This window comes from Hydrogenophaga flava NBRC 102514, assembly GCF_001571145.1.
GTDB classification, from domain to species: domain Bacteria; phylum Pseudomonadota; class Gammaproteobacteria; order Burkholderiales; family Burkholderiaceae_C; genus Hydrogenophaga; species Hydrogenophaga flava.
Genome location: NZ_BCTF01000033.1, coordinates 1 through 51676, shown reverse-complemented (window position 1 = coordinate 51676; position 51676 = coordinate 1). Strand labels below are relative to the sequence as shown.

General features: G+C 61.7%; 45 protein-coding genes. 17 read left to right on the top strand and 28 right to left on the bottom strand.

The window, feature by feature from the left end; translation table 11 throughout:
• From HFL01S_RS22175 to HFL01S_RS22160, 4 genes are all read left to right on the top strand, one after another.
• A partial coding sequence (locus HFL01S_RS22175) for an amidohydrolase family protein (RefSeq protein ID WP_157539032.1) occupies positions 1-1097 on the top strand: 1097 nt, incomplete at its 5' end.
• A 306-nt stretch (positions 1098-1403) separates the two neighbouring features.
• A complete protein-coding gene (locus HFL01S_RS22170; RefSeq protein ID WP_157539030.1) occupies positions 1404-2630 on the top strand; it encodes a hypothetical protein in 1227 nt (408 codons plus the stop codon).
• The gene (locus HFL01S_RS22165) at positions 2627-3556 is read left to right on the top strand and encodes a DUF2272 domain-containing protein (RefSeq protein WP_066262895.1); all 930 of its coding nucleotides are present in this window, start codon (positions 2627-2629) and stop codon (positions 3554-3556) included. The genes HFL01S_RS22170 and HFL01S_RS22165 overlap by 4 nt, the downstream gene beginning before the upstream one ends.
• A complete protein-coding gene (locus tag HFL01S_RS22160; RefSeq protein WP_066262892.1) occupies positions 3553-4473 on the top strand; it encodes a hypothetical protein in 921 nt (306 codons plus the stop codon). The genes HFL01S_RS22165 and HFL01S_RS22160 overlap by 4 nt, the downstream gene beginning before the upstream one ends.
• 343 nt (positions 4474-4816) lie before the next feature.
• Here the strand turns inward: HFL01S_RS22160 and HFL01S_RS22155 are convergent, their stop codons facing one another.
• Positions 4817-6079: a hypothetical protein gene (locus HFL01S_RS22155; protein WP_157539028.1), complete on the bottom strand. Its 1263-nt coding sequence runs from the start codon at positions 6077-6079 to the stop codon at positions 4817-4819.
• Between the two features lie 76 nt (positions 6080-6155).
• Positions 6156-7739, bottom strand: a complete 1584-nt coding sequence (locus HFL01S_RS22150) for an NYN domain-containing protein (protein WP_066262888.1) — start codon at positions 7737-7739, stop codon at positions 6156-6158.
• Positions 7740-8179: 440 nt separating this feature from the next.
• Between HFL01S_RS22150 and HFL01S_RS22145 the strand changes: the two genes are divergently transcribed.
• The 7 genes from HFL01S_RS22145 (at position 8180) to HFL01S_RS22115 (ending at position 14709) form a co-directional block, all read left to right on the top strand.
• Positions 8180-8716, top strand: coding sequence for a JAB domain-containing protein (locus HFL01S_RS22145; RefSeq protein WP_066262877.1), 537 nt, complete (start codon positions 8180-8182; stop codon positions 8714-8716).
• Positions 8717-9418: 702 nt separating this feature from the next.
• The gene (locus tag HFL01S_RS22140; RefSeq protein ID WP_066262874.1) at positions 9419-9871 is read left to right on the top strand and encodes a single-stranded DNA-binding protein; all 453 of its coding nucleotides are present in this window, start codon (positions 9419-9421) and stop codon (positions 9869-9871) included.
• A gap of 74 nt (positions 9872-9945) precedes the next feature.
• Entirely contained in the window at positions 9946-10806 is an 861-nt protein-coding gene (locus tag HFL01S_RS22135) for a DUF932 domain-containing protein (RefSeq protein WP_066262872.1), read from the top strand.
• A 214-nt stretch (positions 10807-11020) separates the two neighbouring features.
• Positions 11021-11881 (top strand): ParA family protein, encoded by an 861-nt coding sequence (locus HFL01S_RS22130; protein ID WP_066262905.1) that lies wholly within the window; start codon positions 11021-11023, stop codon positions 11879-11881.
• A complete protein-coding gene (locus HFL01S_RS22125; protein WP_066262869.1) occupies positions 11862-12839 on the top strand; it encodes a ParB/RepB/Spo0J family partition protein in 978 nt (325 codons plus the stop codon). Before HFL01S_RS22130 ends, HFL01S_RS22125 begins: the two co-directional genes overlap by 20 nt.
• 306 nt (positions 12840-13145) lie before the next feature.
• Positions 13146-13721, top strand: coding sequence for a hypothetical protein (locus tag HFL01S_RS22120; protein ID WP_157539027.1), 576 nt, complete (start codon positions 13146-13148; stop codon positions 13719-13721).
• Positions 13722-13737: 16 nt separating this feature from the next.
• Positions 13738-14709: a relaxase/mobilization nuclease domain-containing protein gene (locus tag HFL01S_RS22115; protein ID WP_066262864.1), complete on the top strand. Its 972-nt coding sequence runs from the start codon at positions 13738-13740 to the stop codon at positions 14707-14709.
• A gap of 123 nt (positions 14710-14832) precedes the next feature.
• On the opposite strand, the gene HFL01S_RS22110 is transcribed toward HFL01S_RS22115, so the two are convergent.
• The 21 genes from HFL01S_RS22110 to HFL01S_RS22020 form a co-directional block, all read right to left on the bottom strand.
• Positions 14833-16452 (bottom strand): DUF2326 domain-containing protein, encoded by a 1620-nt coding sequence (locus HFL01S_RS22110; RefSeq protein ID WP_066262862.1) that lies wholly within the window; start codon positions 16450-16452, stop codon positions 14833-14835.
• A complete protein-coding gene (locus HFL01S_RS26005) occupies positions 16445-16663 on the bottom strand; it encodes an ABC-three component system middle component 7 (RefSeq protein ID WP_084383563.1) in 219 nt (72 codons plus the stop codon). The genes HFL01S_RS22110 and HFL01S_RS26005 overlap by 8 nt, the downstream gene beginning before the upstream one ends.
• On the bottom strand, positions 16650-17381 hold the full coding sequence (locus tag HFL01S_RS24855) for an ABC-three component system protein (protein WP_218008660.1): 732 nt from the start codon (positions 17379-17381) through the stop codon (positions 16650-16652). The genes HFL01S_RS26005 and HFL01S_RS24855 overlap by 14 nt, the downstream gene beginning before the upstream one ends.
• 642 nt (positions 17382-18023) lie before the next feature.
• Positions 18024-19184, bottom strand: coding sequence for a Fic family protein (locus tag HFL01S_RS22105; protein ID WP_066262861.1), 1161 nt, complete (start codon positions 19182-19184; stop codon positions 18024-18026).
• A gap of 166 nt (positions 19185-19350) precedes the next feature.
• Positions 19351-20631 (bottom strand): DUF1173 domain-containing protein, encoded by a 1281-nt coding sequence (locus tag HFL01S_RS22100; protein ID WP_066262855.1) that lies wholly within the window; start codon positions 20629-20631, stop codon positions 19351-19353.
• A 9-nt stretch (positions 20632-20640) separates the two neighbouring features.
• Positions 20641-21738, bottom strand: a complete 1098-nt coding sequence (locus HFL01S_RS22095; protein WP_066262852.1) for an LPD7 domain-containing protein — start codon at positions 21736-21738, stop codon at positions 20641-20643.
• 38 nt (positions 21739-21776) lie between these two features.
• A complete protein-coding gene (locus HFL01S_RS22090) occupies positions 21777-22421 on the bottom strand; it encodes an OmpA family protein (RefSeq protein WP_066262850.1) in 645 nt (214 codons plus the stop codon).
• Positions 22418-24457 (bottom strand): type IV secretory system conjugative DNA transfer family protein, encoded by a 2040-nt coding sequence (locus tag HFL01S_RS22085; protein ID WP_066262847.1) that lies wholly within the window; start codon positions 24455-24457, stop codon positions 22418-22420. The genes HFL01S_RS22090 and HFL01S_RS22085 overlap by 4 nt, the downstream gene beginning before the upstream one ends.
• The gene (gene virB11, locus HFL01S_RS22080) at positions 24454-25596 is read right to left on the bottom strand and encodes a P-type DNA transfer ATPase VirB11 (RefSeq protein ID WP_066262844.1); all 1143 of its coding nucleotides are present in this window, start codon (positions 25594-25596) and stop codon (positions 24454-24456) included. Before virB11 ends, HFL01S_RS22085 begins: the two co-directional genes overlap by 4 nt.
• A gap of 5 nt (positions 25597-25601) precedes the next feature.
• A complete protein-coding gene (gene virB10, locus HFL01S_RS22075; RefSeq protein ID WP_066262837.1) occupies positions 25602-26939 on the bottom strand; it encodes a type IV secretion system protein VirB10 in 1338 nt (445 codons plus the stop codon).
• Entirely contained in the window at positions 26936-27850 is a 915-nt protein-coding gene (locus HFL01S_RS22070) for a TrbG/VirB9 family P-type conjugative transfer protein (protein ID WP_066262834.1), read from the bottom strand. The genes virB10 and HFL01S_RS22070 overlap by 4 nt, the downstream gene beginning before the upstream one ends.
• Positions 27847-28617 (bottom strand): VirB8 family type IV secretion system protein, encoded by a 771-nt coding sequence (locus HFL01S_RS22065; RefSeq protein WP_066262832.1) that lies wholly within the window; start codon positions 28615-28617, stop codon positions 27847-27849. Before HFL01S_RS22065 ends, HFL01S_RS22070 begins: the two co-directional genes overlap by 4 nt.
• Positions 28618-28661: 44 nt before the next feature.
• Positions 28662-29357, bottom strand: a complete 696-nt coding sequence (locus HFL01S_RS22060) for a TrbJ/VirB5 family protein (protein WP_066262829.1) — start codon at positions 29355-29357, stop codon at positions 28662-28664.
• Positions 29358-29383: 26 nt separating this feature from the next.
• On the bottom strand, positions 29384-30418 hold the full coding sequence (locus HFL01S_RS22055; RefSeq protein WP_066262827.1) for a TrbL/VirB6 family protein: 1035 nt from the start codon (positions 30416-30418) through the stop codon (positions 29384-29386).
• 15 nt (positions 30419-30433) lie between these two features.
• Positions 30434-30841 carry a hypothetical protein gene (locus HFL01S_RS22050; protein ID WP_066262825.1) on the bottom strand — a complete coding sequence of 136 codons (408 nt, stop codon included), beginning with the start codon at positions 30839-30841 and terminating at the stop codon, positions 30434-30436.
• Positions 30838-33339: a VirB4 family type IV secretion/conjugal transfer ATPase gene (locus HFL01S_RS22045; protein ID WP_281179942.1), complete on the bottom strand. Its 2502-nt coding sequence runs from the start codon at positions 33337-33339 to the stop codon at positions 30838-30840. Before HFL01S_RS22045 ends, HFL01S_RS22050 begins: the two co-directional genes overlap by 4 nt.
• A complete protein-coding gene (locus HFL01S_RS22040) occupies positions 33332-33664 on the bottom strand; it encodes a VirB3 family type IV secretion system protein (RefSeq protein ID WP_066262902.1) in 333 nt (110 codons plus the stop codon). The genes HFL01S_RS22045 and HFL01S_RS22040 overlap by 8 nt, the downstream gene beginning before the upstream one ends.
• Before the next feature lie 18 nt (positions 33665-33682).
• Positions 33683-33973: a TrbC/VirB2 family protein gene (locus HFL01S_RS22035; RefSeq protein ID WP_066262818.1), complete on the bottom strand. Its 291-nt coding sequence runs from the start codon at positions 33971-33973 to the stop codon at positions 33683-33685.
• A complete protein-coding gene (locus tag HFL01S_RS22030; protein WP_066262816.1) occupies positions 33970-34479 on the bottom strand; it encodes a lytic transglycosylase domain-containing protein in 510 nt (169 codons plus the stop codon). The genes HFL01S_RS22035 and HFL01S_RS22030 overlap by 4 nt, the downstream gene beginning before the upstream one ends.
• Before the next feature lie 410 nt (positions 34480-34889).
• Positions 34890-36200, bottom strand: coding sequence for a Y-family DNA polymerase (locus HFL01S_RS22025; protein ID WP_066262814.1), 1311 nt, complete (start codon positions 36198-36200; stop codon positions 34890-34892).
• Positions 36201-36228: 28 nt separating this feature from the next.
• On the bottom strand, positions 36229-36633 hold the full coding sequence (locus tag HFL01S_RS22020; RefSeq protein ID WP_066262812.1) for a LexA family protein: 405 nt from the start codon (positions 36631-36633) through the stop codon (positions 36229-36231).
• Positions 36634-36794: 161 nt separating this feature from the next.
• Here HFL01S_RS22020 and HFL01S_RS22015 point away from each other — a divergent pair, with 161 nt between their 5' ends.
• On the top strand, positions 36795-37448 hold the full coding sequence (locus tag HFL01S_RS22015; RefSeq protein ID WP_066262809.1) for an SOS response-associated peptidase: 654 nt from the start codon (positions 36795-36797) through the stop codon (positions 37446-37448).
• Positions 37449-37951: 503 nt separating this feature from the next.
• Here HFL01S_RS22015 and HFL01S_RS22010 read toward each other — a convergent pair.
• A complete protein-coding gene (locus HFL01S_RS22010) occupies positions 37952-41920 on the bottom strand; it encodes an nSTAND3 domain-containing NTPase (RefSeq protein WP_066262807.1) in 3969 nt (1322 codons plus the stop codon).
• Positions 41921-42223: 303 nt separating this feature from the next.
• Between HFL01S_RS22010 and HFL01S_RS22005 the strand changes: the two genes are divergently transcribed.
• The 3 genes from HFL01S_RS22005 (at position 42224) to HFL01S_RS25240 (ending at position 46432) form a co-directional block, all read left to right on the top strand.
• The gene (locus HFL01S_RS22005) at positions 42224-43960 is read left to right on the top strand and encodes a hypothetical protein (RefSeq protein ID WP_066262804.1); all 1737 of its coding nucleotides are present in this window, start codon (positions 42224-42226) and stop codon (positions 43958-43960) included.
• 417 nt (positions 43961-44377) lie between these two features.
• Positions 44378-45142 carry a P-loop NTPase family protein gene (locus HFL01S_RS22000; protein WP_066262802.1) on the top strand — a complete coding sequence of 255 codons (765 nt, stop codon included), beginning with the start codon at positions 44378-44380 and terminating at the stop codon, positions 45140-45142.
• 795 nt (positions 45143-45937) lie between these two features.
• Positions 45938-46432, top strand: a complete 495-nt coding sequence (locus tag HFL01S_RS25240; RefSeq protein ID WP_157539026.1) for a DUF6998 domain-containing protein — start codon at positions 45938-45940, stop codon at positions 46430-46432.
• A gap of 12 nt (positions 46433-46444) precedes the next feature.
• Here the strand turns inward: HFL01S_RS25240 and HFL01S_RS25945 are convergent, their stop codons facing one another.
• From HFL01S_RS25945 to HFL01S_RS21985, 3 genes are all read right to left on the bottom strand, one after another.
• The gene (locus HFL01S_RS25945) at positions 46445-47227 is read right to left on the bottom strand and encodes a helix-turn-helix transcriptional regulator (protein ID WP_281179941.1); all 783 of its coding nucleotides are present in this window, start codon (positions 47225-47227) and stop codon (positions 46445-46447) included.
• Positions 47202-47639 (bottom strand): hypothetical protein, encoded by a 438-nt coding sequence (locus HFL01S_RS25235; protein WP_157539023.1) that lies wholly within the window; start codon positions 47637-47639, stop codon positions 47202-47204. The genes HFL01S_RS25945 and HFL01S_RS25235 overlap by 26 nt, the downstream gene beginning before the upstream one ends.
• A gap of 200 nt (positions 47640-47839) precedes the next feature.
• Positions 47840-48253: an ACT domain-containing protein gene (locus HFL01S_RS21985; RefSeq protein WP_066262794.1), complete on the bottom strand. Its 414-nt coding sequence runs from the start codon at positions 48251-48253 to the stop codon at positions 47840-47842.
• 271 nt (positions 48254-48524) lie between these two features.
• Here HFL01S_RS21985 and HFL01S_RS21980 point away from each other — a divergent pair, with 271 nt between their 5' ends.
• The gene (locus HFL01S_RS21980; protein ID WP_066262792.1) at positions 48525-49472 is read left to right on the top strand and encodes a fatty acid desaturase family protein; all 948 of its coding nucleotides are present in this window, start codon (positions 48525-48527) and stop codon (positions 49470-49472) included.
• Entirely contained in the window at positions 49469-50737 is a 1269-nt protein-coding gene (locus HFL01S_RS21975; RefSeq protein ID WP_066262790.1) for an SLC5/6 family protein, read from the top strand. The genes HFL01S_RS21980 and HFL01S_RS21975 overlap by 4 nt, the downstream gene beginning before the upstream one ends.
• Here the strand turns inward: HFL01S_RS21975 and HFL01S_RS21970 are convergent.
• Positions 50639-51676 (bottom strand): HTH-type transcriptional regulator ArgP (locus tag HFL01S_RS21970; RefSeq protein ID WP_066262788.1); only part of this gene is annotated, 1038 nt, incomplete at its 5' end. The genes HFL01S_RS21975 and HFL01S_RS21970 overlap by 99 nt on opposite strands.

The following is a 51676-nucleotide window of genomic DNA, read 5'->3' as shown; positions in this document are numbered from 1 at the left end:
GACAGAAGTTCACCGTGGCGCTGCTATGCCCCGCGTTGGTGGACTATGACCACTGGCTTGGCCAGTACATCGAGGGAAGCGGTTCTTCACCGCTTCCTGAGCAGGTTACCGTGATGGGACGCATTGCACGCCGGTCAGAGGGCCCCGCGGTTCATGGTTACATCGGCTTCGATCCGCTGCGCCAAGCGGCCTTCGAGGCGGGCATTTTCAAGGGCTACGACCCACTGGCACTAGTACGCAAGGCACTGCGTGAGGAGGGCTTTCTCGGTGTGAAGCTCTACCCGCCCATGGGCTTCCGAGCTATCGGTAACGCTGACCCATGCCAGACCTACCCAGGAGAGCGCAACGCAGCGGTCGAACGACTATTGTCTCTCGGCCCCGATGATCGGGCTGTAGAGGGTTGTATGGCGCCGCGGCCGCACGCTGGATCACCGGCGCTGGGACGTCGGCTAGATGCCTCCTTAGGGAAGCTATTCGACGAATGCGTGCGCGAAGAGGGCGCGATCATCGCTCACGCCAACGATAGCAACGGCGCGAACGACGGCTACAGTCATCGCGCCGATCCCGCGTACTGGCTCGATGTGTTCGTCCGCTGGCCAAAGCTACGCGTGGCACTTGCTCACTTCGGTTCCTTCGACGCGGTTTCAGTCGGAAGACCAGATGGCTCTACTGGTGCGCAGGCGAGCTGGGAGTGGACTCTGGGTCGCTGGCTGCAGCGCAATCCGCGCGCAACTGTGTATGCGGATATTAGCTATCTGGTTGAGATAGTAGGTCGTAACCCGGCCGATTCGGCGAAGTACGACGCCACGATGAGTGACTGGATTTCACGGTTCGACCCGGAATGCCGTCATTTGATGTTCGGTACCGACTGGATGATGCTAGGCCTCGACAAGGCTTATGAGGGGTATACCGAGCGGGTCTATCAGTACTTCCGCCGAAACATCGGCTTTAGCGATGCAATGCTTTCACGTCTGTTCTCGCAGAATGCCGCGACTTTTCTAGGACTGCGCCAGGGTGATGCTGCACGTAATCGCCTACAGAAATTCTACCGGCGACACGGTCTGCCGGAAGACCGCCTGCCAAGTTTCCAAATGTGAGGCACGTCTTTCCGCCCAAAGTGTGGTGCCTGTCATGTGTGATCACTTTGAATCCCTTATCCTGCCCGAGCGCCTGCGATGCATTAAGAGGTGGGTCACCCACCGGAAAGAAGGGCCATGTCTGGCCGGGTTACCTAGTGCCCGTCATCCGACGGTACTGGCATCTCGACATGGTTGCTATTGACGTACCGATGCGAGAAACTGGTGCCGTACTGGGCGAGCAACGCTCGTTTGCGGTCAACATTCGATGTATTCATTCGCCTTGTAGGTCGCATTGATGTACTCACCTGTTGGAAGAGGAACCGGATGATGCATTTGCTGTTGAGCGCGTCGCGCTTTGCTGGGGTGTCGTTGCTTTCGGCGGCGCTGGTGGTGCCACTGGCCGTAGCGGCGGCTGATGGTGCCTTGCGGCTTCCTTCGTACCCACAAGGCGGGCGCCTTGTCGATTGGACGCTGACCGACAGTCGCTTCGGCTTCGTCGCGCACTACAGCCTCGCGCTGGCGCGCGAACTCGACGGTTGTGCCGGCGCTGACCCGAGCCTGGCCGCGCTGTTGCGCATCGCGCCGCACCTCGTCACGACGTCGACGGTCGATGCGCTGAACCAGCTGCAGAAGTGCAAGCCCGTCGTCGGCGGCGGCAGTGGGCCGTCGGCCTTCGATCGGCTGGCCGCGCTCGAGACGGGTCAGCCGTCGCCCAGGGTGTTCGACCGTGCGCGTGCGCTGGCGCTGCGCGCATCGCCGCTCACGCCCGACTACGACCGAACGTTCTGGGACCTCACAGGAGACGGCCACCGCCGCAGCGCCGACCCCGACTCGCTTTTCACCTGGGGACCATGGCGCGCCACGGCCGGTCACGGTTGCACGCTGCAGCGCGTACTGGGGCGGCTGAACGAAGACGCACAGACGCAGCCGTTGTTGGTCGCCGCCTTCGAGGGTGAACTGTTGGCTCCATTGCTGGAAGACTTGCTCGGCAAGGATGGCTGTACGCGCGCGAAGGCGCTGCTGCTGCCGCTGACGCGGGACGCCGCGCGCGGCGACGCCCTGCAGCTTGCGTTGGCGCTGCTCGCCACCTCGGCGCGCGTGCGTGCGATTTACGACGACGTGTTCTACGGCCGCGGTGGCGTTCGGCTGGCTCCCGTGGAGGCCTATGCGGCGGCGTGGAAGGCCGCGGGCCGCGAAGTCACCGAAGTGGACGCCGCGTTCTTCCTGCAGCGCTCTCTGCAGTACACCAACGTGACCAAGGAGCAGGTGGATCACTTTAAGGCCGAGGCCGCTTCGGCCGCCGCGCCGTGGCAGCTGCGCCGATTGGCATCGCGCACCTTCAACGCAGCGTCGCCCGGCGCGCGCTCGTTCCAGACCGGCTACGACGTGGCGGTGTACATCGACGGCGCCGACGGCAAGCTTGAGCGCGACGAGATCGAAGCCTGGGTGGCGCAAAGCCGACTCAAAGCCAGTGACGTGGGGCTGCAAGACAAGCCGGTTGATATCTGCGGCGTCTTCACGCTGCGCGCTTGCCCGGAGGAGAAGCGATGAACGCGCGGCGTTTGAACTCGACAGCGGCACTGGCCCTGGCGGCCTGCGCCATATCAAGCCCGGCCAACGCCGCGCTTGATCTCGGCCGCCTGCAGTCGGCCTGCACGGCCGCGGCCGCAGCTCCGTCGCCTGCACGCTCGGCCGCGCTCGCGGATCTGTCGATCGGCGAATGGACCAAGTTCGGCCAAGGCAAGATCACGGAGGCCAGCGACGACAAGTTCGTCATGGACTCGAGCGAGACGCCGCTGCTGACCTGGGACAAGGTGTTCCAGTACTGGGTAGCTACGCGCAACGAATCGTTGCTGCACTTTCCGTTCGGCGTCAGCGTCGATGCCGGCGGCAGGCCCAACGGCACCACGAAGGCCTCCTACATGGACGAGGTCAACGCCGTGCGCAGGGCCTTTGCAGCCGACCCGCAGCGGCAGGCACGCATCACCTCGGCGCTGCGGCGCTCGGGCATCAGCGCCGTGCCGTGGTCGGCGGTATTCATCAGCACGATGTTCAAGCTCGGCGGCTATTCCAGCTCCGAGTTCGAAGGCTCGGCGTCGCACTCGATCTACATGCGCAGCGCGATTCGCGCCTTCAATGACGGCCGCGCCGTCTACGGCCAGCTGCCCTGTGATCCGGCGTGGGTCAAGCCGCGCGTCGGCGACCTGGTGTGCTTCAGCCGCACGATGCCGATTAAGTCGTGGGCCGATGTGCTCGCGCGATGGGGCAACACCGGCGGCAGCGACCGCTTTGCCTTCGAGAGCCACTGCGACGTCGTCGTGCATGTCAGCCCGACCACTATCGACTCCGTCGGCGGCAACCTCGGCGACTCGGTCAAGAAGACCGAGCGGCCGACGGCAGGGGGCTTCTTGCGCAAGCCGGCGAAGGAGGCTGCGACGGGCACGGGGTGGTTGATGGTCTTGGTGTTGACGCGATGAGCGCGGTGAAGCTTCTTGCCCTGGCGTCGGCACTTCTGGCGGCCCAGCTCGCGTCGGGGGCTGAGTGCGGCGGCACACCGCTGGCCGGTGCCGGCGGTGTGCCCAAAGCCTGGAAGCTCGACGGCGGTGGCATCGCGGCCTTCGCCAAGATGAACATCAACATCGACGGCTACGCAAAGGCCTATCACCCGAACAACGCAGGAGGCGGCGCTCTGATTCACCTGTGCAATGCCGGTCGCGTGGTGCTGCCTGACGGCACGCGTTATCACGGCTCGGAGAACAACGCCACCTGCACCGGCAAATTCATGACCGATGTCGCCCGCATCGAACAGGCAGGCTGGATGGATCGCAGCGTCGGCGCGGTGGAGTGGTACGGCATCCTTGGCGAAGGAACGGCTGTGGTCGCGGGACGCAAGGTGTCGTCGGTCAAGCCGGTCGAGCAGCGCGACGGAAGCGGCTTCTACGTTTCGCCGACCTCGCTGGCTGACGCGACGGTGAGCGACCGCGCGGAGCAGTCGCGCTACGTGAACCCGCTGCGCATCGCGGCCGCGGTGGCGCCGAAGTCGATCGCGGTGCACGGCGCGGCAATTGGAAGCTTCGGCGTGGCGTACAGCATTCGCAAGAGGATCGCGGTACCCTTTGTCATTGGCGATGCGGGGCCGCGAATCGGCGAAGGATCGGTCGCATTGGCGCGCTCCGTCGCCGGTCTGCCTATCAGCGACGACATCACGCGCGCCAACCGCTTTGCCGGGCAGGTCGATAGGGCTGATGTGCTGTGGGTGTTCTTCGGCGATGGCGTTCAACGCTTCGACAGTAGGGACCCTGGTGCGACGTTCGCTGCCGCTGCATTGGCGTTCGCGACATGGGGGGGGCAAGCGAGGCTTGATCGCTGCGTTTCAACGGTGCCGCGAAACTAGCGCCCCGTTTACGCCTGCGTAACCACCCACGAGAATTTCCCCTCCTCACCAGCATGAAGGCGATCTACTGCATCACCTCCGGATGTCACTATTGGGTCGCGAAGAGCCGGTCACCTTGGCGGGTAGGAGACGCTCGGTCCCTCATGCGAGCCATATTTGTTGAATTGCCGCTGCTCAAGGTGTAGTGGTCGGTCTCCTCACAGGACGACGAATGGCGTGTTATGGCGGCGACTGTCATTGGGCGGCATAACCCGATCGGCTGCAGTCAGCGTTGAACTGTCAAAAGCAGCCTACTGGAGACCATACCCGCCTGATTGGGAACACTCACATGTTGGGAGAATTGCTAAATGTGGGAAGCGCATGTCCCTTGCTCTGCTGGCTGCAGCACGATGCACAGCACTCGCTTTATCCACGCAGTAGATGGTCTGTCGGATGCGAGCACTTGTTCGATGATCGATCGGGCTTGTTCGGTCTTTTGGGCTTCGCTTGCAGCGACATTGGCGATTCGGTGGGCATCCTGCACGTCCATGCCAGTGAGTTCGTAGCCATGGCCCATGGACATCCAGTGCAAAGAGGCCAGCGCACATTGCATGGCGAAGTCCGGCTGGGTCTTGAGGTGGTCGCGTGCAGCTCGATTCAGGGTTTTGGGGTCGCACGGTGAGGCCCAAGCAAGGCGAGTGGCCTGCTCGAACAGCTTTAGGGTCTTGGCGGCGGAGAACCACTTGCCGGGCTCACCGGGCGTGGAGGCGATCAGGTGGTCCAGCAGCTTCTCTTTTGCCAGCTCGGGGTACTTTTTGGCGAGGGCCCTGAAGGTGGCGAGGTGGGTGTTCGCCTGGTTGGCAAGCAGGGCGTACTGGTTGAAGGCTTCGGGGCGGCGACCGGCCTTGAGCAGTTCTACCTCGGCGAAGCGGGCGATAAAGGTTTCGCTGGTGGTGCTGCCTGCGCGTTCACGTAGGTAGGCGACGGCTTCCTCGATCTGGCCTCGGGTCGCCAGCACTTTGGCGCCCCAGACCAGGTAGGGCCAGATCGGGCGCGGGTCCATGTCCAGCAGCTCCATGATCTGATCGTGCCGCTCTGCCTTGAACAGGGCGCTGTAGCAGAGGGTGGTGCCGGAGAAGAAGGCGTATGTGCCGCGCTTGCGCTCTCGCAAGACATTCTTCAGGGTCGGGAGGAGCTGGTCGGACCAGGTGGAGGCCAGTGCCTTTGTGGAGCACAGGTCGCCCCAGTGATCACCGAGGGATTCGATGTAGGGGGGATCGTCTTCCTGAATGGCCTCGAACAGGCGGTCGAGCCATTTCTGGCGCACGTTGGTGCTCACGGGCGCATGGCTGATCAGGGGCGCCAGTTCCTGGACCGTGGCGTAGGTGGCATTGCCAAGGGTGCCCGATGAGCTGTCGATCTGGCAGAGCGCAGGGGAAAGCTTCTCAAGCAGCAGCACGGCGCCTTCGGCTGCACAGGCGGGGTCGTGACTGGCGACGGCGCGGATCTCGGTCAGGGCTTCGTTGATGCGGCCGATGGCCAGCTGAGTGCCTTTCCAGCCAAACGCGCCCCGGCGGAACCGGGCACGGAAGGCCCAGGCAGTGGTTACGGTTCTGGTGGTGGTCATAGCCCGAGAAGGAATCGATAACTTGATGCCTGAACTATCAGCGCCTGGATGGTGTGGGGCTGCTCTCAAAACTGTCTCAGCTCTCGGTCGGCGCGGAAAAGCCTGTCGCCGCAAGCCAAGAAATGAGGCGCTGTCGTGCCTCATCGTCCGCCTGGACTTGAGTCTCACGCGACCACGCCGACAAAATCACTCCCATCGCCGCGGTAATCAGGTCCTGCGGATCGGAAAAGGCTTTGGTGGTGTCGAGGCCTCCAAAGATCAAGGCTTGGAGGACGGCCGCAACGCGCTTGGTCGGGACATGTCGGTTCTCAGCCGCGAGCGACTCTGAGACTTTCCGACTGACTGCGGCGATCTCGAAGGGTTCTTCTTGACCCATATGCAGGCGTGCGTGGTACAGGATGCGTGCGAAATCCTGGGCGCGTATCGCTGGCAGTTCGGTTGCGCGAAGCATCGACGAAACCAGTGTGTCTCCAACGACGCCAGCGGGTGCTTGATGCCGCTCTGGGTCATAAAGGACAAAGGTTGAACCATCTTCCAGCGAGCCCCGCATGAGCGGCTCCAGCGCAAGCCGTTGAAGGTATCCGGCCAATGTCGGAGCGCCATTCCATCCGTCCACCAACTGCGGCAGCGCCTTCCTGAGTTCGGTGCCCAGGGTCGAGAAGTGCAGGGGGCGCTGGGCTGCACTCATCCATTGGCGGATATGGCGGATGGCAGCGTCATCGAGTTGTTCGCTCGACATGGATGATGCTTCCTGTGCTTCCGCCGATTTGGGTTTGTTTGCCGTTCCATTAGGCTCGGCCAGCGACGGTGGTGGCAAAAGGCTTGTCGGTCTCGCGATGGCTTTCTCCCTCCGAACGAGGTCGAATGCCAGTTCTTCTTTGAAGTCGAAGTGCACTCCTGCAGGAGACAGTTGACGAATCAGGGCTCCAAAGGTGCCCGCGCCCGCCCACTGGGAATCCTTCAGTCCAGGGACTTCTCGCTGCAACTGTTGGGCCAGCTTTGCCAACGAGACAGGATCTGCAGCATCCAGAACCAGACGGCGTATCGATCCTTCAGCTTTTTTCCGAAACTCGCCCAGGCGAAGGGATTGCGAGCCAGGATCGAAAACTTGATCGGTGTCAGCGTCGGAGTCATCCTCGACCAGTTGGAGGGCCTCCCGAATGAACGTGGGGATGTCGATCACGGCATCGGCCGCGGCCTTGTAGGACTCCGACATGGCACCAGCCGCAAAGATGATGGTGCGCCGATCGTGTCGTCGCAAACGGCGCGGCAAGGGTGAAAAGTCTGCGTCGGCGGAAAAAACGACGAACTCGTCGAAGTGCGTCGAGTCCTGCAGGGCGTCTATCGTGTCCAGTACCAAGTGGATGTCCGTGCTGGTTTTTCCGGACGCGGTGGTCGGTGGGCAATCGACGATTTCAAAGCCTGCCTCATGAAAAGGGCGCCTGAACTGGTTGAACATGACCGGGTTCAAGTAGCAGCGGCGCACCAGCACCCTGCGATTGCCAGTCGCTTCTGCGTTCGCTCCTGCCGTGGGCAGGTTGTCTGTGAGCCACTGCAGCCACTTGGCCGGTTGTCGGGCCAGCCGATCTGCGCCTTGTGTGCTGATGCGTCTCAGGCCGGAGTACACGTTATCGAAATCGACGAACAAAGCTGTTTTCAAGAGGGCTCCCCGAGATTTGTTGATGCGGTTTCCAGAGAAGATTACCCGAACGCATGACCCGCTCCTTGAACTGTTCAGAGGTTAAAAGCTTTTCCTGGCCGATGCGTTTCAAGCAATTGATTGCGTCCCGGCGTACCGCCGTCGGGCTCTGCGGGCTGCGCCCCGCGCCCCTGTGGTTCGCGGCCATGCGGCTCCGATCCCTGACGTCTCCGGCCGCGGGCATGCCCCCGGCCTGCGCGCTGCGCTTGCCCTCCTCACGCCTGCTTGTGTGGTGGGGCTGGCTTGCTGTTCCCTTCATCCTTGCACACCGTTCTCGCCGTCAAGGTCAGCGCGCATTGCATGCGCTGGCGGCCGTTCGGCCGTCTTCGAACCTGTGACCGCTGCGCTGCGGCGTGCCGGTTCCGGTCTCGGGCAATCCCGCCCGATCACTGGAGTTGGTCATGCAGCACGATCTGTTTTCTTCCCTCGATTCCTTCCAGGCACTCTCGCTTGCCGCTTCCGCCTTGCTGGTGAGCGATGTCGCTGGCCAGTACCGTCCGGCCGAGGCCGACGAGGTGCTGCTGGCGGCGCAGCAGTTGCTGGCCGCCCAGGTGCGCGGCAGCGACTTGATGGACTCACCCGCTGTGGTGAAGGACTTCCTGCGCGCCCGGCTGGGCAACCTGCCTCATGAGGTGTTTGCCGTGGTGCATCTGGACGCACAGAACCGCGTGCTGGACTACGTCGAGATGTTCCGAGGCACTGTGAGTCAGACTTCTGTGTACCCGCGAGAGGTGGTGCGCGATGCGCTCCTGCGCAACAGCTGCGCCCTGGTCCTGGTGCACAACCATCCCAGCGGCGCTGCCCGTCCATCGCGGGCCGACGAGGTTCTGACGCAGACGCTGAAGCAGGCGGCAGCGTTGGTCGATGTGCGGGTGCTCGATCACTTCATCGTGGCGGGCGATTCGGTCAGCTCGATGGCTGAACTGGGCCTCGTGTAGCCCCTGGGGCCTTCGGCCCCATCTTTTTGTTCTTGATCAGCGCGCGGTGCGCGGGCAGAGGGGAGGGCGGAGCATGGCCGGTGATCCACCGGCTTCACAGGGGGCAGCGGCCCTGTCCCGTGCCCGGGGATCGCGGTCTGGTTTCCTTCCCGCTGCGCGGGAACGAGCCCGCTGGACGAACTGACGTTCGGTCCGCTCGCGCCGCTGCGCTGTGGTCTCGTCCCACCCGCCAGATCGTCCCCCCGGTCACCCGCCATGCCCGAAGCCGGGCCGCTGGGAATTCCGGGGGGCAGCGAACACCTGAAGTGATCGCATCGGCTCGAACGCCGCGCCAGTCGCGGCACTTGGTGTCACGCCGTCCGCAGAGCCGCCGCTGCTCAAGTAGCTCGGTCGCCTGCGCTGTGCTGGTCGCCCGAAGAGGCTGGGGCAGCGCGTGCGCCAAAGGACCCACCGCTATCCCCCCACGGCGCCCCCATCCACAGGTGAGGGGGACTTGTGGGGGGATCTTTCAGCGGTGGGCCAGGTGACTGGCTCACTGTTTCGTACTGCAAGGTTTCCCCATCCCCCACCCCTTCCCGAGGGAAGGGGATTTGCCCACCCCCCGCCCGCCCGTGGGCGGGAGCGAGGGAGTCCGAGCGAGAGGATCGGTTTTGAGGAGCCCGGATCGGGGTCCGGCTGGTCGCTCTTGCAAGGAGTTCCACCATGGCCAATGTTCAAGTCATCCAGCGCCACGCGCACCTGGCATCCGCCGTCAAGCTTGAATTTGTCAACGGGCGCGAGGGCAAGGTCGCCAAGGCGGTGCTGACCGCCATCAGCAACAGCCGCCGGGGCAGCGGCGAAGAACGCTCCGAGGAAGCCACCGCGATCCAGTGGACGCTGTGGGCCAAGCAGGCCGAACACGCGGCCGAGTACCTGGGCAAGGGCTCGCACGTGAACCTCGTTGGCCGGGTGCGCAACAACCACTACCAGGACAACGACGGGGTGGAGGTCTACGGGCTAGCGTTCACCGTGGACGAAATCGACTACCTCGACAGCAAGGCCGAAGGCGAGGCACGCCGCGCGCGTGAGGGTGCCGGTGATCCCCCCGCAGCCGCCCCCAGCGCACCCACCCCCAGCCGCAAGGCCCGCAACGAGCGCCAACCGGCACACGACTGACGCAGCAAGCCGGGCGGTTCGGCCGCCCGGCTTCCTCATCCAGTTTCCCCATTCACCGAATCAGGAGCATCACCATGATCTCTTCCGCCCATTCCCCCCGTCTGGCCGCCCGCTTTGGCCAGAACACCTTCGTGATCCGCAGCGAGACCCCGCTGGCCGAAGACCAGATGCGCCGGGCCGCGCCGTCGATCTTTGCCGAGGGCAAACACGGCAGCCGCTCCGAGCGCTACACCTACATCCCCACCATCGACGTGCTGCGAGGTCTGCGCCAGGAAGGCTTCGAACCCTTCATGGTGGCCCAGAGCAAGAGCCGCATCGAAGGTAAGACCGAGTTCACCAAACACATGATCCGCATGCGCCACGCGGGGCAGGTGAACACCCGGCCCGAGGCCAACGAGATCATCCTGATCAACAGCCACGACGGCGCCAGCAGCTACCAGATGCTGGCGGGCGTGTTCCGCTTTGTCTGCTGCAACGGTCTGGTGGTGGGTGACGTTGCCAACGACATCCGCATCCCGCACAAGGGCAACATCCAGGACGAGGTGATCGAAGGCGCGTTCCGGGTGCTGGAGGACTTTGAGCTGGTAGACGCGTCCACCGACAGCATGAAGGCCCTGCCGCTGCAGCGTGAGGAACAGCAGGCCTTTGCCACCGCCGCCCTGGCGCTGCGCTACGGAGAACGGGGGGAGGGTGAGTCACCCGCCCCTGTGACCGCCGAGCAACTGATCGAAGCACGCCGTCCGGAAGACTTCGGCAACAGCCTGTGGACCACGTTTCAGCGGGTGCAGGAGAACGCCCTGCGTGGTGGTCAGCCGGGGCGCGGTGCCAAGGGCCGGCGCCTGCACACCCGCCCGGTGGCCAGCATCGACCGCAGCGTGAGCTTGAACCGCGCGCTGTGGGTGCGGGCTGAAGAGATGCGCAAGCTCAAGGCATGAGCAATTGAAACGCTGGATTCAGACTCGAATCCAGCTCTCGCGCCACGCCGCACCTGGCCCATCATCGGGCGGTGCGTGCGCGTGAAATTCCGAAGCGCGCTCGCCGGCTGGCGCCGGCTCGCGCGATCCCGGCCGCTGGCGCATCGAGCGCGGCGCCCGGGAAACGTCCTCCGCCTCGGTGATCCCCATGTCGGTCGCGCTGGAGGACTCCCCCATGAAGACCCTTGTGCTTGCCAACCAGAAGGGTGGCGTCGGCAAATCTGCCGTCGCCACCTTGCTGGCCCATCATTTCCGCCAACTCGGCCTGCGCGTGCTGGCCATCGACCTGGACCACCAGGGCAACTTCTCTGACCCAGTGAGAAAGAGCCAGCGCGCTGCCGTGGCCGAGGTCCCGGCCAGTGGCTTGCTGACGCAGAGCAAACCCGCCATCCCGCCCGCCGAGTTCGTGCTGGTGGCTGCAGACCCGGATCTCTCCGGGCTGGAGCGCCAGCCGAGCCTGCACAACGTGTTCGCCAATCACTTCCGCGAGTTCCTGGCGTCGATGGACAAACGGTTCGACGTCTGCATCGTGGACACCAACCCCAACCCTGACATCCGCATGACCACGGCACTCGCCTCGGCCGACTTTGTACTCTCGCCGATCCAGCTCAACCAGGAAGCCATGGACGGCGTGTCCGCGCTGCTCAACCACCCTCGGGTGGGCGTGCGCAGGATCAAGGCGGTGCTCAACCCCAAGCTGCACCTGATCGGTCTGTACCCAACGATGGTGGAGGCCACGCCGCTTCAGCGCGAGAATTTCATGCAGCTGATTCAGAAGTACAGCCCGATGCTGATTCCCATCGGCCCCAAGCCGGGTGAGATTGCTTCAATGCCACGCCGTTCGGCCGTGGCCGAAGCGCAGGCCGAAGGGCTGGTTCTGTGGGAGATGAAGAAGACCGCCGCGCGCGAAGCCTGGCGCGAGATCGAACCTGGTCTGCGCTTCATCGCCAACACGGTGCTGTTGCCGACCCCAGCGACCACGACCACCGCGACCCAACCCTTGAACGGAGCGAAACATGGCCTTGTCGCTCGATGACCTGAACCTGCTGCCACCAGCCGGGGCAGGGGAGATCGGTACCCCGATGCGCATCCCGCTCGATGCCATAGAAGAGGACCCGGACCAACCCCGGCAGGAGTTCGACAACGAGTCCCTAGCCGAACTCGCCGAGACCATCCGAACGCGAGGCGTGCGTCAGCCGGTGTCGGTGCGCCCGCACCCTGCGCAGCCTGGCCGATGGGTGCTCAACTTCGGAGCCAGGCGCCTGCGTGAGTCCCGTCTTGCAGGAACGGCCGACATACCGGCTTTCGTGGACCACACGGCCAACAGCGTGGACCAGTTCATCGAGAACGAGCAGCGCAAAGGCCTGACCCCGCTGGAGATAGCGCTGTTCGTGCAGCGGGCACTCAACCGGGGCGAGTCGCAAGCCGACATTGCGAGGACCATCGGCAAGAGCCGCCAGTACGTGACCCTGGCCACCGCGCTGATCGACCCGCCCGACTGGCTGATGACGGCGTACCGGCATGGGCGCTGCCGGGGGCTGACAGAGCTCTACGAACTGCGCAAACTGGCCGCAGAGCATCCGCAGTATGTCGAAGCCTGGGCCTCAGATCGTGGGGCCATCACGCGCGAACTTGTCATGGCACTGCGCGCCGACTTGGCCGATGGTTCGAACAGCGTTCGAAGAGGCACGTCGGCACTGATCGAGTCCATGCAGACCAGTTTGGAGCAGAGCGCTGCTCAGGGCCCCTCTGTGAAGAGCAGCCCATCCGTCCCGCAAGCCGCCGAGCCCATACCCCGTGCACCTCGGCTGGCACCGCTGAGACTGATGGCCCAGCTGGGTACTGCGCAGGTGGCGGTCAACACCCAGCAAGCCCCACCGCAGGCCGGACAGGTCTATGTGATCCCGGTGGACGGTGGCAAGGTGCAAGCGGTTCTCGCCAGTCAGCTGACTCTGGTTGGACTTGTCCCGGACAAGGGTTGTCAAGCAGCTTGACAACTCACCGTTCAAAGTCGCGCCACAACTCGACGGGTGCTCGACAGCCGGTCCCTGGCTCTGACGCCATCGGGCCTCTGCCATCCTCACTCTGATCGCTCTCCCTGCCTCACTGGTTGTAAAGCAGCTTGACAACCAGTGGGCGAGAGGCTGCGCCGGTTTTGCTGGATTTTCGACCGAATCCAGCGCCTCGAATCGACCGATCCTCGACGACCATAGGTTCATAGGTGAGTGCAGGAAAGGCGGTGCGCCGCCAGCTTCACAAACGCCTCGCTGCGCTCACGTTGTGCTCCCTTCGATCGCATCATGAACACCCATCAACCTGACTTCGTCTCGGTCGATATGCGCGGTCTCAAGACCTCGCTGGTCGAGCGCGCTCAAGCCGAGCGGGTGAGTGTGTCGGTGCTGGTTCGGCGGGCTGTGGCCCGCGAACTGGGCTTGGGTGAGCCCCCTGCACAGGACAAGCCCGATGCTCTGCAAGGCTTGGCCTCGGGTGCCGCCATCGTCAAGTTGTCCATCCGATTGACAACCGACGAAGCTGAACGGCTGGTGGCGGGCGCACGTTCGGTGGGGCTCTCGCGCGGCGCCTACCTGGCCGGTCTCATCGCAGGCATCCCCGCGCTGACATCAGGGACCAGCCGAGTCGATCAGCTCGCAGCGCTCACCGCGTCCAACGCCCAGCTCTCCAGCCTCAGCCGCAACATCCACGCCCTCACGCGGTTTCTGACCCTGGGCAACGTGCCGCAGGCGCTGGTGTACCGCGACATGCTCGACACCCTGGATGGGGATGTCCGGCGCCACCTCACCCAAGCCGCTGGCTTGCTGGCCGATCTGCGCCCGCGTGGGCAAACCGCCGAAACCCGGCACCAATCCAACCGCTGACACCCAGGAGTACACCATGGCCCAGACACCCAACATCGATGGCGTGCTCGCTCAGTGGGGCGATCGCCTGTTCTACCCGGGCAACCGGGTCGTCAAGGTCCAACCCCAGCCCCGGCTAGACAATGGTTCCATGCGACAGCGGGCGACCGCGATCCGCCAACGCATCGAAGCCACGGTGGTGCGCCGGGCGCCGCAGGTCATGGTCAAGGTAACGGGGGGAGGGCGGGGCATGCAGGCCATTGCGGCCCACCTTCGTTACATCAGCAAGAATGGCCGGCTCGACATTGAGAACGAGCAGGGCGAGACCATTCGAGGCAAAAGCGCGGTGCACGAGCTGGCCGACGACTGGCGGTTCGGGGGCAGCCTGATCGACGACGTCGGGTACCGGCGCGAGGCCTTCAACCTCATGCTGTCGATGCCCCGTGGCACCGACCCGTTGATCGTGCAAAAAGCGGCGCGCGAGTTCGCGCAGACCGAGCTGGCCGACCACAAGTACGTGATGGTGCTGCACGACCACCAGGCCAACCCACATGTGCACATCAGCGTGCGGGCTGAGTCCATATACGGCCGGCGCCTCAACCCCCGCAAGGCCGATCTCCACCGTTGGCGAGAAACCTTTGCCGAGAGGTTACGCGGTTATGGCATCGACGCGGAGGCGACGCGGCAGGCGGCACGCGGGCAGAGCCGGAGCCCGGACGCGCTGTGGCGCCTGAAGGCCAGGGATGACGGACGATTGAAGAAGGCCCGGCCGATGAACAAAGCCGGAGCACAGGCGCGTGCCAGCCGGGCAGATGCACTTGGGGCATGGGTTCAGATTGGAAAAGCACTGGCCAGAACCGGCGACGCCAAGGATGTGCAACTGGCCACTTCGATTGCGGCATTCATTCAAGAACAGTCGGCTACCTGGGCGCCATCGAAGATTGACAGAGTGTCTGAGCGGGATATACCGCCTTCAGCGCAGGGGGGCAATCCAACGATGCGGCGCTGAGCCTGTTGAAGGGCAGTGGGATTGTGTTTTCAGCCAAGCACCTGAGCAACTCAATACATCGAAAAGCGGCACAAGGCTGAACAGGGTCATTCACGCACAAAGCGACACGTAGTGACGATGGCCTCACTTGCGGTCTCGCCAGTCCTTGTTGTAAAGCAATTTGTCATGGGCTAGTTTCAAGACAGTGAAGCGCTGAAGGAACGCGACAAACTCTTGGCCATACTTCTTCCCTTCATCGAATGAGATGAAAATCTGTTTTGTCTTGGCTGCCGCAAAGATGCGCAGAATTCTTTTGACTGCTGTTACTTGAATGTTCTTATAAATAACCGAGTCGTGGATGACGTAAGGAATCTTTGTTAGCGAAAGCATTGCAAGGTCAAAGCCGATCAAGCCCGCATAAGACGCCCCCGTTCCAGAATCCGCTGGGGATGTGAATTGATAAGAACTGGCGCTTTTGAAGCGCAACTCAGAACTAGCCCTGGATGCACCATAAACAACTGCATTGAAGGCTTTCAGTTTTAAGTTAATGCGATTTTCAAGATCAAGAAATATCTTTGTGTATATTCTATCGAGTCTTTCGTTGGTAGCCTTGATCGCCTCCTCCAAGTCTACCTTCTGGTCAAAGTGCCTAATTTCCTCTGTAGCTCTATCAGTAGTTTCCTTGAGGTCAAAAACCTGTTTAAAAAGATCGTCAGGCATTCCCTTGGAACTAAGTTTTGCCTGAATATGACTCTCGACTGTGGCAATTTCAGTACCCATGGCATTGTCTTCAAGCTGTGCATTCGCTAGTTCTTCTTTTAGTTGTTTTTTAACAGCGGCGCCAATCTTCTGATGAAACATTTCGACTTGCTCTAAGCGTTCAACATTGATGGCAGGGAAAAAATCTGTTAAGAGTGCGATATTTGCAGCAAGCCGAGGGGTGATTCCCGTCATCTCTCTTTGCAATCGTCGAATCTTGTTCTGCAACTCAGCGCGAGATGCAGATAGATCATTTTTTCGATACTGCTGCTTCTTGAGATCTTCATCAAACAGTGATTCATAGGCATTCAATGCGCCACCAAACCCATCCTTGAGCTGCTGAATTTTCCCGCCGTTCTCTTCGATCAGCCGGAGATTCTCCTCGCGCTTTTTCTTGTTGATGTTTGGAATTATATTTGCATCCATAGATTTATTTATAAGTGTTTTCTTTTCCTTTTGCGCTTCAAGGGTGGTCCGCTCAGCAGCTATGTCGGAGCTTCGCCCAAACATATCAATAATCCTAGCAATTGCTATTGCGTTCGCCTCTTTTGTGGCGCCTGCAAACGGCTGATTGGGATCAAGTCCTCCCTTTCGCCATATCCGAGAGTAGGGATTTACGATCGATCTGAAAGATGTCTCTAAATCTTCCAGTTCGTAGTTTGACTCCAGGAAGCCTTTGTATTCATCAAGTGACTTCTCGCCAACCCAAATGTATTTGTCATCGCAAAGATGAATGATCTCCGGTGAGGCGGTGTTGCGTGAGAGATAAAAAACCTCTCCATTGAACTCCAAAGAAAAGTTGTAATGGTGATGCCCCAACTCCCGAATAACGCCCGCCTCGTCCCTGAGGAAGGTTGATCCTCCCATAACGAAGTCAATCACCATTAAAACAGTTGATTTTCCGATGGAGTTTCGTGCATCATCGTCCCCAAGGACGATGTTCAGACCTTCATGAAAAACAATCTCACCCTGGCTAAAGTGTTTGCAACTTATTGCTTTAAGCATAATTAACCTGCCCCTGTTCGTCTACTTCTAGCATCCCGAGTACATAAAGCGCGTCAACTGCGTGGAGAAATTCACTTGTGTCTTGAAAAACGCTTCGAGTTCGGTAATAAAGATCCAAGACACTTTCAGAATCCGGCCTACCTCGAAGAATTTTCGCCGCCTTGAAGATGGTTGACTCTTCAAGTCTTGTGAATTTACTAGGTACCAGCATCGAATACCTCGCAATTCTGGACGAAGAAGGAGGTAAGAACCCTTGCAGCAATTAGTGCTTTTCCTGTCCTGCTGCTTATCCACTCGGCCACGTAGCTAAAAACAGCATCTTTATTATTGGGATGCTGTCGATGCATCTCAAGATAGTAAGTCTTTATTTGCGACTGCAGTATTCTGATTGAAAGTTGGTCGTTTTGTTCAAGAAGCCGAATATGGTCTCGAATCCGGATGTAGTAGCTGGTTGCATAGAGCTTTATCTCGTTTTGCTGCAGCGGGCTCATACCATTTCGCAGCTTATTTTCGATGGTGGATGTTTCGAACTGTGCCGGCGGTATTGTTGCAACGTCGCTTTCCATGGCCGCGATTTTGTCGAGTATTCCAAATACCTCTTGCTGAATTCCATATTGGGCCGCTGTCTCCTTGGCCTTTGCATCAGCGAGGAACCCATCCTTTACTTTTCGGATGCGATCCATCTCGTCAATCTGGAAATTCTTGTCGAAACGTGTGTGACATGTAGGGCACAACGCAATGACGTTTTCTAGACCGTTGATGTCAATAGGGGGTGTCCGCCCGACGAGCGCCAATGTTTGGGCGGGCGTGGGATGGAGTGGAAAGATATGAGCAATCTCATAGCTTTTCGTGATCTTCTTAACCCCGGGCTTAAGGAAGAGAATTGGAGCCCTACACAAAGGACAGCAGCCCCCCGTCTCCGCGTACAAGATGCTGTGCTGGTTGTCTGTGTAGTCAATTCGCTTTGACTTCGTCGCTGTCGTAGGCATCGGCTTGGCTACTCTGATCGGTTGAAGAGGTGGCTCGGGCCACGATGCTGGATGCCCACTACTCCGACAAAAACTGGCACTGACCTCCGTAGGCATACGTACGCCAGTCTCGCACCTCCCTGGAGCGGAGTGCTGGCAGTCTCAATGACGCTCATGCGCCTCATTTTTTTTAACACAATCTCCTCCCGCTGTACTTCAGTTCGCAACGTCAATACGCAGGTTGTAACACGACATATGCCAACAATTGGACATATGAGGCCCAGGCCAAGACTGGACTGCATCAAGAGCTGGCGAGCTGGTGGTGTCGCGCACGTTTGAACGCTAGGTCAACGAGCAGCACATTGGGCGGCCATTCACAATAGGTTCACGGAACTGGGCCATCCACTGACGGTGGTTGTGGCGTAGCCAACTCCGGGGCTAGGGAGGTCTGGTCTTACGATACTTTATGCAACAAGCACTGCGGCGATCTTCAGATCGGACGTTTGTCTGGCCAGAGGCCGAACAAGCCGATGATTGCAATGCATCTGAGAGCGAACGTTTGGGCGCGGCGAATAAAGGAGGCAAACGCTGCGGCTCGGGTATTCAGGCCGGTGGTGCCACCAATGCCGCAGGAATGAACCCCTCATCCGTCAGCGCACGCACCACCCCGCGCAGCAGCATGTTGTGGCTGAACCCGATGCTGTACTGCCGCGCCCCTGGCTTGGTGGGTTGCAGCATGCCACCGTCCACCAGTTTGCGTATCTGGTAGGTGCGCTGGTTCGCGTTGAGGTCTGGCATGGCGGCTTCCAGGTCGCCCGCCTTCACCGTGCCTTCCTTGATCGTGGTGTTTAGCACCGCCTGTTCCAGCGGGGTGATCAGCTGCCGCTCGCGGGCATAGTTCACCGCCGGCAGCAGAACCTTGGCTTTGAGGTGTTCGTAATCGGCCAGGCGGTCTACTTTGGTCAGCTCGTCGCGCACGCCGCTGAGCACGTACACGCACCAGCGCTCCAGCGCTTCGTCGGTGCCGGCATCGGCATCGCCCAATCGGGCGTAGTAGGCGTTGCGATCCGCGCAGAACACGGCTGCCGGGTTGAGCAGGCGGCCCACCGCGTTCACGCGGAAACCGTACTTGATGAGCATGGCGTAGGTGAGCAGGCGCACCACCCGACCGTTGCCGTTGCCAAACGGGTGCACCCAGGCGAACCGGTGATGGGCCAGCGCCACCTTCATCAGGTCGTACTTGGGTGGGTCCGCCCGGTTGATGAATGCCACCAGTTCGGTCATGTAGTCCGGCACCTGGGGAGCTTCGGGCGGCAGGTGTTCGGCCTGGGCGATCTTCACCGCGCCCTGGCGGTAGGCGCCCGGGTTGGTGTCGCCCTCGCGCGTGAGGCCGGTCACCGTGGTGGCGTGCAGGCCGCGCAGCAGGTGCTCGGTTATCGGGGCGCCTGGGTCCACGCTGTCTTCCACCTGATGCATGGCGCGCTCGATGTTGGCGATCTCCTGCAACTGCTCAGGCAGGTTCGGGCCATCGATCACCCGGGCTTCCACATAGTCGGCCAGCGTGGTGTGGTTACCCTCGATGCGGGCCGAGGCCAGGCTCTCCAGCACATGAAACACCTGCTTGAGCTGCATGAACACCGGCAGCGGGGTAGTGCCCTGTATCTGCAGGCGCCGCAGGTGCTCAAGGTCTGTCAACACGTCCAGCAGCGGAGAGTCAAAGCTGGGGTTCAGCAGGCGCAGGGGGTGGTGAACAAACTGAACCATGGTGGTTGGCATCTGTAGCGGGGCTTGAAGATATCTGGACTTTAAGACAAAAAGTCTTTTTAAAATAAGCTATTTACGGCCTGTTGGTATTTTTCATATCTGGAAAATTCCTGGTATCGGAAGTGGAAGAGGCCTTGTCCGGAAGCTGAAGGGCCGGCGCTGGGGCTCACTCTGCACCGATCGGCTCGGGCAAGGCCGACGGCAGGGCCTTGAACTGGCGCGGCGGTAGCGCGGGCATGTCGCTGAAGGCTGGGCTCCACCGCCAGGCAGGGGCACTCGGGTCCGGCGTTGGCACGGGCTGATCGGCCGGCAAGCGCGCATCTCCGCTGTGTTCGCGGTCGATGAACAAGGGGCAGGGCATCGCGCCGCAGTCCAGCAAGCTGGCACACACCAGCGTTTGATCGCTTTGCATGTTGTACCGCAGGCCTTTGACAAAGCTGCGCCCCTGCCGAACCAGTGCCTCGACCAGTTGCCGGTCCCAGCTGTCGTCCACCGGCAGCCACTGGCTGGTGGTGAGCATCACAGACATTTCCGCGATGCACGGTGTACCTGCTTCGTCCACCCGGATGGTGGCGACCATGAGCAGGTGCAGGTTGGGCTCCGCGCCCCAGAGGGTGAGTTCGCGTTCAAAGCTTCTGCCTAGGCGCCGGTAGAGCGCATCGTCCAGTGCAAACGCCAGGTCTGGGAGGTGTTTGATGACCGCTCTGTGCCCGTAGCGAGTGGGCGCGATTTCCTTGACCTCGGCCAACATGAGCAGCAGGGGCTGGGGTTGGCCCAGTCTGGGGGCTGCGCGGGCCCACAAACGCTGTCGGCGAGTCTGGATGGCGTCGCGCTGTTCCACTGAAAACACTTCCGGGATGTAGAGGCTGGCCAGCAGGGGCTGACCATGGGTGGTTTTGTTTTCTGCCGCCTGCAGCAGATGTCGCCGCACGGTGGCCCAGTAGCGCCGGCCGGCGAAACTGGGCTTCCATTGGGTGAGTTCGGCCTGGTCCCACAGGTAGTGGAGCAGGGCGCGCAAACCGAGCTTCTGACCCTGTGAGGCCACGCTGCTGCTGGCGCTGCCCGCCGCCGGTTGCACGTGTCGACCGGGCAGCTTGGTCATGGGAAAGTCCAGCCTGAGCGCCGTGACGCCCGTGACCGGGTTTTCAACGATGGCGGAGCCTACCAGCGGGCCGAGGCCTGAAAAGTCGGCCGGTGGCTCGTAAGACGGGCAATCGGTGGCGTGTTGCCAGCCGGTGTTGGGCATGCGCTTGATGACACAGCCATCGCTCAGCCGGGCGACATACATCTCAATGCCTGAAGCGCCTGGCCGGCACAGGCAGCGCGGACGCAGGTGGTGGGCGTGGGCGTGGGCTTTGGCGATGGCTTCGGGGAAGTCGGGCATGGTCCGATCCCAGCGCTGGCCGCCGATTTCGTAGGCGGGTATCGGTACGGGCGGGGTGTCCACAGCGCTTCCTCAACGCGCAGGAGCCGCCCGTTCGCGGGTGCGTTGTTGCTCCTGCGTTGGCGCGACGGCGGGCCGTTGTGAGGGCGCGTTCTTGTCGTAGAGCTTGACCTTGGGGATCTGACCTTCGCGGATGCGTTGGGCGAGCTTCTGTTCTGCCGCTGCCAAGATGGCTTCGCGCCGCTTCTCTGGGACGCGGTTGGCCACGAGGATGGCCTCGATGGCGGCGAGCACGGTCTTGCGCCCGCCACTGCCCCGTCCTGCAGGTTTGTCGGCAACGCCGTTCCCGTGGGCTGCACCGGCGTCGCGAGCGGGTTCGATGCGGTTGGTCTGTCGCAGCTCGCGCTCCACCTTGAGGCGCTCCTGGTCGGCGAGGTTGGGCTCGAAGCCCAGAGTTTTCACGCCACGCGCGGCCGCTTCCAGCCAGACCATCCGCCGGAAGTCTTCGTTGCCAGTCACCCGCAGAGACTGCCAGTTACGTGCTTCGGCAACATCGACCATGGAGCGCGCCACCGATGGGCTGTTGGTGTCAGTGGCCAGCCGGAAGGTGGATTCGGTGAAGGCGACGCGAGAGGTGTCACCCCGGAAGCGGTATTCGGTCAGGCCGATGCTCAGGTCGCCCACCGTGAAGGGGGCGCGCTTGATGATGTAGCGGTCGGTCAGCGCGGCCTCCAGTCGGGCGACAAGCGCTTCGCGCTCAGCTTGGGCGTCCAGTCGGGCAGACGCCTGAGAAGGTGCTGCTTCTGGTGCAGCTATTTCCGGTTGAGGGTTTGATGAAGGGCGTTGTGGCTCGCGCGGTTCTTCCCGCTGCCATTGCCCATCGACCTTGTGAACGAACGACTTCTGGCCCCTGGCGTCCAGCGCCACAAAGCGGTTGGCGCCAAGCTGATCGGCTTTGGCCGTGATGTCTTGGTAGCGGTAGCTGCGGTAGGTGAGGTCGGCAAAGGGGTCGCGCAGTTCGTACCGTTCGCCCGGTTCTGGTTCGGGTGTCTGGAAGGTTCGGATGGCAACCTGGGCTCTGTCGGCGGGCTCCACCGTGCCACCACCAGACGCAGGGGCATCCGATGCGGACCGATCCGCGCGACGGGAGGGAGCGGCTTTCTCTTCCATGGGGTTCTCCTTCGGTGGTGGTTTCAGATCGCCACAGGTCAGGGTTGAAGCGTTGCCGAGGGTTGTGTGGACGTGGGGAGGGCGCGGTACACCTCGATCTCCACCCGCCGATTGAGGTGGCGGCCCTGTCGGTTGCGGTTGTCGGCCATGTGGTCACCGCTGGGTTGGTGGGTGGCGCGTATGCGCGTGGGGTCCACCCCGGCAGCAATCAGGTAGTCGCGCACGGCGTTGGCCCTGGCCTGGGCAATGCGGCTCTCGGCAGATGAGTCGCTGAGGCCGTCGGTGCGCCCCCGCAGAAGCACGAGCGGAGCGGCCTTGGATTCGTCCACCAGGGCGGCAGCCTCGGTCGTTGGAATCGACACACGGCTGCTGTTGAAGGCGAAGTGAACGGTGTGCACGCGGTTGGCCATCGCCTTTTCTTGCATCGACGCCAGCAGCTGTTGCCGTGCGGCCATATGAGCGAGCGTTGCCGCTGTGGTCTCGGCAAGGCGGCTGGACTCGTTGGCCAGGATGCGTGTGTTCTGCAGATCGTTCTTGCAGACCTGCAACTCCACGGCCGTCTGGGCGTTGGCTGGTCGCTTTTGAGACTCGTCCACGGTGGGTGGTTTGGGGGGCGAACTGCAGGCGCTCAGTAGGAAGCTCAGCGAGGCGATCAAGGCAATGCGGGCGAGGCGTGTGTTCATGGACTTTCTCCCAAGGTTTCAAGGCGCAAGGGTTCCACCATGGTTGCAACTTCCTGGGTGGAGGGAGCGGGATCACTGGCTTCTTCGTCGGCGGGTTCGATGGTTCCGCCATCCGCCTCTGGCGCTGCGAACTGACAGAAGAAGTCGATGCATGTTTGAGCTGCTTCTGCTGCAGAACCTTCCAACTTGTCTTTGAGGACGGTCGTGTCGTGTGCCAGCTCTTCGACGTGCAACTCCTTTTTTTCTGGAGGGAGTTCGTCGTCGGCCACGCGCCAGCGCTGCTGGGCTTTGGCCAGATGCAGGTCCATGTCCATGGGCTTCACTTCCGGCGCGGACATCAGGCGCGCCGTAAAGGCCTTGTCTTGGAAGTAGCGGATCTTTTCGCCGAGGATCGGTTTGCAGTTCTCGAAGATCACCACCAGCCGCTCGCGCCCCAACTCCTTGAACTCCTGCGGCAGCAGCAGGGCGCGGCGTTGCTCGCTTTCGTTGCGGCTGACGGTGCTGTGACCGTGTCCGCTGAAAGAACGACTGCGCCCGCGCGAGGTCGCGCGTTCGGTGAAGTGGCCAAGCATGGCGCTGTATTCGTCGGCGTCGCGCTGTTCGCGCGGGGCGAAGAGGATCTGCAGGCCGTGGTTGGTGGCGAAGGTGCGGGCTTCTTTGTCGCCGTAGACCGCGTCCAGCTGCGACATGGCTTGCACCACCGTGAGCAGGCGCAGGTTGTAGCCAGCCAGGAAGGCTGCTGAGTGGGTGATGACGCCCACGCGGCCCATGGCGGTGAACTCGTCATTGACCAGCAGGCATTGAAACCGGAGGCTGGGATCTTGTTCGGGCAGGTGCTGGGTGTTGAGGCTGACCAGCTGGGAGAAGAAAAGGTTCAGCAAGGGGCGGGCATTGGCCAGCCGGTGGGGCGGAATGCGCACATAGACCGACATGCGCTGGCGCCGCAGGTCTTCGAGCCGAAAGTCGTCGGCGCTGGTGGCGGCATCGACCACCGCATCGGCAAAGATGGTAAGCGGCGCGTGGAAGGTGGCGACCACGCTGGACAGCGTGTTCTCGGAATTGCTCAGCAAACGCTGTAGCGCATCGACGCATTCGTCGGTGAGCGGATTGCCTTGATCACGGCGCTGGGCGATCTGACTGCCCAGGTGGTCTTTCAGTGGCTGGCCTTTGCCAGAAGACTGGCGCAACAGCTCACCTACTGTGCGGGGCAGCTCGGGGGTTTCCAGCAGCAACAGGCCCAGGCCCAGAAACAGGTTGCGTGCCTGGTCGTTGAAGAAGGCTTCGGACGAGGTGCCACTGCCGTCGTTGGGGAAGAAGACCTGGCCGATACCCAGCAGATCGCCCACCCGGTGCAGCGGGCTGGTACGAACCGCCGTCAGCGGGTTCCAGCGGTGGCTGCGGGCCTGTTCGTCGAACGGCGAGAAGGCGTACACCGCCTGGCCGTGGGCGGCGCGGTAGCCCGCCGTGATGGCGTGGTTTTCACCTTTGATGTCGAGCACGACAACGGAGTCGGGCCAGTTGAGCAGGTTGGGAATCACCACGCCCACACCCTTGCCGCTTCGGGTGGGGGCAGACAACATCACGGATAACTGGCCGGGCAAGGCGAGGTACCGGCCTTTGAATCGCCCGATGAGGATGCTTGGCGTGTCAGGGTGTTTGGACGAATCGACAAGCCCAGCGCGGGCCACTTCGCCAGCCGAGGCGAAACGCGCGTCGCCGTGCAAGGCGCGGCGTGGCCGGGCCGCTGCGATCAGAGCGCCGGGCAGGATGACCAGCAAGCCCGCAGCGGACAGGGTCATGGAGGTGAACAGGCGCTGGCGCAAAACAGCATCTTCGGAATAGAGTTGCCAGTAGCTGGTGATGCTGCTCCAACGGGCCTGCCTGGGGTCTGCCTTGCTGAGCATCAGAAACAACACCCCCGAGACGTAGACCGCCGCACAGAGCAGGGCAGTGGCCACGACCGCTGCAAAGGCGCCCGCGGCAACCCGTCGGCCCACGGACCAGGCGGTGAAGGGCAAGGCCAACGCCTGACTCATGATGGCAACTCTTCGCTCGCTGCCGCGCCGGGCTCCTGCAGGGTGCAGACGCGCAGTGGGTTGTGGCCGACGGCGTGGTGTCTGCGCCGGGGTTCATAGGCGACATCGGCGATGAATCGGCCCCGTTCGTCCCGGTCGAACTGCACGATGACATCGATCACGATGCGCAGCAGGCCTTTGATCTCGTCCATGCGCAGGCCGCCACCCGCGCCACTTTCGCGGATCATCAGCGACATCTGTTCCAGCGCCAGATCGCAGCTGCCGGCGTGCACGCTGGTGATGCTGCCCGGGTGGCCCGAGGCGGCCAGCCGGATGAACGAGAAGCACTCTTCACCGCGCAGCTCGGCCAGAAAGATTCGGTCGGGCTTCATGCGCAGGCAGGCTTCGAGCAGCGACTTGGCGGTGACCCGGGCCGTACCCTGGGCGTCCTTGCTGTAGAACAGGTGAACCGCGTTGGGGTGGTTGGGCAAGGTCAGTTCGGCCGTGTCCTGGATGGTGATCAGGCGCTCGTGTTTCGGCACCTCTTCGACCAGCCCTTTCATGAAGGTGGTCTTGCCCGAGCCGGTTTTTCCGCTGACCACGATGGTGCGGTGGTGCCGCACGGCCAGACGCATGAAGTCGGCGTATCGGCCAGCGGCTTTCAAGGCCAGCAGCTCGCGCTCAAAGGGCTGCAGGCCGTCGTTCCGCTCCGGGTTCGGTGCGGCGGCTTTTTCGCCTACGCGGCCGAACAAGCCGTCTTGTTCGAAGTCACTCAACCTGAGCACCACATTCGACGGCTTGCGGATGGTGATGGACACGGTGCCGCGTGGCACAGCGGGCGGTATGGCGAACTGGATGCGCTCGCCGGTGGGCAGCGTGGCCGACAGCAGCGGGCGTTCCTGGTTGATCTGCTGGTCGCAGTAGGTAGCCAGAGCCGTGGCCAGGGAGAGGCAACGCTCCTGCGTCATGGCCGGTGCGTTGACCGCTTGCCAACCGTTCACGGTTTCCACCTGCAGCTCGCCAGGGCGGTTCAAGCAAACCTCCAGCACGCCTGGAGCGTCCAGCTGTTCGCGCAGCGGGCGCAGGAACTCAACCACCGAGGTGGCGTCGCCGCACCAGCCGTCGAGCGGGTCTTCTTCAATGCCGGGCAGGGTGTTCATCGCTTTCACCTTTCCCGCGGCTGGAGTTCGTAGACCGAGGAAAAGTCCACGTCGCGGGCGACGTAGATGCCGACGATGCCGCCCTGGTTCTGGTACAGCAGGGGCGGGATGTTGATCGTGCTGTCGAGCACCTTCTCGGCCAGCTTGCTGGTGTTGTCGGTGGTGGATGGCAGGACGATGGTGTCGGCCTGCTGGTCTTGGGTCTGGTTCTGGATCACCAGCTTGACCGAGTCGTCGATCAGCGAGAGCAGCATGGCGGCGCCGATGCGTTCACCCCAGCGGTTGTCCACGTAACCATCAATCCCGGACTCGCCGAGCTGGCCGGTGCCTGGCGACTCGATGTCCACCGTGACGCCATGGGGTGTTCGCACCCGGGTCCACAACACCGGTATGCGGACCATGCCGGGGCGGACCGACGAGATGCGGTATTCACCGTCCAGGTGCGAGCCGCGTTCGATCAGCAGCACTCGACCGTTGTCGCCGTACACGTTGCGCTGGACCTGGCAGCCCACCAGGCCTGAGGTGGCGCTGATCACCCTGGTTTTGAGGGCGCAGGTGAAGGCCGTGCCCTTGGGCAGCGTGAGGTTGCGGTCGCCCAGCGTGCTGGCCGCGACCTTGGGGGTGGCGGAGCCTTGCAGTTGACCGCCGAACAGGCCCGCAGAAGGCGCAGGCAAAACCGCGCCCGATGATGTGCCTGCCATTGAGCCCAGGGCGCCGAGGTTGGCTGTGTCGCCACCCTGGCCATTGGTCATGGCTGTGCTCTGGGTCAGGTTGTCGAGCAGGCCCTGCAGTTGTCTCTGGTAGGCCTGCAGGTTGCGGCTGGTGTTGGCCACTGGATCGTCCGGGTCGGCCGAGGCTTGGCCTGGATCCGTTCCGTTGGGCATGCCCGCCGATCCGGAGTGCCCGCCAGGGCGAGAGGACACGATCAGCACAGGGGCATCGTCGGCCGATAGGCCTTTTGGCGCCGCAGGCCCGCTGCCGCGTACGCCAATGGGCTCCGCCGCCTCAGTGGTTGGCAGCAAAGCGGGCACACGCGGCGCGGGTGGAGCCGTCATGTCCAGTGCTCGTGTCCCGGCGCTGGCGGCGGAGGGCTTGTCCCGCACCAGCTTGGCGTCTTCGTCCGTTGCAGTCCCACTGGTGAAGGTGCGATTGATGGCGAAGCCCGCAAAAAGCACCAGGGTCAGCACCATCATGCCGAGCCCCAGCGCGCCCTTGCGCGACCAGTTGACGCTGCGTGCCGCCGTCACCTGGGGGATGCCAGGCTCTCCCGGCAGGGGGGTGATGGTGTTGCCGTCCGAAGGCTCGGAAGTCGACGGGTTGTGGGCGTTGGCTTGATCGTTCATGGCCTGACTCCGGTGGGGCGGTTGTCGAGAGAGGCGTTGGCAGCCTTGAGCACCCGCTGCACACCCGGAACGGTGGTCGCACCTTCTGCCGGGGTGCCATCCAGATCAAAGGCCTCGTTCCAGATGCCCACGACCGCGTTGCCCGCTCGCAGCATCAGTTGCCGGCTGACGCGGTCCACCACCAGCAGGTCGTCTTCCATCCGGGCATTGACCAGGGTTTCACTGCCATAGCCGAGCACATGAAAGACCGCTGGGACTTCGCGGTTGCCCGGGAAGCGCAGGTAGGTGAATCGCCCGTCGTCGTAGATCAGGGTTGGCACGATGTCTTGCGAGCCCGCACCTTCGGCCAGCGAATACTGGGTGTTCATCACCGTGTGACTGGCCTGCAATCGTTCAGCCACCACCTGTTGGGGCGTCGGCTGGTATGGCAAAGGGGGCAGGGTGGCGAGTGCTGCGAGGTCTTTCGTTGACAGGCCCGAGGCGGGCTTGGGTTGTGCCGGCGCCTTGACGGTCAAGCGGTAGACCGGCTGTTGCCGATCGCCGTCGGGCAGGACCACGAAGCGCAGCGCATGCGTGCGACGGTCCGTGACCACGGCCAGGTTGTTGGGCGCATCCGCACCGGATTTGGCTTTGACGAAGAGGTTGCGGCCCCCTGGCTGAGCGGCCACGCACCAGACGGCATCGGCCTTGCTGCAATCGCCGCCTTGGCCTGCGGCCACTTCGGTGATCACTTCGTCTTGGGCGAGCACCACCAGGGTCACCATGCCCCGTTTGACGGGGACGGTCACCACTGCCGTTGGGTCGTAGACCACGTCGCGCAGGCGCGGGTCTGCCGATTTCTGATTCGATTGAGCGAACAGGCTCGAAGCCATGGCGCAGGTACCCAGCAACGTCAAGACAGTGCGCTTCATGGCCGTGCTCCCGCTGCCTGGGTGTTGATCTCCGGGTCAGACCGGTAGGCGGTGACCACGAAGCCGAAGGGGTTCTCCAGCCGGTCGGCTTCTTTGGCGAGGACCTTGGGCTGGTACTGGTAGACGATGCTGGCCACGTGGCGGGTCGTGACGTCTGGCAGGTTGCGGTCGGTCAGACGGACCGCTTTGTCGTAGGTGACCGTAGCGTCACTCAGGTTGCCGCTTCGTCCGGAAGCCCGCAGGCGCACCCCCACGATGTTGATGCGCCATTCCTCAGCGGCGCCGATCTTCTTCTGCAGCGCGCCGTCGCCCTCGAACTGCCGGTTGTATTCGGCGAAGACACCCGGCACGGCCATGCGTGCCACCTGGTCAAAGTCGCGTTGCAAGAACATCCAGCTGTAGCTTTCACGCGCCCGCACGAAGGCCGCCAGGTTGTGCTTGTCCAGCGCCTCCATGGCGGGGATGGTTTCTTCGCTCAGGCGCTGCTGGATGGTGGTTTCGCCAGTGACGCGGTCCACCACGATGGGGATCTCCACCACGCGGCGCAGCGGTCCCTGCACGAACACGGCAGCGATACCGATCAGGCCCAGAATCAACCCGGCCACCGCCACCCGCCAGGCCCGGCGCTCCGAGCGTTCGAGCATCAGCGCGCGGTCGATTTCCCAGTCGCGGTTCGCGTTGAAGGGCGGCGATTCGCCCTCGTTCGACGGTTCAGGGGGCCGTTTTGGCCATGCAGCGGCTTTACCTGACAACAGGATGGCACTCATGGGATTCTCCGGTGGTTCTGGTTAGCGGCGGGAATCAGCCAGGGTTACGGCAAAAAGTCCGCTACCTTGCCGGTGCGGCCCAGCATCTGAAGCTGCCGTTCGCGCTCGCGAGATCGGGCAATGCGCTCTTCGCTGTCGGCCATGCCTTGCAGCATCTGCACCTGTGACACCTCGTGTGCGAGCAGGGCGTTTTCAGCGCCGATGCGGGCCTGGATTTCCTGCACCGACTTCTGGTCGGTGGTCGCGTTGATCTGGGTCATCAACGACTGGATCTGCGTGAGTCGGCCCGCTGCGGTCTGCATGGCGTCTTGCAGCAGCCCTTTTTGTTGATAGGGCTGCGCCAGAGCGGCCTGGCACTGGGTGCGGGCGTCGCCTGTGAGGTCCATGCAGTTGTAGATCATGCTCACGTCGCGCAGGACCTTGGCCGTGGCGTTGAGCCCGCTGTAGCCCGAGGTGTTCACCGCGTTGAGGTAGGTGAAGGCCTCGGCTGGGATGTAGTTCTTCAACAGCGGGTTGTTGAACACGTCGCCCAGGTTCCGGATGCCGTTGATGCTCTCGATCTGGGTTTGCAGCTGTCGAATCTGCTGAATCTGGTTGTTGATTTTGGTGATGTCGTTGATGACCTGCTGGACGGTCTGAACCAGGTTGGCCACGTCGATCACGGGGATGCCGGTGGCTCGGGCCTGGGTGGCGCCCAGAGCAATGAGGACGGCAGCGGCAACTTTGAGGCGGGTGTGCATGGTGAACTCCTTGGTGGGTGGGGTGGTCAGGACCGGCCGCGTTGGGCGGCGAGTTTGTAAGCGGCAGAGCGGGCCGCGCCGTAGCCCCTGCGGGCCATGGACTCGGCGGCGTGTGGAAGACCTGTGCCCGCGCGGATGACGCCGCCAGCGCTTGCGGCGGCACTGGCACTCCGAGCGGACGAGGCAGACCGCATGCCCGAAACCATCATGGCGTTCTGGATCATCTGTATGCCTTGCTGGATGGCAGCGCCGCCAGTAAGGGCCGACGCCAAGCTGGGCGCCTGGAAACAGATGATGGCCATGAGCACCATGACGACGCAGTACTTCAGGCTTTCCCCAACGACGTTGAACGTCGAGCCCTGGAAGCCGCCGTTGACCTGGACGGTCTGCACAATCGCATCGCCCATGAACGCACTGATGCCCAGGGCAAAGAAGGCGAACCAGGTCAGTACGACGGCGTTCAGCACCATCGACAACCAGCTGTCGAAAAAGCGTGCGGTGGGGCGCCAGGCCAGGCACAAGACAAAAAGCGGGCCCACCGCGATCACGAACGTCAGGAAGAGCTTGGCCAGCGTGACGACAAAGAGGGCGATGCAAAGAAAGACGACATTTCCGATGGAGCAGACCACGGCAGCGAAGAGCAGGTCCAGACGCATGATTCCCGCGTCCTTCAGCAGATCGAGCACCAGTTGGCTGGCGCCGTCATTGAACCGGTCCAACAGTGCGTACGGAGAGGAGATCGTGGTGGGGTCTGCGGCTGCCGGTAGAAACGTGGTGGCCACCCCCGTAGCCAACGCATTGGCGGTGTCGGCGACGTTCGCGATGTAAAAAGCCGATTGCAGAGCTAACGCCAGCACCAGGCCGATCTTGAATACCTTCCAGAGAAAGGTGGGCACCGTCTCTGGAACCTCATTGCGCAGAACGGCCCACCCATACAGCGCCACCCAGATCGTCATCGCCGTCAGTGCGATCGGAGCGATCCCGGTCATGAGCGAACTCACAACGCCGAGCACGTAGGTGCTCAAGACCGCATCGAACTGTGAGCCGACCCAGGCAAACATGGGATTTCTCCTCGGCTATTGAACAGCGCTGACAGGGAGACTTTTCAGGCTGATGCACTTCCCCGAAATGTCGGGCTGCGCGCACTGCATCCACTGGCCTTTGACTTTCACGATCCACGCGCGGGACCGCTTTTCCACGCCGTAGGTAGAGGGCCTGCAGGTCGTGGGTCGCGCAAAGACTTCGGTGCACTCGACCACACCCGAATCGCTCTCCAGCATCTTCCAGCCACCTCCTGCACAGCCCGGCTTGTTGGCTGGGCATGGCGAGCCCAAGGCCACCGACGGGAGTGGCGGAACCTCCACCTTCTTGGTGCCATCGGCCATGACACGGACGGCCTCATTGCCTTGGACGAACTGGGCCGAGGCGGAGCTGGTGGTCAGCGCCAAAGCGATCAGCGCAAACCATTGAGCGTTCGGTTTCATGGGGTTCTCCTTGAAGTACGGGATTTGCGATCCTGAACCTCGCGCAGCAGCTCGGGAAGCCACAGAAACGGATCGTTACCGTACAGTTCACGAACGGTGTCGAGCAGGGCCACGTTGTCGGTGGTGGCCGAAAGCACGGTGATGAAATCGTCCATCCCGCTGAGGTCCAGCTCGCAGATGGCGCTGCTGTGGCCTTGTTTCACGAGGAAGCGGCGCCCGCCTTGCGCGCCGAGGCTGCGCACAATGCCGAATTCAGCCTCGCTGAGGCCAAAACCTTCGACGTATTCCTCGCGTACCGCTTCCGGGTTGGCCAGGAAGATCTTGGTCACGCTTTGTTCGACCATGGTCCGCCCGATGGGGTGGCGCAGCACATCGGACGGGCTCTGTGTGTCGAAAATGCCAAGGCCGTTTTGCTTGCGGATGGTCTTCTGCTTCTGTTTGGCGAAGTCGCTGAAGATCTCGTGGTCCAGCGCTTTCCAGAACTCCGAGATCACGTAGATCAGGCGTTCGCCGTTGACCAACTCTTCCATCACCTGCAGCAGGTAGAGCATGACCGGCGTCCGCACTTCGGGCAGGTCCAGAAACTCCGTGGTGTCGAAGGCAATCACCGATGCCGCGTCCAGGTCCGCCAACCGGTCGTTGGCTTGGTCGAACACCCAGCCCAGGGCACCACCTTCGCACCAGCGCCCGAGTCGCTCGTACAGGCTGTTTTCGCCCGACTTCGGCAGGTTCTGGCGCACCGTCGAGAAGCGGCGCAGAGCGGTTGGCATGGTGGCCACCGTCTTGACGGCGTCGGCAATCGCCCGCTCATCGGCCGGCAGCAAGGGCAGGGCGGGCGTGGCAATGCAGATGCGGATCAGCTGTTCCCAGAATTGGATACGCGCTGGTGTCGGGTCGCGCTGCAGCGGGTTCAGGTGTGTGGGCTTGCCCGCTTCGAGGGTGAAGTAGCGGCCGTTTAATGCACGTATGGCGATCTCGCAGCCTCGGTCCAGATCGAACAGCACCAGGCGTGGCGCTGGGTTCCACTTGCGGGTGAGCGTGAGCAGGAACATCTCCAGCGTGGTCTTACCGACGCCGGTGGAGCCGATGATGATGGTGTTGCCCGGCAGCTTCTTGTCGGCCGAGTCTTCGCCTTCCGGGCTGCTGTGCAGGTTCAGGTAGAAGGGCTGGCCCGATGGGGTGCGCAGCAAGGCCAGCGCTTCTCCCCAGGGGTTGCCGTCCCGCTTGCCTCGGGCAAAGTTATGACCGCTGGCCAGGGCTGCGAAGGCGCGGGACGACAGCTTGGCATCGCGCGGGCGCCACTGCCAGTTGCCGGGCATCTGGGCAAACCAGGCTGCGTCGGCCACCAGATCCACCGGCGACATCTGCAGGCTGGACGCTTCGCCCACTGCCCCAATCGCCTGTGCGGCCCGTCGCCCGGCATCGGCCAGACTGTCTTCGCCGGGCTGACCGAACACCACCAGGCTGTAGTGGTACTCGCCCATGCAGAACTGACCGTCGCCCAGTTCGTTGAGCGCTGCGTCCATGTCGGCGATCTGGCTGGCCACCACGTCGTCGCTGGCGATCAGCTGATCGCGTTGCAGCTCCAGCGCTCGCATGGCTTCGCGCCGAGGCAGTATTGAAAAACTCTGGGTTTCGATGAACTCGCTGTCTTCATACAGCAGCGAGTTCAGGATGCCAGGCTCCACCGCATCGGCGTATTCCTTGATGTCCACCAGGGCCGCGCAACGGCGCTGTTCCCCATGGCGCAGCTCCAGCTTGTCGCCACCGAAGGACAGGCGGGTGGTGGGCAAGGTTCGGTACAGCGGACCTGCCGCAAGGGGCACCGGCCTCCAGCTGCCGTTGACCAGGTAGCCCAGAAACTCCGCCAGTTCGGAATACTGCCTCGCACCTTGCATGCGCGCTCCCAGCAGTTGAGGGCCAAAGCCGCGCAGCACCCGGTGTACGAACGCGGTGCGTTCCTCCATCACGCGCAAGGCTTCGGCATGCGCTGCGGCAATGGCGGTCTTTGAACGCTGGGTCGATTGCAGCGCCCGGCTGAGGCGTGAGGCATTGGGCCGGTAGACCAGCGTCAGGTACAGCTCGTTGCTCATCATGGCGTGGTTGCCCAGCCTCGCCTGGTACGCCTGTGACAGGTCGCGTGCAAAGCCTGCCTGGGGCGGATCTTCCAGTTGATCCTGGATCTTCCGGTGCAGCCGGTGGGTCCACACGGCCCATTGGCCGCCCGCCAGATTGCGCAACAGGCTGCACAGGGCCTCATGCCGCTCTGCGATGAGGTGTTCATCAGCGCATTCAAAGGCCACGCCGTCTAGGCGCCACACGCGCATGAAGTCGCCCCCACGCGTGATCACGTCGTGCTCGCTGACCAGTGAGGAGAAAGGCACAAAGCAAGTGAGCGGGTTCTCCTTCAGCGCCTGTGCCCAGTGGCGCGGCTGTGGCTGCCCTGCAGCAGGTCGCCCGGGGCGACGATGGGCTGCTCCACCCGATCGGTCAAACATGCCAAACATCGGAGCCTCCCCGGTAGAGCGTGGGTGAGTAGCTGCGCGCGCGCCAGAAACGTCGGTTGCGGTCGTGCAGCTTCAGCTTGAGAGCCACAAAAATCTGCCGGAACCGCTGGTCATCACGGGCCGTCAACCAGCGCATCCAGAGCAACACTGGTGCGATGGAAAGGACCACACCCAGCGCAAGCCACCAGCTCACCAGAATGCCGCCCCACATGATCAGCAACATGCCGGTGCCAAACAGGATCACCAGCGGCACCAGCGGGATGCCCAGCTTCATGGCCGGGCGCGTGGCGCCCTTGTAGATGGCTTCGGCTTGCATGATCTGCACCTTCAGCCGTCAGCTGACGATGTAGCTGGCGAAGGCAGCCGCCCCGCCCACCAGCGTGCCGCCAATCAGCACATTGGCCACGTCGGCCAAGCGAGCGCCCTGGAAAATCATCTTGAAGCCTGCCCAGATGATCGCGATGGTCACCACCGCAATCGATATCGTCACCAGGATGGTGTTGACGTTGGTGACTGTGGTGTTGATCTTGTCGAAGCCCTGCGCCCAGCCCTTGGAGGCTGCAGCCAACAGCAGCAGGGCGGTTGCGGTGTGGGGCTGGGAAACGAAGAAACGAAAGCGGTTCATGACGGCTCCTTCACGGGGTTGGGTTGGCTGACGGGGAGAGGGTTGCGCGCAGCGGCGACCACCTTGCGCACGTAGCCATGGCGAAAGCCGGTGCTGAAGTTGCCGCTGTAGTAGCAGGAGAGGGCAGCGCGCAGGGCTGCCTGCTCTGTTGATGCCCGAGACGACTTGCGTCGCGCCCGCTCAAAACACTCGCTCAACACCGCCTGCATGGCGGCCAGGTTGGAGCAAGGTTCGAAGGCCGATTCCAACGACAGGCCCAGGCGCTGGAAGTTGCCCAGGTTGATCTGCCCGAGGCCCACGCTGAAGTTGCGGCCGGCGGCCTGCAGAGCCAGTGCGGTGGCCAGTGCCTCGGTGCGGTGGCGGGGTTGGCGTTGCAGCGAACCGCCCACGACGCCGATGGCCCAGGGGTTGAAGGCGCTTTCGACACTGACCAAAGCATGCGCAGTGGTTGTGTGCACCTGCGGCGCGCAGGCCAGTGCGAGGGCTAGGAATGTGGACGCGTCCATGGTGGCGGTCCTCAGCCTCTGGCTTCAATGAAGCGCCTACACAGCGTATCGACGAGCGATGGATGGTCCATGGTCAAGTCCTTTGTTTCGACGTTGTTCTTGAAGCGGCATTTCTTGCCGGATCTTTGAACACCGTGAGGTCAATGTAGGACTTGAAACCCCCTGCGCCGCTGCTGGATTTGGGCTGTTTTCCAGCACATTCGTGACGCGCGAGACTCGTGCTGAATTGGCGCGCAAGAAAAAAGAAACCCGGCACGAGTGCCGGGTAAATCAAAGTCGCTGTCACACGACTTTTCAGGGAGGAGGGACGGCTGTTTAGGTCGCCCCGAGTGCATTATCGATTCGGCTTGCCCGAGCCGTCTATGAAAACTTGCGCCCGGTTGCATCCGGCACCCCTCCATTTGGGCATGTCAGGCCCGTACCACCGGCATATCTTCCCATCGGGTCGTGTACTGAGGCGTGCGGCGTTCTTGCTTCATCGACCACCGCCTCTGGTCCCCTTGCAGCCCAGTGCTTCCCAGCAGGACTGTGCCCCTGCCATAGCGCCGGTTGAGCCCGTCCAGCGCACCCATTAGCCTTCCCTTGTCCCGCTCTTCCTCTGGTTCCAGGGCCAGCTCAGTCTGGTGCACTGATGCCGGTTGAAGCTCCAGCAACATGACCCCTGCTTTCGCGTACAAGAAATCGGGCTTGAAGATGCAGTGCAGACCGGCCAGCGCTGCCTCAACGATCCGCCTTGTGTCCGATGTCGGCCGACGCAACGGAACCACGATGGAGCGGCTGTACTGCGGGTCCGACCTAAATGGGCTGGTGCGAACGAAGGTGAGCACCTGGTTGGCTTGGCCATCTTGGCGCCGCAGCTTCTCAGCGGCGCGGCTGGCAAATTCGCTCACGGCCTCGCTCAAGTCACTAAGGGCAGTCACCGTGCGACCAAAAGAGCGTGTGCAGGCAATTTCTTGTTTGTCGGGTGCGGCGTCTTCTAGGTCCACACATGGCAAACCCTGCAACTCCCGCACCGTTCGCTCCAGCACCACCGACCAGCGCTGACGAACCGTGCCCAGGTCCATGCGCGACAGATCCAGTACCGTGTGGACTCCGCCTTCTTTGAGTTGAGCCCCTATGCGGCGCCCCACGCCCCAGACTTCGTCGACAGCGGTTACTGCAAGGACGCTTTCCAGGGTCACGCGGTCCATGGCAGCCAGATTGCAGATCTGGGCCAGCTCCGCAGGGTAGATGCCGGGCTTGCGCTCTGCCGTTTTGGCGATGTGGTTGGCCAGCTTGGCCAGTGTCTTGGTTTGACCAATACCAATGCAGCAGGGAATACCAACCCACTGGAGCACTCTCTCGCGGATCACCTGGCTGCGTTTGACCAGGTCACCCCGGATGCCAGCGAGATCGACAAAGGACTCATCGATGGAATAGATCTCCTGTCGGTGCCCGAGCCCGGCCACCAAGCTCATCATGCGGTCGCTCAAGTCCCCATACAGCGGGAAGTTGGCCGACAGTGCAACCAGGCCATGCGACTCCTGCCTGTGCCGAATCTTGAACCAGGGTGCCCCCATGGCAATGCCCAGCGCCTTTGCTTCGTTCGAGCGAGCGATGGCGCAACCATCGTTGTTGGAGAGCACCACCACGGGTTTGCCGTTCAGGCTCGGGCGAAACACCCTCTCGCAGGACACATAGAAGTTGTTCCCGTCCACCAGGGCATAGAGCGGTGACGCCATGTTTTTCTGACCGGTCTGCGAGAAGACATCAACACTTGAACTGCTTGATCGCAGCGATAACCACTCCCCAGACTTCGACCGTCTGACCTTCGGTGGGGGTGATGTCAGCGAAGGTGGGGTTCGCCGCCTTGAGTTTCAGGCGCCCCCCGCGTTGCCAGAGCTGCTTGCAGGTGAAGTCCCCGTCCACCACCGCCACCACAATCTGGCCGTGGCTGGGCTTGATCGCCCGGTCCACCAGCAGCACATCCCCATCGAAGATGCCCGCCTCGCGCATGGACTCGCCGCGCACCGTCATGCTGTAGGTGGCCTGTGGGTGTTTGATCAGGTGTTCGAGCACATCAATCCGCTTGGCCTGGAAATCCTCCGCCGGCGACGGAAAACCCGCCCGAATCCGGGATTCAAGTTGGAAGGCGGGGAGGGCGCAATCGGCCAAGGGCTTTGGTGTGCTGCAGCGCCCCGACTCGGCGCCATGGAACAGGGGTGACAACAGGTGATCTTCTACAATACTGGACATAACAACAGTATAGAAGCCAAGCCCGTCCCTTGGGAATGCTTCACAGAAAACCGGCGCGAATCCGCGCATAGGATGGAACCATGTGCAGTCACTACGAAGGCGTGCGGGACGCCCAGGTCTTGCGAAAGGTGTTCCAGGTGGAGCCACCGGCCGACATAGGAAAAACCGATCTCTGGCCGGGATACTCCGGCCTGCTGATCCGCCGCCCCAGGGAGAAGGACTCGGGGGATGACGCAGTACCAGATCGGGAAGCGTTACCTGGCCTGTTTGGCCTGGTGCCCCATTGGGCGACCGACCTGAAGATCTGCCGCAGTACCTACAACGCCCGCAGCGAGACGGTGGCCACCAAACCGAGTTTTCGGGAAGCTTGGAAGAGGGCGCAGCACTGCATCATCCCGGCCCAGGCCATCTACGAACCGAACTGGCGCAGCGGCAAGGCCATTCCCACTCGTATCGAACGGTCAGACGGTCGGCCCATGGGCATTGCAGGTTTGTGGTCTGCCTGGAAGTCTCCCCAAGGGGAATGGGTGCACAGCTACACCATGCTGACGACCAACGCCGATACCCACCCGCTGATGAACCAGTTTCACAAGCCGACCGACGAGAAACGCATGGTTGTGGTGTTGCCGGAGTCAGTCTATGACGAGTGGCTGGTAGCGACGGCTGAGCGCAGTGAGCAGTTCCTGGTGCCATTTGCGGCGGAGGGGTTGAGGGTGGGAAGTGAACGAGATTGAAGGAGGGTGGGAGACAGGTTTGCAGCGACTGCTGCCGGTGGATGCTGCCATGTGTACTCACGCTGACTGCCACGAAGCGGCTGTTGGGAACGACGATAGGTGCTGGCCCGAATGTGGGCAGTATGAGGGACTGCGGTCATAGGGCATCCGCGACCCGGTTGGCTACGTGGCACCGACCGCTTCCCCATCACCTGGACGGGCGGTACCGACCCAGTGCAGTCCCTCGCAACGCTGCAGCGACCGACGCCAAAGCAGTCGATGGCCAACATGAAGATTGACCAGGGCGATGCTTGCACTGCGCCTTTGCCGAGAAGTTGGCCTTGCCGGTTCTCGCACTGTGGCGAGAAGGCACTCGGACCGATGATGGATTGGTGTCCAACGAACTGACAAGCGGTGCCATTACCTGTTGCCACTGCGTAGCAGAGGAGAAGCCTGAAGTGCTCTGGGAGCAGTTGACCAAGCTCCTCGCCTGAGCGCTAGGCCGACAACCAGTGTCGGCGCCTCTACCGCTTGAAAACGGACGGTCGGTCGGCGATGCGGCCACCGATCAACTCGTGGACGGCATTCACAGTACGCGCGTCTCCCAGGTTGTCCATGGCGTCGTGCGCGAGCGGATGCTTGGATGCGTCCAAAATGTCGGTAGCAGGGTGTCCCGGTGGCAGCTTGCTCAGTACTTTTTTGGCGAGATCGCCGGATTGACGCTCGGCGCCGATGGCGAGAGGAATCAAGAGCGCGCGCCGGTCCTCCTTGGTCGCGAGGGCTGTTGCCGTCGCGATGATCTGCGAACTGTCGGCACAGTTGCCCACTGCCTCAGCGGCTGTGGCGGCTAGGTAGCGATTCGACTTCATGAACCATCGCTCGTCAGCTCGGGCGAGTGCACCGTCAGCGAGTCTGCGCTGCGTGCAGGCCAGCGCCGCTGCAGCCTTCACGCTGGCCCAATTCGGCTTGAAGGTGAAAACCTGGTTGATGACTTCAGCCATGGCGTCGTCATCGCCACGCTCAGTCAAGAGCGTGAAAAGCAACTCCGTCACATTCAAATCGGCTGTCTCCAACGCCGCCTCCACGATAGGTCCATTGAGGTCCGGCGGCACATTCGGCAGGGCAGACAACGCCTTGGCTGCGGCCAGTGCGATGGGGTAGCTCTGGGCTTCGCCCTCCGGAACGGAATGGCGCGACCACGTGTCCTCGCTCAACTCCACCAGTTCGCGGGCGTAGCGGTCGGGCTGGTTCGACAACACGGTGAGCAGAGCTTGACGAACGAAGGAACTGGGATCGCGCACCAGTGCCATGACGTCGTCGGGGATATCCTGGTCGCCAGCCGAAGCGAGGAATTCCAGGGCGCACTGCCGCGCAGTCGCGCGAGGATGGCTGAGTCCGGCATGCACGAGGTTCCAGCATCCGGCAGCTGCCGCTGCCCGGACGGACGCTTCAGCTTCCTCCGGCCGAGTGGATTCGCCCAACGCGTCCTGCAACACGCTCTCAGCCGCCCGCCCATTCGTAGCGGCCAGCCAGACCAGCAAAACACGCAGCGGACCCTGGTGCTGACCTAAAAGCGGAACAAGGGCATCCAGTGCAGCATCGCTGAGCTGAACCTCCTTGAGATCGTCCAGAGGCATCAGGGCTGCAGACAGCTCACCGAACGGCGTTGGCAGACTCAGCTCAAAGGCCTCGAAAGCCTGGTCGCGGTTGTCGGTGGTGCCAAAGCGCTTGGTGTGGGCTTTCGCGTCATGTGTCAATTCCAGAAGGCGCACGAGGTGGCCTTCGTTAAACAGTGTCTGTGCCGCCTGCATCAGGAGGTTGGGCACGTGCTCCAGGGCACAGCGGGCCGCAGACTCGCGGAGCTCGGCAGCTTCATCGCCTGCGAGCAGGCGCTCACGGAGCTCGTCTACGAAGGCTGGGCGCCAACTCTCGGTCAGCAGGCGCCAGATGCGTTGCTCCAAGTGGCTGCCCGTTCCCAGCTTCAACAATTGGCGCAGCTCATCGTCGCCGGCATCCGCGGGCTTTGACTGCTCCATAGCTTCAAACCACGCCGGCTTCAGTTCCTGCACGTTCGGATGGCTGGCCAGGGTTTGCCAGCCATTAGCATTTCGCGTCGCCTTGGCGTATTCGGAAACCAGCTCACGAGCCGCGAAGTCCTCGTCGGAGTAGTCGTCGTAAGGCTCCCAGTCCTCGTTGTAGTGACCGTCGATCGACGCCCAGTGATCGGAATCCTCTTGGGGCGAGGGGTCTCCCTTGCGCAACACGGCCAGCGCGAGCTGGAGCAGCGACTCGCGGTTTTCCGGCGCGCGCATCGCACCAAACGCGACAGCGACAGCGTTTGGGGATTCCCCATGGTTGACTATCACCCTTGCCGCATGGGCCCATGTGGCGTCGAGCCCTGACGCAAATGCATCTATGAACTCGGCCATTTGTTTTGGGTAGTCGCGCGTCTCCACCGTCAGCACCAGCCGGATAAATCGCTCGCAAATGCCCCGCGTCAATGGATGGTTGCGCACCTCTCGGTACCAGGCTTCATCGCGGTTGCTGTGCTTCCAAGCTCGCACAAAGAAGTGACTACCCGTGGACACGGGCCGGAACCAGCGGGAAATTTCGGCAGGAACACAGGCGCTGGAGCCCGCGATGGCTGCCAAGCGCAGAAGACTGAGATAGTCGTCATGGTCCGCACTCAACGCAGATTCCAGCCACGCGTCGATAGCGATCTGGACCTCGTCCGGCACGTCATAGAGGGACTCGTTGGAATCCTTGATGGCCGCTTGCAGTCGCACTACGGTCTCGATCGCCTGACCACCATCGCCGGTCCCAAGACGGACGAGGGCCGTCGTCAGGTGCTCCAACGCCGCTTCAGTCACTTCGGGATTGGTGCGCACCACCCCCATCAGGCCTTGCTCGACGCGGGGATGGGTGTACGTGACGTCGCTTCCCGGCTGACGCAGATAGCCAGCCGCGACCAGATCATTGACGAGCCTCTCCAGCCCGAAGCCAAACTCGGGGTCAACCTTGTTGATGGCGCGGCGGATCAGGGACAGGTCTTGGCGACGTATGCCTCTGCGGGCTGTCATGAGGCCCCAGATTACAACAGCCGCCTTTTCGTAGTGGCGAGCCTCAACCACCCACTGCACTTCGTTTTCAATGGCTCGTGTCTGGGTTTCGTTGAGGATTCGCGACACGAACTCTGACTCGTTTTCGTCCGGGGGGATAGCTCCCTGAAGCAGGGCAATGAAGCGGTCGATCTCGAAGGGGGTTTGCAACGTGCGAAGTACCCGGTCCTTCGCGCGGATGGCTGCCATCATCAGCACGCTGGAGCTCAGTTGGCGCACACGCGCCTCGAACATCCTTCCCAACTCCCTTTCTCCGTATTTGGATGCGTCGAGCCGGACTTCCCACTGTTTCAGGAACGCGTTCTCGGTACCAACGGTCGCGGTCAGTATGTCCGTGCGGCTGGTTACGACGATCTTCTGCTGGGCGCTCGCTTTGAGCAGCCGTTCCTGCAGTTCTGCTGTCCAGGCGGCCGTGCCACCCTTGATCTCGTACTTGCCCCAGGGATCCTCAACGTAGAAAAATGCTGGGCCAGCGTCGGGACGAGCTTTTAGTTCGCCAGGCCTCTCCGGTTCAACATAGCTCAGGCCAGGCACGATGCGCTTGTAGTGCTCATACATCGCCTTCGCCACCGTCGTCTTTCCGGTGCCGGAAGGCCCCGTGATGACAATGGCGTTGCGCTTGTCCATTTGCGCGACGATGTCGTCCCAGTTCGTTGGCTTAACGAAAATCGCGTCGCGCTCCCCGGGAATGGAGCCACCGTGCTTTTTGATGATGGCCTCGACATCGACGCGATTCCAGGCCAGTCCCGAACGCATTCCTGCCATCGCAATCTTGCGCAGCTCGTCGCGGCAGGCGTCATGCCGCTCTATCGGGATGCACAGTGGGCTGAGCAAGAATGAGTCAATACGCTCGGCGACGCGGGCCTCATTGAACTGAGCCAGGACGGCGAACCGGCCAGCCGCCGCCTTTACATGCGACGCAGGGAAGACAGTGGAGGGCAGATTGTCGTCGCTGGGTGGCTCTAGGAGATCGTCAACCTGCAAGGATGCCAGCGGTCCCGAGACGTCAGCGCTAGTAATGAGGACGTACCTTACGCGAACATCGTCTAGCAGCTTCAGGGCCGAAGGGCGCTTGGTGCCATGTTTAACCAGGCCGCGCATCGAGGCTGCAGTCCACTGACCCGAGCGACGAAGCTTGGCTTGTACGACTAGGCGCACGCCGTCCACGACGGCGCTGGACGACACGCAAGGAACGTCCAACTCTGCCTCCAGGTCCTCCTGCGATGCGGGCTCAAGCTGGAGCACCTTGGAGACACGATTGACGACAAGCAGATCCAGCGCGGCCAGCACGGACACGTCGCACTGGTAGAACCAGCCGTCCAGCGAGGGGTTACCTCCGTCCGCATCTGCGGCCTTTACGGGCTTTTTTCTCAATTCATTGCTCCAGTAATAGGCTCACGCTTGCCGACAGAGCCCTCCTGACATCCGGCCGCGCTCGCGGTGCGCGGTGGCAGTTTACCGAAGGCAGGCGCTACCCTTTATGGCCCCTCATGTGGACCTGTGGTGGGGCCAGCGGCCCTCAGGATGGGAGCCGTCTCGTCCGAGAGCTGGTGCTGGCCGAGTGGATCGTGGGTATCGATAGACTCCCAAAATTCCCTACAAATTTAACCCTTACCTTCAATGCTTGTTGGCAGCGCTTCTAGCGGGTGACGAGTTGCAAGATGTTGGATACGAAACATGAGCCGACAAACGACCAAGGATGATCTTCTCTATTACCTGACCGACCCTAAGGTGCGTGTCATCGCATTAAATGGGCTCTGGGGTACTGGAAAAACCCACCTTTGGGATGAGATCAAAAGTGACTTCCCAGCTATTGATGGGAATGATCACCTGTACGCGTCGTGCTTCGGACTGGAGTCCCTGGAGCAGATCAAAAATGCCTTGTTCCAGAACTCGCTGGGGAGAGCCGAAGGGACCGTGACCGCAGCAAGGAAGTTCTCTGGTTTCACGATTGATGTCCTAGAGAAGATCGCGTCCAAAGTTGCACCAGGGGCCGAGGGCGCGGCCACCGTCGTCGGTAGCCTCGGTGGTTTGATCCAGTCCGCTTTGATCGACAAAGTGTTGCACTCACGCTTGATCGTGCTGGATGACATAGAGCGGCGTACCAAAACGCTGCAGGTAGAAACGCTATTGGGCTTCATCGACCTCCTCAAGCGAAATGACTGCAAGATTCTGCTCATCCTGAACGAGGAGCCGTTGGAGTCGCACGCGTCAGATTGGCGAACGCTCAAAGAAAAATGCATTGATCGGGAAATCACGCTGCTTACCACATCTGTAGATGCCGCCAGCATCGGCCTGAGCCAGGACATGCCCTACCTAGCAGTTGTGACGGATACGCTGGCTCGGTTGAAGGTGTCGAACATCCGTGTCATCCAACGGATCGACAGAATCGTGAAGACGATTTTTGGAGACGCAGTTGGTCTGCCTGATGGGTTGCAGAAGTCGCTGCTGCCAGCGACGGTGACTCTGACTGCACTTAACTTCAATGCCGTGCCTAGCGGCCCAGACGTTGCATCGCTGATGAAAAGGTGGCCGGCATGGTGTGGGCAGCCCCGCTTTTTTGACGATGACCGGCAAGAGATGAGCGATGCGGTGGCATTCGGTGTGCATGTGAAGCTGACCCGCGACGTGGAGTATCTTGCACTGCTGATGCAGCACATCCTGACCGGGCACAGACTCAAGGAGCAGTTCGATTTCCTGTTTCAGCAGCGTCGAGAGCAGGAGGCGTCCAATCAGGCTGAGAACGCTGCGATTCGATACATCGAAGACACGTTGCTCGATCCCGGGATGACCAATCAAGATTTCATCGCACGAGCGACTGACCACAAGGCGGCATGGGTCGGCATATCTGCGGACAAGGTAAGTGCTATAGCTAGCGATCTCGAGTGGCGCGGAGCTGGGGTTCTTGCTCAAGAGATCGCAGGCGAATGGGCGCGGCGCTGGAAAGAATCGCCAAAGCTATGGAACAGTAATCTCCATTCTCTGGACAACTTCTACCCGGTCATCAAAGACGCCATCCTGGAAGGGAATCGACATTTCTCGAGCATTCCATCTCTGCTCGACGCAGTGTTGAAGGTTTCCACCGGGGGATGGGTCCCCGGTGACGCCATGGCGATCAACGACGCCACGGTAGATGAAATCATTGAGACCATTTACGCACTAGATAGAGAGCACTTCGGTTCGTTCATCTACTTCTATCGTAAGGAGATCAGGGACCCGATTCAGCAGGCAGGGACTGAGCCTCCATTCAAGGCAGGGACAGACACGTTTCTGCGAGCTGCCCGACGAATCGTGGCAGAGGCCAAGCGTCCCCGGTTCACAGAGTTGCTGAAGCAACATCTTGGGGAACAGGCGTTTTCTGCATCTGACATCCTCGAACAAGAAACCGATACAGGCCTCAAAGAGACTTCTTGAGGCTGCGCGGCAGGGGAACGAAGTAGCTCGAGGTCACAGGGACTGAACGACGGGTGTTCGTGTTCGAGGCCGTTCAGAAATTTTAGATCGATTGACGCAGAACTGAGGCTTGGCCTGAAAAGAGGACAACTAGACAAGGCTCGGGATTCCCGTGTAACGACCATCGGATGAGCCAGAGAACAAATGCCTGCTTTCGTTGAAAACCGACATTGGCCGCTCGCATCTGAGTGGCAGGAAGCATTGGCGTTGACTTCTATCCGGAGGAACAGTTAAAGTTCTCTTGGCGCATGTCGGCGCCGGCTGCCCACCTCGGCAAACCCTCGCGGGACGACGTTTATCAACCTTCACCCCCTGATTCCCTTTGTAGGCGAGTCTAGGCAGTGGGCACCCGTGATTCGCATACAGAAGGAGTCTGTCATGCGTTACCTTTCCACGCCCGACGAAATCGTCGAGCATCTCAAGAAGCAAGCCAAGAAGCTGCAGCGTTCCGGCGCCGGCAAGCACTCCGACCTGCTCAATCGCGTCGCCAAACAGGCCGGCTACGACCACTGGCACCATGTCGTCAAGTGCAACGAGAACGCCAAGGCGGTCGCTCAGATGCGGGCAATTCGCGACATGTGTGAGGTGATCATCGCCGCAGAACTTCGCGGCGTAGCGAAGGCCCTAGTAACCAGCAATGGTGTTGCTTGTCCGCCCTTCGTTCTGTTCTCAACCGGGATCGGCGACGCCTGGCTCCTCGAGCCGGATGAGGCGCTGGCCATGTGCATGGTCTGGCAGGGCAAACGTCAGACCATCGGGCTGCACGAAGATCCCGAGCGATTGGAAGTGGAATGGGATTGCACCTACGAGCTTCTTGGCGACTTCTTCAATGTGGAATCCCTCCACCCGATCATCGGCACGCGCTCGATCGGCGGCTACCCCCTGAAAGAGGTAAGGATGCTGCTTGATCAGGCCCAGTCTCCGATGATGAAGATGGCTGCGGTGATCGGGCAAGTCGATGCCTTGGAGATCACGCCAGAAGTAGTTGTGCAGATGGCCAAACAAGGTTGGTCTGAGTCAGAGCTGATGCGCATGAAAGCCGAGGGGTGGCACTATTCACCAAGCCGCAATTCGCTTTTGGGTCCAGTGATGACCGAGGACGACTTTGACCTCGACGACGAGAACGAACCGCCCGAGCATTGAGCGGGCACGGCAGTCGGATGCGTGAGCGTTGTCTTGTCTCATAGATCGATTGAATCCGCTGGCTCTAGACGCCACCCGTCAGCGCAGTCTGCGACTGACGGCTTTCGATCGCAGCAGTCGCTCTACGGCTCAAGGTGAAGGACAGCACCCAGCCTTGAACTGACCTTGAGCAACCAGATCCCAGCCACTGTTTGTGGCCGATGGCGGTCTCGAGGCAGTCTAGGAGGATCGCGAGATATTCGTTTTGCGGCCTGAGCCGCCCAGCGGGCCGGATGGAAGGTTGCGTCGGGTTTCGAACTCCTTCCCTGGGCGCTTGTTGGCGGCGACCCACCCACGTGTGTCGCGCCCAAGGCGAGCAGCGTCCTTTTCCGCACGACCTGCGTCGCTGGGAGCGTGCTTCTGCGCGCGCGGGTCGGCACGCTTGTATGGCTTTGACATGCAAGGCTCCTGAAGGCCGCCGAGAATTGGCGCTGTCGAATTGTCGAGGCTAGAACGAGGCGTAGTGTGGCGGATAGAGGCTCCCTGCACGAAGTAGGTTCTAGACATCCAACTGGCATTGTGTGCCCTGCCGGTGCGGCCGAGAACCGTTCCCCTGCCGTCAGCAGGCGGTTGCCCACGTCCAAAAGCTCCAGCTGAGGCGAGACCCTGGAGGACCGCTTTGCGGTGACGAGTCTGATCGTCCGGTCGGCTAGAGTCGGCCAAGAGCGGCCAGCCAATTGTGAATGATCGCTATAGATTGGGCTCAGGGTCATGAATCCGAATAGCGAAGCCCTGAGGGGTGGTGGTGCCTCAATAATGCAGAAGCCGATTGACGTACCGCTACCACAGCCGGTCAAAGACCTTTGGCACTCACAGCAAGCGCTTGCGAAGCACTACGCCCACACTGGTTTTAAGTTCACCTTAGACGGACGTCTGGTCGGAGATATCGCAGAGGCCCTGGCTCTAGAGCACTTTGAACTCTGCCTTCCGCCTAAGCGCGCGAAGGGAGTATATGCGCTGACTGCTTCCGGACACTCCGTTCAAGTTAAGGCATCCGGATTAGAGAACTCTGGTCCTGCCTTCACCCCCGGTACCGGGATCGCACGCTATCTGCTGTTTTTTCAGTTCGATTTTTCGGCTGGCAAAGCGACGGTGATTTACAACGGATTGGAAGCACCAGTGCGAGAGCGTCTACTTCCAAAGGAATGGACTGGCACAAAGGTTGTCAACCTAGGAGCACTGCGCGCCCTTGCCAGAGAATTGGGAAATGAAAACGCCTTACCGCTCAAGCAGCTTGCAGATACAAAGTAAGGCAGAAGGTGGTCAAAGCAGGCCGTAAAGGCGGGCGATGCGTACAGCTGTTCGCCTGTCCGGTGCGCCCAGCTTTGCGTTGACGCGCTGAAACCGGCTGTCGATGGTTTTAGCCTCAAGATGCATGGCCGCACCGATCACTTTGCTGCTCTGTCCGGCTGCCTCGCAGCGCAGAAGATGCAGGTCGGCTTCTGTGAGGCTCGCTCCCCGGAGCAGTTCCTCACGCATGGATATTGCAATCGAGTGATGCAGCTCCATGGCGAGCGCGCGCGCCAGTACCCTGACCCTCGGGTAGCTTTCGCCCATGAACCTTTCGGGGTCAGCTGATCCCAGGCACAGGACCCCGACCCTTGAGAGGCCAACCGAGCTGGGTGCAGGTGCGATCAAAGCAGATGCGAAGCCATGCTCTGCAGCTGCGCGGATGAAGGCGTTTTCTTCGGGTGATGAGCAGTTGAGGTAACTGGCACGGGTGGGTTCTGCGTCGCACGATGCATAACGCAACCAGGGATCATGTTCGAACCATCGTTGAGAAGCGTACTCAGCCGGCCACGCTGGATCGCATGCCCAAAACGATCGAAAAGAGGTTCGGGTTGCATCGTCCCGAACGCAACTCAGGAAAAAGCCTGCATCAGCACCAAGGCCCGCAACGGCCTCGCGAAACAGTGAGATCACTTCGCCCGAGGAACTTGCATCTGTGATCAATGGGAGGATCTGAAAGACGCGCACGTTGTCCTCGATTGCACGCCCGAGGGACACAGGCCCGGTGGGCTCAGCGTTTGATGGTGAATGCCGCATGACCCTCTCGTCCCAGCTTGCAGTACAGCAGACCATCATCAAAGCGAAGCGGCTCAACTGCACACCAGCGGTCGAAGCTTTTCACGTCATGAAAGACCATCGTCTGCACCAACCGCATGCCCGAAGCTTGGCGTTGGGTGCGCTCCATCAGCAGACCGTAGCTGGTGGCGCGCAGGAGGAAGGTCACGGTGCCATCGTGGTTTGCCAGCAAGGTATCGCCCGCAGCGATGCGCTTTGCATTGCGATATGACGTCGATGCGGCAGCGTTGGTGCGCTTTGCGATCAGCGCCAATCGTTTGTTTCCCAGGGGGCGGGCGGGCGCGTCGATAGGATCGATACGGCGTTTTACCGAAGGGCGTGTCACGACCGCAGATGCTGACGGCGTCACCTCGGGGAGTTGAAGGTTGTTCATGCCCACTCCTGCAGGTCTGGTTGACCGACAGGCCACGCAGTGCTCACACCGCGTAACCCACACACCAAGTCTCAAGAGACTGGATAGAGGGTAGGGTAGACAAGCGCGTCGCGCGATGTCAAAGGAAATCCAGGCAGGGCGACCAAATCTGCAGCGGGTTCAGCCGCGCTAAACGACGAAGACCCAGGACACTAAGCACATCAAATCACTGCCGGTGCGCTGCCGTGGCTCAAAGCATTCAACAAAGAGAACGCATCCTCGGCTCGCTCAACCGGAATGAACAGGTGATCGTGGTGGAAGGCGGCGACCGCATTGCAAGGGATGCCTGCTTTGGCCAGGGCTGTGGCGATCATGGCCAGAAAACCGATGGCTTCCAGTGACGAGTGCACGGTGAGCGTAATGAGTTTGGCCTCAAAGATGAAGGGCACCTTGGCCTGTATGGCTTGCGAGCGCTCAACGATGGCCGTCAAACCTTCGGTCTCCCTGAACGTGCAGATGGGAGAGAGGTCAACAGGTAGGCGATGGTCCTGGAAGGTGCAGTAGACGTAAGTCTCTGGCCGTAGGTCAGGGGCCATCATTTGCTGCAGCCGAACTTGGTCTTTTTCTCCGCTCACTCCGATGTCCTCCTGCACAGGGAAATGGTGTTGGCTTTCGGCGTTGATTATGGGCGGCTGGCGTGAACTCGGCGTGTGCACAAGTGCTCAGGTGCAACGCAGAAGGGACTGGTTTAGCTGAATTGACGTGAGGCCAAAGTTCCTAAACCACCGCGCGCTGCTGGCATCTCCTGCTACCGTTTGGCGCGGCCTGGGACTTGTGCTCCGACATACGCTACCGTGCGCTGCGAGGCCGTCCGCAGCCGCACGCCGTGAAGAAGGAGTGTCCATCATGACAACGACTTCGCATGTCCTTTCGGACATGGCCGCGCTTCGATCAGAGCTGCGCCAACAGGGTGATCCGCACTGTGAACTGTTTCGGCTGGCGCCATGGCGAGCCGTGCTGGACATTGCCTTCGACTGGCTCATCGTTCTCAGCTCGGTGGCGCTGGTCATGTGGTGGAGCGAGCTGGTCGCGCCGCTGGCTGTTGTGCTGATCGCCAACCGCCAACGTGCACTCGGCAACATCCTTCACGACGCGGGGCATCGCAATCTGTGGAGGGACCGACGGCGAAACGACCTGGTGGCGCGCCTTTTCATCGCGCCCTTTTTGTTCGCCAGCCTGACCCGCTACCGCGAAACGCACTTCAAACACCACATGGAACTCGGGACGGATGGAGGTGACCCGGACCTCCTGTTTTTCGCTCGAATTGGGCCGACGACCTGGTTCTCGAACTACCTGGACCAGGTCTTTTCTTTGAACGCCTGGCTGTCGTCGGTGGGTGGGCATCTGTTTTCGCGTCAGCTCCGGGCGGCCAGCCTGCTGTACATCGTCGGGTGGTGGGTCGGGGCTGTGGCGTTGATGTGGGTTGTGGCCGGCCCCGACTTCACGGTCACCTTTCTGGTGCTGTGGCTGCTGGCCAGGGCAACAGCATTCCATCTGATCACCACCTTCCGCGAGATGTGTGATCACTTCGGCCTTCAGCCAGGTGGCGTGTTCACCTTTACGCGTGACATGGCTTGCCACGGTTCCTGGCGCTGGCTGATCCACCCCCGCAACAACGGGTACCACCTCACCCATCACCTTTTGCCAGCGGTGCCTTACTACCGACTGCCCGAGGCGCACCGGTTGCTGAAAGGGCAAGACGTCTTTCGGGATCGCGGCAAGGTCTGCTGTGCCTACTTCACCGGCACCGATCCAGTCACGGGCGCTTGGCAGGAGCAAGGGCGGATTCCATGAACAGGGCGCTGGGGAGCTTGCAGGTCGCGGCACTCCTGGTCTCGGCCAGCTATGGGATTGGTTTCCTTTTCGGGTCGGGCGAACTGGCTCTTTCCCATGGCATGGCAGGCAGCATCTATGGGGTGGCCACCGGATTTGGCATGCTGGTGTTGGCCGTGTTCGCACGGCAACTTTGGGCGACTGGGCTTCCGGTCTGGGATCTGTTTGGCCGTGCCTATGGCAAACAGCTTCAAGGCGTGGTGGCGTTGTTGTCTTTGATCTGGATGGCGGGCGTATTGGCTGCCCAGATTCAAGGCGGCGTTGCGGTGCTGGGGTTGCTGGGCCTTGAACAGGCACACAGCTACCTGGCGATCTTGTTGCTGATCTACGGCGCATCTCGATTGGACTTGCGGTTCGCATCGGCTCTGTTTGCGACTTGCCTTCTTGCGAGCGCCGCTGTTCTGGTCTACGCCCTGATCGTCACCAACGGCATGGGCGTCTACTTGCAGGCGATTCCCGCCTTTACCGAAGACCTGTCTACGTTCAATCCATCCCGCTTGGTGGCCATTTCTCTCGCCGTCGGCTTGTTGGTCTGTACCGGTGCCGACTACCAGCAATTTGTGTTGGCCGCGCGCTCACCCTTGGCCGCCGTGGGTGGCTGCGTTCTGGCGGGCCTTCTGCTATTTGTGATCGCCTTTTTGCCGTCGGCCGTGGTTGTCGCTATGCAGAGTGGTGGCATGTTGGGCGCCTTGGCGGACGCCAAACAAGTGATTCCTTGGGTGCTGGGTCAGGTCGCTGGATCGGTGGGGCAGGGCGCAGACAAGTTGATGCTCATCGCATTGTCGGTGGCGGCGTTGGGTACAGGCGCTGCGATCTTGCGCGCCATGTCGGAAGCGCTGGCGTGCGCTGCTTCTGGCAGTCGCTCTGCAGGCCACCCGTTGTTTGCGCTGATTGCCTTGGGTTTGAGTGCGTTGCTGGCCTCACGTGACCAGGGCATTGTGGACACCATGGTGTCGGTCAACGTGGTCTATATCGCCAGCATCAGCGTTTGCTTTGCCACCATGGTCAAAGGCATCGTCGTACCGCCGCAGCACGCGCGGTGGATCGTGGCGGTTGGCTTTGCTGCTTCTGTCGCCGTGTATCTGGCGGGCTGGTTGGGGCAGTATGGTGGAGACACCGACGTGGTGTCACTGCTGCTCGGATGCTTCTTGTCCGCTGGCACCGCCCTGTGGTTCCGCTTTGCGGCCGGAGGGTGGGCTCGCCGATTCTCCAGTCTGCGCCGTTGAAGGTTCGAACCCGACCGAAGGCTCCAAGCTGTTCCTGGCCACCTTGACGATCAAGGCCGTGATGTCACTGGCCATCGGCGGTTCAAGGTCCCAGTGGTGCCAGAACAGGTCCACCATCTCCCGTTCATTGGGGCAGACGTCCACGAGCTGTCCCGCTTCCACCAAAGGTGCCGCCTGCCAGCTGGGAATCAGGCCATAGCCCGCGCCCATGGCAACCCCTTCAAGCAGGGCGACTGGCGAAGGCAGGTAGTGTCTCGCGTACCGCTCAACGGCAAACCCGAAATGCCTTTTCAGAAAATCGTCGTGCAGAGAGTCCTTGCGGTTGAACAAAACCGCCGGTGTTGACAGTACAGCGGGCACCGTGAGCCCGTTTGGAAAGTGCGTGGAGGCAAAGGCTGGCGTCGCATAGCAGCGGTATTCCATGGCACCCAGGCATTCGGCCAAGAAGCCATCGGCGGGTTTGGCAGATGTCGATATGCACCCGATCACATCGCCGCGAGCCAGCAGTGCAGAGGTGTGATCCTGATCGTCTGCGATCACCTCCAGCGCAACCAACTGGCCCAGCAGCAGCTCCTTGAGGACCTCGGGAAACCAGGTGGCCAGGGAGTCGGCATTCACCGCGATGGCCAGCGAAACGGGCGCGTGTGGTTTGGCGGTGGGCGTCAACTCTTGAAGCGCAGAACCCTCAAGAATGCGCAATGCTTTCACATGACGCAGCAACACCTCGCCTGCGTGTGTGGCCGCCACCGGCCGTTCTCGCTTGACCAGCACAGTGGACAGCGATTCTTCCAAGGCCTTGATCCGCTGAGAGACGGCACCGCGCGTGATGCTGAGCACGGTTGCCGCTCGGTCAAAGCTTTGCTGCTCGACCACGGTGGCAAACGTTTCCAACTGATCACGATCCAGCATGTGCGGGTGCTCCAGGAGGGCCAGCGACTG

Excerpts from the sequence above, each read along its gene's own strand:
- HFL01S_RS22170 (WP_157539030.1), top strand. The coding sequence starts at position 1,404 with ATGATGCATTTGCTGTTGAGCGCGTCGCGCTTTGCTGGGGTGTCGTTG.
- HFL01S_RS22165 (WP_066262895.1), top strand. The coding sequence starts at position 2,627 with ATGAACGCGCGGCGTTTGAACTCGACAGCGGCACTGGCCCTGGCGGCC.
- HFL01S_RS22160 (WP_066262892.1), top strand. The coding sequence starts at position 3,553 with ATGAGCGCGGTGAAGCTTCTTGCCCTGGCGTCGGCACTTCTGGCGGCC.
- HFL01S_RS22155 (WP_157539028.1), bottom strand. The coding sequence starts at position 6,079 with ATGACCACCACCAGAACCGTAACCACTGCCTGGGCCTTCCGTGCCCGG.
- HFL01S_RS22145 (WP_066262877.1), top strand. The coding sequence starts at position 8,180 with ATGCAGCACGATCTGTTTTCTTCCCTCGATTCCTTCCAGGCACTCTCG.
- HFL01S_RS22140 (WP_066262874.1), top strand. The coding sequence starts at position 9,419 with ATGGCCAATGTTCAAGTCATCCAGCGCCACGCGCACCTGGCATCCGCC.
- HFL01S_RS22135 (WP_066262872.1), top strand. The coding sequence starts at position 9,946 with ATGATCTCTTCCGCCCATTCCCCCCGTCTGGCCGCCCGCTTTGGCCAG.
- HFL01S_RS22130 (WP_066262905.1), top strand. The coding sequence starts at position 11,021 with ATGAAGACCCTTGTGCTTGCCAACCAGAAGGGTGGCGTCGGCAAATCT.
- HFL01S_RS22125 (WP_066262869.1), top strand. The coding sequence starts at position 11,862 with ATGGCCTTGTCGCTCGATGACCTGAACCTGCTGCCACCAGCCGGGGCA.
- HFL01S_RS22120 (WP_157539027.1), top strand. The coding sequence starts at position 13,146 with ATGAACACCCATCAACCTGACTTCGTCTCGGTCGATATGCGCGGTCTC.
- HFL01S_RS22115 (WP_066262864.1), top strand. The coding sequence starts at position 13,738 with ATGGCCCAGACACCCAACATCGATGGCGTGCTCGCTCAGTGGGGCGAT.
- HFL01S_RS22110 (WP_066262862.1), bottom strand. The coding sequence starts at position 16,452 with ATGCTTAAAGCAATAAGTTGCAAACACTTTAGCCAGGGTGAGATTGTT.
- HFL01S_RS26005 (WP_084383563.1), bottom strand. The coding sequence starts at position 16,663 with ATGCTGGTACCTAGTAAATTCACAAGACTTGAAGAGTCAACCATCTTC.
- HFL01S_RS22105 (WP_066262861.1), bottom strand. The coding sequence starts at position 19,184 with ATGGTTCAGTTTGTTCACCACCCCCTGCGCCTGCTGAACCCCAGCTTT.
- HFL01S_RS22095 (WP_066262852.1), bottom strand. The coding sequence starts at position 21,738 with ATGGAAGAGAAAGCCGCTCCCTCCCGTCGCGCGGATCGGTCCGCATCG.
- HFL01S_RS22090 (WP_066262850.1), bottom strand. The coding sequence starts at position 22,421 with ATGAACACACGCCTCGCCCGCATTGCCTTGATCGCCTCGCTGAGCTTC.
- HFL01S_RS22085 (WP_066262847.1), bottom strand. The coding sequence starts at position 24,457 with ATGAGTCAGGCGTTGGCCTTGCCCTTCACCGCCTGGTCCGTGGGCCGA.
- virB11 (WP_066262844.1), bottom strand. The coding sequence starts at position 25,596 with ATGAACACCCTGCCCGGCATTGAAGAAGACCCGCTCGACGGCTGGTGC.
- virB10 (WP_066262837.1), bottom strand. The coding sequence starts at position 26,939 with ATGAACGATCAAGCCAACGCCCACAACCCGTCGACTTCCGAGCCTTCG.
- HFL01S_RS22070 (WP_066262834.1), bottom strand. The coding sequence starts at position 27,850 with ATGAAGCGCACTGTCTTGACGTTGCTGGGTACCTGCGCCATGGCTTCG.
- HFL01S_RS22065 (WP_066262832.1), bottom strand. The coding sequence starts at position 28,617 with ATGAGTGCCATCCTGTTGTCAGGTAAAGCCGCTGCATGGCCAAAACGG.
- HFL01S_RS22060 (WP_066262829.1), bottom strand. The coding sequence starts at position 29,357 with ATGCACACCCGCCTCAAAGTTGCCGCTGCCGTCCTCATTGCTCTGGGC.
- HFL01S_RS22055 (WP_066262827.1), bottom strand. The coding sequence starts at position 30,418 with ATGTTTGCCTGGGTCGGCTCACAGTTCGATGCGGTCTTGAGCACCTAC.
- HFL01S_RS22050 (WP_066262825.1), bottom strand. The coding sequence starts at position 30,841 with ATGAAACCGAACGCTCAATGGTTTGCGCTGATCGCTTTGGCGCTGACC.
- HFL01S_RS22045 (WP_281179942.1), bottom strand. The coding sequence starts at position 33,339 with ATGTTTGACCGATCGGGTGGAGCAGCCCATCGTCGCCCCGGGCGACCT.
- HFL01S_RS22040 (WP_066262902.1), bottom strand. The coding sequence starts at position 33,664 with ATGCAAGCCGAAGCCATCTACAAGGGCGCCACGCGCCCGGCCATGAAG.
- HFL01S_RS22035 (WP_066262818.1), bottom strand. The coding sequence starts at position 33,973 with ATGAACCGCTTTCGTTTCTTCGTTTCCCAGCCCCACACCGCAACCGCC.
- HFL01S_RS22030 (WP_066262816.1), bottom strand. The coding sequence starts at position 34,479 with ATGGACGCGTCCACATTCCTAGCCCTCGCACTGGCCTGCGCGCCGCAG.
- HFL01S_RS22025 (WP_066262814.1), bottom strand. The coding sequence starts at position 36,200 with ATGGCGTCACCGCTCTATGCCCTGGTGGACGGGAACAACTTCTATGTG.
- HFL01S_RS22015 (WP_066262809.1), top strand. The coding sequence starts at position 36,795 with ATGTGCAGTCACTACGAAGGCGTGCGGGACGCCCAGGTCTTGCGAAAG.
- HFL01S_RS22005 (WP_066262804.1), top strand. The coding sequence starts at position 42,224 with ATGAGCCGACAAACGACCAAGGATGATCTTCTCTATTACCTGACCGAC.
- HFL01S_RS22000 (WP_066262802.1), top strand. The coding sequence starts at position 44,378 with ATGCGTTACCTTTCCACGCCCGACGAAATCGTCGAGCATCTCAAGAAG.
- HFL01S_RS25240 (WP_157539026.1), top strand. The coding sequence starts at position 45,938 with ATGCAGAAGCCGATTGACGTACCGCTACCACAGCCGGTCAAAGACCTT.
- HFL01S_RS25945 (WP_281179941.1), bottom strand. The coding sequence starts at position 47,227 with ATGCGGCATTCACCATCAAACGCTGAGCCCACCGGGCCTGTGTCCCTC.
- HFL01S_RS25235 (WP_157539023.1), bottom strand. The coding sequence starts at position 47,639 with ATGAACAACCTTCAACTCCCCGAGGTGACGCCGTCAGCATCTGCGGTC.
- HFL01S_RS21980 (WP_066262792.1), top strand. The coding sequence starts at position 48,525 with ATGACAACGACTTCGCATGTCCTTTCGGACATGGCCGCGCTTCGATCA.
- HFL01S_RS21975 (WP_066262790.1), top strand. The coding sequence starts at position 49,469 with ATGAACAGGGCGCTGGGGAGCTTGCAGGTCGCGGCACTCCTGGTCTCG.